At 59.6% G+C, this 57,671-nt stretch carries 41 protein-coding genes and 2 tRNA genes (1 of these 43 running past the window's edge); 32 read left to right on the forward strand and 11 right to left on the reverse strand.

Going from position 1 to position 57,671, the window contains the following annotated elements:
* Positions 1–596 precede the first annotated feature (596 nt).
* Positions 597–866 (forward strand): hypothetical protein, encoded by a 270-nt coding sequence (locus tag PMI32_RS01225; protein WP_008035284.1) that lies wholly within the window; start codon positions 597–599, stop codon positions 864–866.
* A gap of 53 nt (positions 867–919) precedes the next feature.
* On the opposite strand, the gene rsgA is transcribed toward PMI32_RS01225, so the two are convergent.
* On the reverse strand, positions 920–1,951 hold the full coding sequence (gene rsgA, locus PMI32_RS01220) for a small ribosomal subunit biogenesis GTPase RsgA (RefSeq protein WP_008035286.1): 1,032 nt from the start codon (positions 1,949–1,951) through the stop codon (positions 920–922).
* Positions 1,952–2,058: 107 nt separating this feature from the next.
* On the opposite strand from rsgA, the gene orn reads away from it, so the two are divergent.
* The 5 genes from orn (at position 2,059) to PMI32_RS01195 (ending at position 13,489) form a co-directional block, all read left to right on the forward strand.
* A complete protein-coding gene (gene orn / locus PMI32_RS01215; protein ID WP_008035288.1) occupies positions 2,059–2,601 on the forward strand; it encodes an oligoribonuclease in 543 nt (180 codons plus the stop codon).
* Positions 2,602–2,780: 179 nt separating this feature from the next.
* Positions 2,781–3,392: a trimeric intracellular cation channel family protein gene (locus tag PMI32_RS01210; protein ID WP_008035291.1), complete on the forward strand. Its 612-nt coding sequence runs from the start codon at positions 2,781–2,783 to the stop codon at positions 3,390–3,392.
* A 125-nt stretch (positions 3,393–3,517) separates the two neighbouring features.
* The gene (locus PMI32_RS01205) at positions 3,518–7,480 is read left to right on the forward strand and encodes a dermonecrotic toxin domain-containing protein (protein WP_008035293.1); all 3,963 of its coding nucleotides are present in this window, start codon (positions 3,518–3,520) and stop codon (positions 7,478–7,480) included.
* A 150-nt stretch (positions 7,481–7,630) separates the two neighbouring features.
* Positions 7,631–8,626: a hypothetical protein gene (locus tag PMI32_RS01200; RefSeq protein WP_008035299.1), complete on the forward strand. Its 996-nt coding sequence runs from the start codon at positions 7,631–7,633 to the stop codon at positions 8,624–8,626.
* 93 nt (positions 8,627–8,719) lie between these two features.
* Positions 8,720–13,489: an RHS repeat domain-containing protein gene (locus PMI32_RS01195; RefSeq protein ID WP_008035301.1), complete on the forward strand. Its 4,770-nt coding sequence runs from the start codon at positions 8,720–8,722 to the stop codon at positions 13,487–13,489.
* Between the two features lie 19 nt (positions 13,490–13,508).
* Here PMI32_RS01195 and queG read toward each other — a convergent pair whose 3' ends face one another.
* The gene (queG, locus tag PMI32_RS01190) at positions 13,509–14,579 is read right to left on the reverse strand and encodes a tRNA epoxyqueuosine(34) reductase QueG (RefSeq protein WP_008035303.1); all 1,071 of its coding nucleotides are present in this window, start codon (positions 14,577–14,579) and stop codon (positions 13,509–13,511) included.
* Between the two features lie 63 nt (positions 14,580–14,642).
* Between queG and PMI32_RS01185 the strand changes: the two genes are divergently transcribed.
* The 12 genes from PMI32_RS01185 (at position 14,643) to PMI32_RS01130 (ending at position 29,647) form a co-directional block, all read left to right on the forward strand.
* Entirely contained in the window at positions 14,643–16,142 is a 1,500-nt protein-coding gene (locus PMI32_RS01185; protein WP_008035305.1) for a bifunctional ADP-dependent NAD(P)H-hydrate dehydratase/NAD(P)H-hydrate epimerase, read from the forward strand.
* Positions 16,130–16,600: a tRNA (adenosine(37)-N6)-threonylcarbamoyltransferase complex ATPase subunit type 1 TsaE gene (gene tsaE, locus PMI32_RS01180; RefSeq protein WP_008035315.1), complete on the forward strand. Its 471-nt coding sequence runs from the start codon at positions 16,130–16,132 to the stop codon at positions 16,598–16,600. The genes PMI32_RS01185 and tsaE overlap by 13 nt, the downstream gene beginning before the upstream one ends.
* A gap of 48 nt (positions 16,601–16,648) precedes the next feature.
* Positions 16,649–18,028: an N-acetylmuramoyl-L-alanine amidase gene (locus tag PMI32_RS01175; RefSeq protein WP_404943243.1), complete on the forward strand. Its 1,380-nt coding sequence runs from the start codon at positions 16,649–16,651 to the stop codon at positions 18,026–18,028.
* On the forward strand, positions 18,025–19,935 hold the full coding sequence (gene mutL / locus PMI32_RS01170; RefSeq protein WP_008035318.1) for a DNA mismatch repair endonuclease MutL: 1,911 nt from the start codon (positions 18,025–18,027) through the stop codon (positions 19,933–19,935). The genes PMI32_RS01175 and mutL overlap by 4 nt, the downstream gene beginning before the upstream one ends.
* Positions 19,935–20,906 carry a tRNA (adenosine(37)-N6)-dimethylallyltransferase MiaA gene (miaA, locus tag PMI32_RS01165; RefSeq protein WP_008035319.1) on the forward strand — a complete coding sequence of 324 codons (972 nt, stop codon included), beginning with the start codon at positions 19,935–19,937 and terminating at the stop codon, positions 20,904–20,906. The genes mutL and miaA overlap by 1 nt, the downstream gene beginning before the upstream one ends.
* Positions 20,907–21,000: 94 nt before the next feature.
* Positions 21,001–21,261, forward strand: a complete 261-nt coding sequence (gene hfq, locus PMI32_RS01160; RefSeq protein ID WP_007902656.1) for an RNA chaperone Hfq — start codon at positions 21,001–21,003, stop codon at positions 21,259–21,261.
* Positions 21,262–21,273: 12 nt separating this feature from the next.
* Positions 21,274–22,575 (forward strand): ribosome rescue GTPase HflX, encoded by a 1,302-nt coding sequence (gene hflX, locus PMI32_RS01155; protein ID WP_008035321.1) that lies wholly within the window; start codon positions 21,274–21,276, stop codon positions 22,573–22,575.
* A gap of 96 nt (positions 22,576–22,671) precedes the next feature.
* A complete protein-coding gene (hflK, locus tag PMI32_RS01150; protein WP_008035322.1) occupies positions 22,672–23,844 on the forward strand; it encodes an FtsH protease activity modulator HflK in 1,173 nt (390 codons plus the stop codon).
* Positions 23,844–24,713 carry a protease modulator HflC gene (hflC, locus tag PMI32_RS01145; protein WP_008035323.1) on the forward strand — a complete coding sequence of 290 codons (870 nt, stop codon included), beginning with the start codon at positions 23,844–23,846 and terminating at the stop codon, positions 24,711–24,713. Before hflK ends, hflC begins: the two co-directional genes overlap by 1 nt.
* A 316-nt stretch (positions 24,714–25,029) precedes the next feature.
* Positions 25,030–26,217 (forward strand): ATP phosphoribosyltransferase regulatory subunit, encoded by a 1,188-nt coding sequence (locus PMI32_RS01140; protein WP_008035324.1) that lies wholly within the window; start codon positions 25,030–25,032, stop codon positions 26,215–26,217.
* A 55-nt stretch (positions 26,218–26,272) separates the two neighbouring features.
* Complete coding sequence (locus PMI32_RS01135; protein WP_008035326.1) at positions 26,273–27,562, forward strand: adenylosuccinate synthase; 1,290 nt, start codon at positions 26,273–26,275, stop codon at positions 27,560–27,562.
* Positions 27,563–27,712: 150 nt separating this feature from the next.
* Positions 27,713–29,647: a methyl-accepting chemotaxis protein gene (locus PMI32_RS01130; RefSeq protein WP_008035328.1), complete on the forward strand. Its 1,935-nt coding sequence runs from the start codon at positions 27,713–27,715 to the stop codon at positions 29,645–29,647.
* A 110-nt stretch (positions 29,648–29,757) separates the two neighbouring features.
* Here the strand turns inward: PMI32_RS01130 and PMI32_RS01125 are convergent, their stop codons facing one another.
* The 4 genes from PMI32_RS01125 to PMI32_RS01110 form a co-directional block, all read right to left on the reverse strand.
* The gene (locus tag PMI32_RS01125; protein ID WP_008035330.1) at positions 29,758–31,323 is read right to left on the reverse strand and encodes an ABC transporter permease; all 1,566 of its coding nucleotides are present in this window, start codon (positions 31,321–31,323) and stop codon (positions 29,758–29,760) included.
* Entirely contained in the window at positions 31,323–32,333 is a 1,011-nt protein-coding gene (locus PMI32_RS01120; RefSeq protein ID WP_008035332.1) for an extracellular solute-binding protein, read from the reverse strand. Before PMI32_RS01120 ends, PMI32_RS01125 begins: the two co-directional genes overlap by 1 nt.
* 283 nt (positions 32,334–32,616) lie before the next feature.
* Positions 32,617–32,703 (reverse strand) — tRNA-Leu (locus PMI32_RS01115).
* A 166-nt stretch (positions 32,704–32,869) separates the two neighbouring features.
* Positions 32,870–32,956, reverse strand: a tRNA-Leu gene (locus PMI32_RS01110).
* 224 nt (positions 32,957–33,180) lie between these two features.
* Between PMI32_RS01110 and rnr the strand changes: the two genes are divergently transcribed.
* The 11 genes from rnr (at position 33,181) to PMI32_RS01055 (ending at position 50,085) form a co-directional block, all read left to right on the forward strand.
* Complete coding sequence (gene rnr / locus PMI32_RS01105) at positions 33,181–35,799, forward strand: ribonuclease R (protein WP_008035337.1); 2,619 nt, start codon at positions 33,181–33,183, stop codon at positions 35,797–35,799.
* Positions 35,796–36,563 (forward strand): 23S rRNA (guanosine(2251)-2'-O)-methyltransferase RlmB, encoded by a 768-nt coding sequence (gene rlmB / locus PMI32_RS01100; RefSeq protein ID WP_008035339.1) that lies wholly within the window; start codon positions 35,796–35,798, stop codon positions 36,561–36,563. The genes rnr and rlmB overlap by 4 nt, the downstream gene beginning before the upstream one ends.
* A 285-nt stretch (positions 36,564–36,848) precedes the next feature.
* Entirely contained in the window at positions 36,849–37,271 is a 423-nt protein-coding gene (gene rpsF, locus PMI32_RS01095) for a 30S ribosomal protein S6 (protein WP_008035342.1), read from the forward strand.
* A gap of 28 nt (positions 37,272–37,299) precedes the next feature.
* Positions 37,300–37,530 carry a 30S ribosomal protein S18 gene (gene rpsR, locus PMI32_RS01090; RefSeq protein WP_002551829.1) on the forward strand — a complete coding sequence of 77 codons (231 nt, stop codon included), beginning with the start codon at positions 37,300–37,302 and terminating at the stop codon, positions 37,528–37,530.
* Positions 37,531–37,566: 36 nt separating this feature from the next.
* The gene (locus tag PMI32_RS01085) at positions 37,567–38,460 is read left to right on the forward strand and encodes a YybS family protein (protein WP_008035345.1); all 894 of its coding nucleotides are present in this window, start codon (positions 37,567–37,569) and stop codon (positions 38,458–38,460) included.
* A gap of 19 nt (positions 38,461–38,479) precedes the next feature.
* Complete coding sequence (gene rplI / locus PMI32_RS01080; RefSeq protein ID WP_008035347.1) at positions 38,480–38,926, forward strand: 50S ribosomal protein L9; 447 nt, start codon at positions 38,480–38,482, stop codon at positions 38,924–38,926.
* Between the two features lie 119 nt (positions 38,927–39,045).
* Positions 39,046–40,440, forward strand: a complete 1,395-nt coding sequence (dnaB, locus tag PMI32_RS01075) for a replicative DNA helicase (RefSeq protein ID WP_008035349.1) — start codon at positions 39,046–39,048, stop codon at positions 40,438–40,440.
* Positions 40,441–40,644: 204 nt separating this feature from the next.
* Positions 40,645–42,948: a YgiQ family radical SAM protein gene (locus PMI32_RS01070; protein WP_008035358.1), complete on the forward strand. Its 2,304-nt coding sequence runs from the start codon at positions 40,645–40,647 to the stop codon at positions 42,946–42,948.
* Between the two features lie 396 nt (positions 42,949–43,344).
* Positions 43,345–46,620, forward strand: a complete 3,276-nt coding sequence (locus PMI32_RS01065; protein ID WP_008035359.1) for a transglutaminase family protein — start codon at positions 43,345–43,347, stop codon at positions 46,618–46,620.
* Positions 46,621–46,708: 88 nt separating this feature from the next.
* Positions 46,709–49,195: a circularly permuted type 2 ATP-grasp protein gene (locus PMI32_RS01060; RefSeq protein ID WP_008035360.1), complete on the forward strand. Its 2,487-nt coding sequence runs from the start codon at positions 46,709–46,711 to the stop codon at positions 49,193–49,195.
* Positions 49,195–50,085: a transglutaminase family protein gene (locus tag PMI32_RS01055; RefSeq protein ID WP_008035361.1), complete on the forward strand. Its 891-nt coding sequence runs from the start codon at positions 49,195–49,197 to the stop codon at positions 50,083–50,085. The genes PMI32_RS01060 and PMI32_RS01055 overlap by 1 nt, the downstream gene beginning before the upstream one ends.
* A 162-nt stretch (positions 50,086–50,247) precedes the next feature.
* On the opposite strand, the gene PMI32_RS01050 is transcribed toward PMI32_RS01055, so the two are convergent.
* Entirely contained in the window at positions 50,248–50,439 is a 192-nt protein-coding gene (locus PMI32_RS01050) for a hypothetical protein (RefSeq protein ID WP_008035362.1), read from the reverse strand.
* 68 nt (positions 50,440–50,507) lie between these two features.
* Positions 50,508–51,095 (reverse strand): cytokinin riboside 5'-monophosphate phosphoribohydrolase, encoded by a 588-nt coding sequence (locus PMI32_RS01045; RefSeq protein ID WP_008035363.1) that lies wholly within the window; start codon positions 51,093–51,095, stop codon positions 50,508–50,510.
* 343 nt (positions 51,096–51,438) lie between these two features.
* On the opposite strand from PMI32_RS01045, the gene azu reads away from it, so the two are divergent.
* Positions 51,439–51,885, forward strand: coding sequence for an azurin (azu, locus tag PMI32_RS01040; protein WP_008035372.1), 447 nt, complete (start codon positions 51,439–51,441; stop codon positions 51,883–51,885).
* A gap of 168 nt (positions 51,886–52,053) precedes the next feature.
* Here the strand turns inward: azu and nadE are convergent, their stop codons facing one another.
* From nadE to PMI32_RS01025, 3 genes are all read right to left on the reverse strand, one after another.
* The gene (nadE, locus tag PMI32_RS01035) at positions 52,054–52,881 is read right to left on the reverse strand and encodes an NAD(+) synthase (RefSeq protein WP_008035373.1); all 828 of its coding nucleotides are present in this window, start codon (positions 52,879–52,881) and stop codon (positions 52,054–52,056) included.
* Positions 52,882–52,885: 4 nt separating this feature from the next.
* Entirely contained in the window at positions 52,886–54,112 is a 1,227-nt protein-coding gene (pncB, locus tag PMI32_RS01030; RefSeq protein ID WP_008035375.1) for a nicotinate phosphoribosyltransferase, read from the reverse strand.
* A 197-nt stretch (positions 54,113–54,309) separates the two neighbouring features.
* Entirely contained in the window at positions 54,310–55,215 is a 906-nt protein-coding gene (locus PMI32_RS01025; protein ID WP_008035377.1) for a LysR family transcriptional regulator, read from the reverse strand.
* Positions 55,216–55,389: 174 nt separating this feature from the next.
* Here PMI32_RS01025 and amaB point away from each other — a divergent pair, with 174 nt between their 5' ends.
* Together amaB and amaA are read left to right on the forward strand one after the other, a co-directional pair.
* A complete protein-coding gene (gene amaB / locus PMI32_RS01020) occupies positions 55,390–56,880 on the forward strand; it encodes an L-piperidine-6-carboxylate dehydrogenase (protein WP_008035379.1) in 1,491 nt (496 codons plus the stop codon).
* A 119-nt stretch (positions 56,881–56,999) separates the two neighbouring features.
* Positions 57,000–57,671, forward strand: partial view of an L-pipecolate oxidase gene (gene amaA / locus PMI32_RS01015; protein WP_008035381.1) — the 5' portion only. Its footprint extends 612 nt past the window's final position; the window shows 672 of its 1,284 coding nt (coding positions 1–672); the start codon lies at positions 57,000–57,002; the stop codon falls past the right edge of the window.

A 57,671-nucleotide genomic window follows, 5' to 3' on the forward strand; every position in this document is an offset into this window, starting at 1 on the left:
AGGCGGCCTGAAAGCCGACCTGATCGTTCTGTTGAACGCATTCCCCTGTAGGAGCCGGCTTGCCGGCGATGGATGCCTACGATAACGCGTGCTGTCTGAATGAACGCGTTGCCCCGACGCTTTTCGCCGGCAAGCCAGTCTCGCTCCTACAAGGGATCGGCGTACGCTTTCTGATTCAACGTGGCGCACTTGCGTTTATCCCAGTTCCGTCAGGCGACGTCGAATTCTGCAAGAATGAATTTTGATCCGCTTGGTTGCAGTAAAAATCAAGGAATGAGGAATGTCCGAGAAAGGTGTAGGAAGTCTCCGAGACGCATAAACCGGGTTTTTATTCGCTTGATGCTCGCCTATAGTTTTCCCGTCACCGACAAATCGGTGATCGACTTTAGCCGGTCGTAACAGATGATGCACAAGCGCCCGTATAATCGCGGCGCTTTTTGCTGCCTGGCATCTACATGTTTATGGTAGCTGTGCGTGGGACACCTTCGGGTGTGCCGGGTTCATCTGTCCGGTCGGCTAACCCGCGTACAGCTACCACCCAAATTCGTTTAGCCGCGAAAGGGTGGGAGCTTCACCTATCAGATGAGATTCAAGCCATGCCCAAATTCCACCCGCTCCAAGGCAACTTCAGCGTCGGCCCGACGCTATACATCGACACCGAAGCCCGCGCTACAGATCTTCTTGAAACCGCTGTCCACCGACTCAAAGCCGCACGTAATCTGCTCAACAGCGTCACTTGCCTGTGTGTCAAAGAAGCCGAAGGTCACGACCTGGAGCATTTCGCCAACGCCGCACACATGTTGATCCAGGACGGCTGTGATGCCTTGGATGTGCTGGGCTGGACGCTGGAAAAAGCCGCACGCTGAAAACGAAAAAGCCGCGAAATGATCGCGGCTTTTTTTTGTCTGCGGGAAGCGGCTTAGTAACTGCTCTCCGGCAAACTCGCGATGATCGAGCGATAGCTGTTCATCCGTTGCTGCTGCACGCGGCCTTCTTCCAGCGCCTTGAGCAATGCGCAACCCGGTTCGCGGTCGTGCTTGCAGTCACGGAAACGGCAGGTGCCGATCAGGTCGTTGAACTCGATGAAACCGGCTTCGACGTCGGAACGGCTGACGTGGCCCAGGCCGAATTCGCGGATGCCCGGGGAGTCGATCAACTCACCGCCACCGGGGAAGTGGAACAGCCGCGCGGTCGTGGTGGTGTGAGTGCCCTGGCCGGACAGCTCGGACAACGGGCCGACGCGGGTTTCGACTTCCGGCAGCAGGCTGTTGACCAGCGACGACTTGCCGACGCCGGACTGGCCGACGAATACGCTGATGCGTCCGTCCAGTTGTTCCTGAAGTTGCTCCATGCCATTGCCGTGGTGCGCCGACACTTCCAGTACCGGATAACCCAGCGTGCGGTAAACCGCGAGCAAGGCATTCAGCGCCGGGGCGTTCTGCTCGTCGATCAGATCGAATTTGTTCAGCAGCAGCAGCGGCCGAATGCCGGCGTGCTCTGCAGCGACCAGATAGCGGTCAATCAAATTGGCGTGAGGCTCGGGCAGCGGCGCGAAGACGATGACGATCATGTCGACGTTGGCCGCCACCGGCTTGAGCTGGCCACGACTGTCCGGGCGGCAGAGTTCGGTTTTGCGCGGCAGTTGCGCCACGATCACCCCGATGCCCTGGTTGCCGGCACGCCAGACCACCTGATCACCGGTCACCAGCGCCGGCAGGTTGGCGCGCAAGTGGCAGCGGAACACCTGGCCGGCCAAATCGCCATCGAGGGCTTCGACTTCGACCTGCACACCGAAGTGTGCGATCACCAGGCCGGTCTGTTCCGGACCCAGGTCGCCACCCTCAAGTGCCTCGACAGCCGAGGACTCGCGTTTGGCGGCGCGGGCAGCGCGTTCGCCCTGAATCTTTTCGATGCGCCAGTTTTGACGACGATTGAGTTGGCGTTTGGCCATGGGTGTTCCGTATCAAGAATGCAGCGATTAGGTAAAACGGCCGCGAGTTTAGCACGCCCGGCCAACTCCCTAGGCTAAACTGCGCAGCATTGCCTAGGAGCCGACACATGCAAAACCCGCAGAATCTGATCTGGATCGACCTGGAAATGACCGGTCTGAACCCTGATACCGACGTCATCATCGAGATGGCCACCATCGTCACCGACAGTGATCTGAACACCTTGGCCGAAGGCCCGGTGATCGCGATTCACCACAGCGATGAAATCCTCGCCGGCATGGACGAGTGGAACACTCGTCAACACGGCGGCTCGGGCCTTACCCAGCGCGTGCGCGACAGCCGCATCAGCATGGCCGAAGCGGAAGCCGAGACCATCGCTTTCCTGGAGAAGTGGGTGCCGAAGGGCAAGTCGCCGATCTGTGGCAACAGCATCTGCCAGGATCGCCGCTTCCTTTATACGCACATGAAATCCCTGGAAAGCTTCTTCCACTACCGCAACCTCGACGTCTCGACTCTGAAAGAGTTGGCCGCACGCTGGGCGCCGGACGTGCGCGACAGCTTCAAAAAGGGTAGCACCCACCTGGCGCTGGACGACATCCGCGAATCCATCGCCGAGCTGCAGCACTACCGCAAGCATTTCATCAAGTTCTGATCAGGCGGTGCCTGTTCCGGCGCCTTCGCGGGCAAGCCTCGCTCCTACGGGTACAGCGCGACCCTGTAGGAGCGAGGCTTGCCCGCGAAGCAGTCGACTCGGTCTTCCTGGGTGATCGCCCTCTTTTGGTGCCCAGCCGAAATGGCTAGACTGCGCGCCTTCCTGCAAGGACCGCCACCATGTTGCTGATGCTTTACCTGATCGCCATCACCGCCGAAGCCATGACCGGCGCACTGTCTGCCGGCCGTCGCGGCATGGACTGGTTTGGCGTGGTGCTGATCGCCTGCATCACGGCGTTGGGCGGCGGTTCGGTGCGCGACGTGCTGCTCGGTCACTACCCGCTGACCTGGGTCAAACACCCGGAATACCTGGTGCTGACCTCGGTTGCGGCCATGGTCACAGTTTTCACTGCACGCTGGATGCGCCACCTGCGCTCACTGTTTCTGGTGCTCGACGCCGTGGGTCTGGTGGCGTTCACGCTGATCGGCTGCATGACCGCGCTGGAAATGGGCCACGGCATGCTGGTGGCCTCGGTCAGCGGCGTGATCACCGGGGTGTTCGGCGGCATCTTGCGTGACATTTTCTGCAACGATATCCCGCTGATCTTCCGCCGCGAACTCTACGCCAGCGTCTCCTTCGCGGCGGCGTGGTGCTACATGCTGTGCATCTATCTGCAACTGCCCGGTGAACAGGCAATTCTCATCACCCTGTTTGGTGGCTTCTTGCTGCGGTTGTTGGCGATTCGTTTTCACTGGGAAATGCCGAAGTTCGTTTATAACGACGAGCAATGAGCGGCAATGCTTACATTCGTCAAGAACGGCACGAATGATCTATAGAGCTGCGGTATATATGTAGCGTTTGTCAGGCGAGTAATTAAATAAGCTGTGGTTTTCCACTGTTTAAAAAGGTTACTTGCATGTCTGATTCAGACTCGACAAACGCGCCGCCCGACGCGCATCAAACGTTGATAATAAAGTCGATTCCCGACTGGTTGATTCGTGCGCCTGCCGAAAGACGCCTGGCATTGAAAAACGCCGGGGTTGTTTTTCCGGACTGGTGCCGCTCGGCATCCGGCGCCAGTCATGAGGCCTTGAAGCAGGCGACTCAACGTAGCTGGGTTTCGCAAACCCGGGTGGACCGCCTGTTTGAAGGCCTTGCCGACGTTCGCGCATTTGCCGAGCCGTTGCTGACTCAGGCCCTGAAAAGTCAGTTCGAGATAGAACTGGATGTCAGGAAAACGTACCTGCGACTCTATGTCCCCAAAGATTTACCGGTCCGCTATGAAGTGACAACGATTTCACTTCTGGATGCTGCCTTGCATAACTTCGAAATGAAGGAGGCTGCAGCGCGTTATTTTGACAGTGCTTCATGTTTTATCACTGAGCCCGGTGCGACCGGGCAGTTCGATATTCTTCCGATTAATAGCCGCTTGTCTGTCGCGGCATTTGCCTCGCTGTGCCGACAACTTGATATCGGAGGGCGCTACAACCAGCAACTTGAGGCGCTGTTGTTACCTGCGGATGCTGCGGCCAGAGCGATGCTGGCCCACAAAGTCATTACCAGTCAGCAGGATCGATTCAGGGTGGCGACACTCCTGGCACGAATGAAAGGTGACATTGGGCAAGCTGAACAGACGTTGTTGCCGGGCCTGCTCACAGAGCAAAAAATACCGTTGCCTGGCGCAAAAGCGCTGCGTTTGTATCAACTGAGCCTCCTGGGAACGGCGTTGACCGGCATCGTGCTGTTCTCGGCGGATCCAGAACATTCTCGCGAAGTTGAACCGGTGATTGCCTACATCCCCGATGACCCAGAGCACCCGCTGAAAACCTATGCCTCCACCCGCGAATTCGTGGACGAACTGACCCGGCAATTGCGCTCTACCGATTACCAGCGTTTTTTTGCCAGATTTGTCGCTCACGACCAACGAGGCACCTTTTTCGCCACGTTGCTTAACTTGCTCAACGCCGCAGCCCCCGATGCGCGTCCCAACCTCAGGATGCAAACACAGCGCGTGGGTCCGCAATTGTGGACCTGGCTGTATCAATCCCGGCTGAACCAGATCCTCAATGACGCGCGCGTCATGGCCGTGCCTACCGCAGACGAAGACCGCAAGTCGCGTTGGGAGCAATGGGACCGCCTGGAAAAAGTCGCCACCATTGTGCTGGAGGTCGCGGCGCTGGCGGCGATCCCGTTCGTGCCGTTTCTGGGCGAACTGATGTTGGCCTATACCCTGTACCAACTGCTGGACGACACGTTTACCGGCATCCTTGATTGGGCCGAAGGGCAGTTGATCGAAGCGTCGGCGCATTTGCTGTCCATTGCTGAAACGGTCGCCCAGTTGGGCGCGTTTGCCTTGGGCGGCCTGGCCGTCGGCAAACTGCTGTCCGTTGCCCCCGGCGCTTTCGTCAGCCGTTTGAAAGTCGTTGATATGGGGGCAGGCCAGCAACGATTGTGGAATCCCGATCTGAGTGCGTATGAGCGTGCGGTGCGCTTGCCAGCCGACTCCCGGGCCGATGCGCTCGGTTTGCATCGGCATCAGGGCGCGAGGGTGCTGCCTCTTGATGGGAAAACCTATGAAGTGGTGGCGCCCGAGACTGACGGGAATGTCTATCGCATTCGCCACCCGGACAGGCCGGATACCTACAAACCACAACTCGCTCACAACGGCGCAGGAGCGTGGGCGCATGAGGTTGAGCGCCCCATGGAGTGGCGGCGCGCGCAACTGTTTCGTCGCCTGGGGCATTCGGTGGCCGAGTTTTCGGATGTCACGGCTGGACGCATTCTGGCGGTAAGCGGCATCGACGAGGCAGTGCTGCGCGACATGCACGTTCATACCCGGCGCCCCCCGGCCTTGCTCGAAGACACCATCCGGCGTTTCAAACTCGATCAGCAGATTCAGGCGTTCATCGCGCAGATGCAAAGCACCGATTCGCGGGTGTATTTGAAAGCCGATCCGCAGATGCAGGTGCAACTGCTGCAAGCTCAGGGCGTCAGCCTGCGGGACAGCCAGCTGCGAAGCGGCGATCTGGTTCGAAGCGTGGTTGAAACACTTGAGGATGCGCAGCTGAAAAAACTGCTGGGTGAAAGCCCTGCGTTTGGCGATTCATTGCCAGGAATCGACGTGCGGGCCGCCCGATTGCGCCTCAGAATCGCGGGTTGGGCACAGGAAAGTCGCGGCAGTTTGTTCGAGGCACGTGAGCGCCACTTTGAGCTGAGCAGTGATGAAAACACCCGGCAGATACGCCGGATTTTTCCTGATCTGCCTAAAACCATCGCTGAAGAATTATGGCGTCATGCAGAGGCTGCCGATCGTTTGCACATGCAGCACAACCCCGGAATCACCCGGCGAATGGCGCATGAAGCGCTGTTCTATCTACGGGAAGTGCGCCTCAGCAGGGCGTACGAAGGGCTTTATCTGGAGACGAGTGCGAATCCGGACTCCGACAGGCTGGCGCTGCATGGGCTCGAAAACCTGAACGGCTGGTCGCCAGATGTGCGTATAGAAGTGCGTGACGGCAGCGTTGACGGTGCGTTGGTGGACAGTATCGGTGGTCCCGAGGCCCCGATCCGCAGAGTCCTGGTCAAACAGAATGGCCAGTACCAGGCCTACGATGGCTTCGGCAAGGAGCTGCACGCATTCGACGATCTCTACGGCGCCGTCCAGCATGCCCTTCCCGATGCTCAGCGCCGGGCGTTGGGTTTGCCTCATGTCGGGCAGGGCGCGGGGCTCCGGCAGGCGGTCAGGCAACAATCACTGATGCCTCGCTCGCAAGCCAGGGCGTTGCTGGGACAGCCGCCTTTGGAGGCGGGTGCTCGTTCGCCCATGGGGCTGGCCGTGGGGCGTTCTGGCTATCTGTTGGGCGGTGGCGATTTTGTGCCGGAGCCAGCGCGTTCCGTAGAGCAACGGCTTCAAACGCTGTACCCGACGCTCTCCGAGGAAGAAATGACGACGCTACGCAGCGAGCGATTGATCGGGGAGCCGGTGCTGGCCGTTGCGCGCCTGGAGAATGAATACGTCACGTTGGTCAATGAATTGGAAATGTGGAGCAATGACGTGCCGTCCCATCATCCGACCAGGGGATCGATGCTCACAGAGGATGAACGCTCTATTCAACGCCAGGGCAGAAAACTGTTCGCGCAGGAGTTGCAGGCGAATTGGAGTCGCAGACTGACGACGGCCAACCGCTACACACCGACCACGCTTGATTACGATCTGGAGATACTCGGTGAGTTACCGGTGTTGTCGGCAGACTTCAGCCATGTTCGTGAGTTGTCTTTGAGCAGCAGCGCCGGGTTGGGCGGGCATTCCTTTCTCGCCAGCTTCCCGGGTGTGCGGTACCTGACATTGTCAGGCTTCGCGCTGGATACTTTGCCCTTGGAAATCTATCAGATGAGGGCACTGGAGACGCTGACCCTTGATGACTGTGCTATCGAACTGAATGAGGCTGCGGTCGAAGGCCTCGCGCATATGGAGGGTTTGACGCTTTTACACCTGGACCACAACCTGCTTGGGTTGACTCCCGATGTTCGTTACATGAGCAGGCTGGACAGTCTCTACTTGAAGAACACAGGTTTGATGGATGTGCCTGTCGGATTGTTCGATCTTGAACAGTTGGCGTTTGCCGATCTGAGGTTCAATCAGATCACCACATTGCCGGATGAGCTGTTTGAAGTTTCTGATGCGCGAGATGTCAATTACAACTTGTTGGGTAATCCGTTGAGTGGAGCCTGCAGGTCGCGTATTGAAATTTATATTGAGGGCTCCGGTTTTGATAAAAAGATAATGATTCAATTTGATGGTGTGCTGGATGAAGAAATCGATTGGCAGGAAGCGCCTGATTCGGACGACAGCGGAGTTGATGAGGGGGATTCGGACTGAGTCGGTTGTAATGCTTTGTAAGTGATTGCTTGGGTGGAAAGTTACATGTTTAAGTTTGTGGTAATTACTGCATTGAGGTGTTGATTCTTTCTTGTTATTAGTCGGTGATGCGACCCGTTGAGTCGATTAATAACCAGCAAGGAATGCGTCATGAGTAATATTCAAGGCTTGACTGCCACTGTAGAAAGTAACAAACCTTCCATATCAGGATTGTCAAAACTGGAAGTCCGCTTCGAAGCCCCCGGTGTCGAATCAAAAAAAGTGTATGCCAATGGGCGGATGCAAGTTCGCGTCTGGGTGTTCGTCGAAGCGGTAGATGAAAATGGTGATGCAGTTGAAATCGACCTTTCCCCGCTTCAATTCTCCGCAAAGCTGATTCATTTCCACAATGGCCAGCCATTGGAAGGGGAGTCGTATCAAAATCTGCCACTGGCTGGTTGGAATGCCAGTCGTTACGAAAACGGGTACACCCATGACATGCCCGGAGGCGTTCAGTCCGGCAGCGCAGGGAGCAGCAGCGGAACGCCCGTAGAGTTCTGGGTTTCATCGGCAATCGACGGGCAAGCACAAATCGCTGCTGAAGTGACGGTGCAGGGCAAGGTTTACCGAAGCAATAACACCCTGAATCCGGATGGCCGGAAGATTTCCAGAAGTGTTGTGATTCATGCGGAAAAAAGCCCTGATTATGGCGTGGAGCAATTTACGTGGCAGTCGCATGAACTCCGCGGATCGTTTGAGGGCGATCTATTGTTTCGATACAACTTGGGGCTGTATCCAGGCGGCAAGCAAGTAAAACTGCTGCGTTGGGAAAGTCGTCAGTACGAAGTCGGTGGTACCTACCCTGTTTTATTCTGTGATACAGGCTTGATTCTGGGGCGGGATGCGCCGAGGTCCTTCGTGGGTGTCATTGCTCCTTCTCGGGCAACAGAGTTGGATGTCTACGTTTCTGAGTGGCGCAAGGTTGAAGTAAACCAGCGTTCGGGGGAGTTGACAGTTATAAAGGGTGTGCCTCCGCAGTATGTTTACACTAATCAAGTGAGAGTTGAATCTTTTCACTTTGTCGCTTTCGATGAGTTCGGTAATACGCACAATCTGTCGATTGAAATCGATATTCCTAATGATGAGTTTGTGTTGAGAAGAGGCTGAGAATCCGTTGGGTCAAAGCTTTGATCAAGATATGTGCGCAGCTGATGTGCTGCGTGATGATTCAATATTCATGAGTTCTAGGGGTATCTGATAATGACAGTCACTGAAGTGGCGAGCGTCTATTCCAATGCGTTTAATTTTGATGAGTTTCTCTCCGGCGGGGTCGACCCCCGTACCGGTATTTACACCTGTTCGTTGATGCTGAGTGACATCAAGTCCGCGGAGTTGAACGGGCTTTCTTTGCCAATCAACTTGTCCTACAGCCCACTCAACAGTACCGACAGCGGTTTCGGCATCGGTTGGTCGATGGCAATGACCCGTTACGATGCGGGCAATGAAATACTCGGTTTGTCCGGTGGTGGAAGTTTCAAGACGAAGCAGACAGCCACCCACCTGGTCTTCGATGAGTTGAAACTTGAGACGCTCAAGGTCGAACGGTCTGGGCCAGGGCGTTTTGACGTCATCCATAAAAATGGTATGCGTGAAGAGTTGAAGATCTTTGAGGGCAGCGATGTAGCGGTGCCGATGAGGATTGTTGGAGCCAATGGCGCTGCTATCACGCTCGACTACACCGCCATCAACGGGCAACCGGCGTTGGTCGCTGTGAAGGACTCACAGCGTACGTTGCTGAGCATTTCCCGTACCAGGGGCAAGGTTACGCTGACGCAATACCCCGGCACCGAATGTGAAGCCAGCTTTGTGTTGTCGCTCGCTAACAACGCGGTGGCCTCCATTGATTTGCCCGTAGGCGGGTCCTGGTTTCTGACCTATGAGCCTTTCGGCAATCTCCAGTGCCTGACCCAGGTCGATTCGCCGCTAGGGGCGCGAGAGATAATCGGGTATCAGGAAGCGGGGCATCAATTCCCGCCCGGTTCGCCGATTCGCTCCATGCCTTATGTGATCTCCCATACCGTGTACCCACGGCAGAATCAGCCCGCGATCACGAAAAATTATGAGTTCTCGCAGAAGAACTTTCAGGGCTTCGATGACGAAGGCAGGCGTTGGTCCCCGGACGGTGACACGCTCTACAAGAGCTCGTCGGGCTATGAGTATTCTTCGACCGAAAAACTGATGGCGGGCACAAAGGTCCACAGCTCCACGGTGCGCACCTACAACAAATATCATCTGCTGGTTTCGCAGGTGGCGACCTGTCAGCAGATGATCACCACCCGGTCCACGGTGTACCACATCGATTCGGGCAAGAGCTTTCTCGAGCAACCTGCGCAGTTTCGATTGCCCAAAGTCCAGACGTTACGCTACGAAAACCGCACCGCCGGGACATCACGCGAAGAGCTTATCCACACCGAATTCGATGGGGCAGGCAACCTGCTCAAACAGGTCGGACCGGATGGCGTCACGACCCTGTCCGAATTTTATCCCGCTGCCGGAGCGGAGGGGTGCCCTGCCGACCCATTGGGGTTTGTCCGGTTTGAGAAGCAGAGAACCATCATCCCGGCATCGCAAGCATCGGATAAACCAAGCGCCGCCTCGACGGTGATGCGTTATCGCTATGCCTTGCACGCCTCGTTGCAAGGTTCGCCGGTGACCGCCGTGCTGCCTGTCGAGGAGAGCTTTTATGAGCTGAACGCAGACGCTGAAATTCTGCGTTCGAAAACGCAACGGGTCTACGTCAATCAGCCTGATGACCCGCTGCGCCATGGCTTGCTGCAAAAACAAACCATCACGCAAAACGCCTTGGCGACGGTTACCGAGTTTTCCTATGTGCTCGACAACAACCGGCTTGAAATTCAGAGCACCCTCAAGGGGTTCGATGGCACCGTCAAAACCGCGGCTCAGACACTGTCATCGCTCAACGGCACGAAGCTGGGCGAGCGCGGCGAAGACCAAGGTGAGGTCGCCTACACGTTCGACGCCATTGGCCGGCCCCTGAGCGAAACGTTTTCGCCGGGCACGGCCAACGCCGCCACTCGCCGCATGGTTTATCAGGCGGCCAGCAATAAAGCTCCGGCGACGATGCTCACGACAGATCTGCTCGGCGTTCAGCAAAAAGTTGTGTACGACGGCCTCGGGCGCGTCGTCGCCGTCGAAGAGCAGGATTGCGATAACCCGGACGAAGTGGCCAGGACCCAGTTGTTCGTTATCTATACAGCGCACCACGATGCGCAGGGCCAGTTAGTGGAGCAAACGCACTCTGACTGGTGGGACGGGGTTGCCCGGCCGGTCAAGACCGGGTTTGTCTACGATGGCTGGGGACAGGTCAAGACCACGCTTCACGCTGACGGGCGCAAGGAGCATTGCGCAATCGACCCTGTGGCCCGCACTGAAACCCGCTGGCTTGAGGGCATGGGCAAGTCTGTCACCGGCCTCAATGTTTTCGGCAAGCCTGATCGTATCGAGTCGTTCAATATTGCGGGTGAAACCCAAGGCGCAATCGTTCATGGCTATGACGGCATCGGCCGAGCCATCAGCCAGACCGATCCTGTCGGCAACACCACCACCTATGAGTACGACGTGTTCAATCGGTTGCGGCGCAGCGTCTTGCCCGACGGGAACACCGTGCAGACCGACTACGCGCTGCACAGCCAGGCGTCGCTTGCCACTGAAGTGAAAGTGGCGGACCAAAGTCTTGGGCGGCAGACATTCGATGGCTTGGGCCGCTTGAGCGAAAGCACCGTGGGTGGACGCGCGGTCACTGCGGGCTACGCGGCAGGATTCACGCAACCGATCTGGCAGAAAAGCGCCAGCGGTGAAAAGGTCGAGTTTGTTTATGCGCGCGATTTCGGCGGGCGCGTGACGCAACGCAAGGCGACCGGACTGGACGCCGGATTCACTTACAGCCCACTGCACGGGCAATTAGCCAGTTGTGTCGAGCAGGAGCGGGAAACGCGCTTCGAATATCACCCTTCCGGACGCCTGAGAAGTGAAACCACTGCGCACGCGGGCGTGGACCGGACGGCTTCGTACACGTACACGTTCGGTGGCCGGCCACTGACTTGCGTCGATGTCTTCGGTCAGGCACACAAGACGGAGTACGACGAATGGGGGCGGGCAAAGTCGTTTGAGCAGAATTCGCTCAAGGCCGATTTCATCTACAACGCTGTGGGCCTGCTGGAACGGGTCGACTCGCAGGATACTCAGGCCAAGCGTTCCATGACGACCCGCCTGATCTACGACGATCAGGGGCGAGAAATTTCGCGCAGCTTTGAGGTCAAGGGCGCTGCTACTCAGACCCTGAAATCGAGTTACGACCTCGCCGGCAAGCTGACGCAGAAGGTACTGGGCATCGGTGAAGACGTGCTGCGCGACGAACGCTTCGACTACGACGCCCGAGGTCGACTGGGCAGCTACACCTGTAGCGGAACGCTGCGGCCACGCGATCCCTTTGGCAAAGACATTATCAAGCAGACCTACGTTTACGATGCGCTGGATAACATCGTCAGTCTGCAAAACGATTTTCCCGGTGGCAGCAACACCACGACCTTCACCTACAGCGCTGTCGATCCCACGCAACTGATCGAGGTTCAGCACTCTCACGCGGATTATCCGCCGCCGGTTACGCTGCAATATGACGCCAACGGCCAGATGATCCAGGACGATCACGCTCGTGCGCTGAGCTACGACGCACTGGGGCGATTGACGCAAATCGCTGCGGCATCCGGGGCGGTGATGCGCGGCTATCACTACGATGCGCGCGATCGCCTGGTCGAGCTGTCACAACCCGTCGGGCCGGGTGCCCAGCGCTTCTATCATGACGGGCGGGTGATCAACGAGATCAGCGGTGCTGACCGTCGTACCTGTGGGCGCCAGTCCGGTTTATTGCTGGGGGAACAGCAACAGGGCGCGGGCGCTGGATTGACGCTATTTGGCACAGACCTGCAGCAAAGCGTTTTGATCGCCGAGTCCGGCACACAGCGCGACGAAGTTGCCTACAGCCCCTACGGATATCGTCCTGCCGAAGGCGGGATATTCAGCCAGGCAGGATTCAGCGGTGAGCAGCTTGACCCGTTGACCGGGCTTTATCTGCTAGGCAATGGTTACCGGGCCTACAGCCCGACGTTGATGCGTTTCCTCAGCCCGGACAGCTTGAGCCCGTTTGGCGCGGGTGGATTGAACCCATACGCTTACTGCCTCGGCGACCCGATCAATCGGGTTGATCCAACTGGGCATGTTTCCTGGCAATCTGCCTTGGGCGTTGGCCTTTCGCTGTTCAGCATTGCGACCAGCATCCTGACCTTTGGCACAACCACGCCGCTGGCGGTCGCTAGCCTGACGTTGGCGCTGGCGTCCGGGATCGCCGGCATTGCGAGTGAGATTGCCCACGAAGTGATGCCGCAATCGGAGCTGGGTGACGTCCTCGGCTACGTGAGCCTGGGGTTGGGGCTGGCGTCTTTTGCGGCTGGCGCCGGGGCGTCAGCTCAGGGCGCCGGCAAGGTCGCGGGAGCGTTCCGGTCAGGCTTGAGCGGCGATGCACAAGGAGCGGCGAAAGCGATGGCCAGCGGGATGAGCGGAAGAAGCGCAAGGGCTGGATCATCTACTCAGTCCGCAGAGGCATCCTCCGCAAAGTGGGTTTACAAGACTTACAACGCGCAGCGCAACATTCCGGGTTTTGAGTCACTGGATGATGCGAGCAGGGCAAAGTTTTTCCGGTTCAAGGACGCGATCAAGGATGAGGGGATGACACCGGGTCAGGCAGCCGAGCTGCTGGGCGGAAAAACCTACTACAACGAAATGGTGCCGTTCAAATCACCGCCCCCCAAGCGACTCCTCGAGCCCGGATACTTCAATGACAGCGGTTATACCGAGATCAGGCTCAACCAGGGAATGCGTCTGTTTTTCTATGTGAACAAAGACACTCGGACAGCGACCATGTTCAAGTTTGGTCATACGCAAAAAGGAGGTTGATGCCGGGTGGGGTGCAAAATCAGGCGTCGCGTAGTTCATGCTGACGCAACGCCCACTCCACATGCTCCCTAACCAACTCCGACGGGTATTCCCTCCGCGCCTTCAATGCTTCCAGCACCGGAATCGTTGAAGGCGCATTCCCCAAACCCACCGCCAGATTCCGCAACCAGCGCTCATAACCCGCCCGACGCAGCGGCGAGCCTTCGGTGCTGCTCAGAAACCGGTCTTCATCCCACATGAACAGTTCAGCCAGTTCAGCGTTGTCCAGGTTGTGCCGTGGCTTGAAGTCGCTTTCGCCGGACGGCCGGGCAAAACGGTTCCACGGGCAGACGATCTGGCAGTCATCGCAGCCGAACACCCGATTGCCGATCAATGGCCGCAGATCCTCCGGGATCGCGCTTTTCAGTTCGATGGTCAGGTAGGAAATACAGCGTCGGGCGTCTAGAACATAAGGGCCAACAAAGGCGTTGGTCGGGCAGATGTCGAGGCACGCGGTGCAGCGGCCGCAATGTTCGGTGGCGTGCGGAGGGTCTTCCGGCAGCGGCAGATCGACAAAGAGCTCACTGAGAAAGAAGTAACTGCCGGCCTTGCGATTCAAGACCAGCGTGTTTTTGCCGATCCATCCAAGGCCGGCCTTTTCGGCGATGGCTTTTTCCAGCACCGGTGCGCTGTCGACAAACGCGCGGTAGCCGAACGGGCCGATGACCGCCTGAATCTTTTCTGCCAGTTGTTGCACGCGTTTACGGATCAACTTGTGGTAATCGCGGCCCAAGGCGTAACGCGACACGTAGGCTTTTTCCGGTTGCGCCAGCAATTGCGCCATTTGGGTGTCGCCCGGCAGGTAATCCATGCGCAGGGACACCACCCGAAGCGTGCCGGGCACCAGTTCTTCCGGGTGTGAGCGTTTGCTGCCGTGGGCGCCCATGTAGTCCATTTCGCCGTGGTAACCGGCTTCGAGCCAGCGCGCCAGGTGCTGCTCATGCTCGGCCAGATCCAGGCCGCTGATGCCGACTTGCTGAAAGCCCAGCTCGCGGCCCCAGTCCTTGATGGATTGGGCGAGGGCGGGCAGGTCTGTGGTAATAGCGGGCATGAGGCGAGAGAAACCGGAGCTGAGGTGCGTATAATTCTGCCAGACATCGGAGCCCGAAGACGCATGCCGCACACTAAAGATGATTTACCCGACGTGCTGTACAGCGCCGCGCAAGTGCGAGCGCTCGATGCGAGCCTGATTGCGGCCGGTACGCCGGGCTTCGAATTGATGCAGCGGGCGGCGCGGGCGACCTGGCGTGCGTTGGTCCGGCACTGGCCGACGGCCAACGAACTGACGGTGGCCGCCGGTCACGGCAACAACGCCGGTGACGGTTATCTGGTCGCGGTGTTGGCCAAGCGTGCCGGTTGGCATGTGCGCGTGCTGGCGGTCGGTGATCCCCAGCGTTTGCAGGGCGATGCGGCGTTGGCCCACGCCGAGGCCCTGTCCGAAGGCGTCGCCGTTCAAGCCTGGGGTGCGCAGTCGGAGTTGCGTGGCGTTGTATTGGACGCCTTGCTCGGCACCGGTCTGACGGGCGAGGTGCGAGAGCCTTACGCCAGTGTCATCGCGGCGATCAATGCCAGCGGCCTGGGGGTTGCGGCGGTGGATATTCCCTCGGGCCTTTGTGCGGATACAGGAAGCGTGCTCGGCGCGGCTGTCCGGGCGGACCTGACCGTGACCTTCATTGGTTTGAAACTGGGCCTGTTCACGGGCGAGGCGGCGGACGTGGTGGGCGAGTGGGTCTTTAATGATCTGCAAGCTTCGCCTGAGTCTTTGAGCGGGATCGCCATCAGTGCTCATCGTCTGACGGCCGGTAACTTGCCGCGTCTGGCGGGGCGTGCGCCGACCGCCCATAAAGGCAAATTCGGCCATGTCTTGCTGATTGGCGGTGATCGCGGTTTCGGCGGTGCCATTTTGCTGAGTGCACAAAGTGCGCTGCGCAGTGGCGCCGGCATGGTGTCGGTGGCCACTCGCGGCGAGCACGTGCCAGCCGCACTGGCCAGAATTCCCGAGGCGATGGTGCTGGGCACTTCGTCGGCGAATCAGCTGATGGGTTTGCTGCAAAAGGTTTCCGTGCTGGTGGTCGGTCCGGGCTTGGGGCAGGCTTCGTGGGGGCGCAGTCTGCTGTCGGCGGCGGCCAATGCGCCGCTTCCACAAGTCTGGGACGCCGATGCGTTGAATATGCTGGCTGACGAACTCGTGAGCCTGCCCAAAGACTGCGTGATCACGCCGCATCCGGGGGAGGCGGCACGGTTGCTCGGGATCAGTACCGCTGAGGTTCAGGCCGACCGTCCGTCCGCTGCTCACGCATTGAGCAAAAAATATACAGCTGTAGTGATTCTGAAAGGCGCCGGCAGTCTTATCGCCAGTCCCGACGGGCGTCTGGCGGTGTGTCATCAGGGCCATCCGGCCATGGCCGCTGCCGGTCTGGGCGATGTGCTGGCCGGTCTGGTCGGCGCGTTGCTGGCCCAGGGCATGGACGCGTTCGATGCGGCCTGCTTCGCCGTCTGGCTGCACGCCAATGCCGGCGCGCAACAAGGTAAATCGGGCCGTGGGCTGGCGGCCAGTGATCTGATTCCAGCCATTCGTCAGTTGTTGGAGGAGCAAGCACCGTGTCTGAAGTAACCCTGTACCTGGCTGATGAAGAAGCGATGACCGCGTTTGGCGCCCGCATCGCGAAAACCACCGAAGGGCACGGTCTGATTTTTCTGGAAGGGGATCTGGGGGCGGGGAAAACCACGTTGTCCCGCGGCATCATCCGGGGGCTGGGGCATGAGGGCGCGGTAAAAAGTCCGACGTTCACCCTGGTCGAGCCCTACGAGATTGGCGACATCCGCGCCTTCCATTTCGATCTCTATCGTTTGGTCGACCCTGAAGAACTGGAGTACCTCGGCATCCGCGACTATTTCGAAGACGATGCCTTGTGCCTGATCGAGTGGCCCGATAAAGGTGCAGGCTTTTTGCCAAAGCCCGACCTGACCATTACCATTAGCCCGCAAGACAGCGGGCGTTCGCTGAAAATTTTGTCCCAGGGCTCGCGTGGCGAGTCGTGGTGTGCCGCTTTGGCATTGGAAATCAATTAAATGATGGGGTCAGGTATGCGCTTTCGCGCGATGGTAGCTGCCGTAGGGATGTTGTTTTTGGCGGTGACCGTCGACGCTGTGGCCGAAACGAAGGTCAACAGCGTCCGTCTGTGGCGGGCGCCGGACAACACACGGTTGGTGTTCGACCTGACCGGGCCGGTGCAACACAGCGTTTTTACCCTGACAGCCCCGGACCGACTGGTGATCGACATCAATGGCGCGACCCTCGGTGCGCCGCTGAACGTGTCCACCGCCAACACCCCGATCACCGCCATGCGCTCGGCCCAACGCACGCCGACCGACCTGCGGGTGGTCATCGACCTGAAAAAAGCCGTCACGCCGAAGAGCTTCACCCTGGCGCCGAACGCCCAGTACGGCAACCGCCTGGTGGTCGATCTGTTCGATAACGCCGCCGACGCCGCGCCGATTCCTGCGCCGACCAACGTCGCGACCGTCGCGCCGGTACCGGTCACCCCGGTCGATCCCCCGGTCAAGCTGCCGCCCGCACCGGCCGGCAAGCGCGACATCATTGTCGTGATCGACGCAGGTCACGGCGGCGAAGACCCGGGCGCCTCGGGCTCTCGCGGTCAGCGTGAAAAAGACGTAGTGCTGGCGATCGCTCGCGAATTGCAGCGCCAGGTCAACGGCATGAAAGGCTTCCGCGCCGAACTGACCCGTACCGGCGACTACTTCATTCCGTTGCGTGGCCGTACCGAAATCGCCCGCAAGAAAGGCGCCGACCTGTTCGTTTCGATCCACGCCGATGCCGCGCCTTCGGCTGCTGCGTTCGGTGCCTCGGTGTTCGCCCTGTCTGATCGCGGCGCCACGTCGGAAACCGCCCGTTGGCTGGCCGACAGTGAAAACCGCTCCGACTTGATCGGTGGTGCCGGCAACGTCAGCCTCGACGACAAGGACCGCATGCTCGCAGGCGTGCTGCTCGACTTGTCGATGACCGCCTCGCTGACGTCCAGCCTGAACGTCGGCCAGAAGGTTCTGAGCAATATCGGTCGTGTTACACCTCTGCATAAACAGCGCGTGGAACAAGCCGGGTTCATGGTGTTGAAGTCGCCGGACATCCCGTCGATCCTGGTGGAAACCGGGTTCATCTCCAACGCCAACGAAGCCTCGAAACTCGCGGCGTCCAGCCACCAGCAAGCGCTGGCTCGCTCGATCAGCAGCGGCGTACGCCAGTTCTTCCAGCAGAATCCGCCACCGGGCACGTACATCGCCTGGCTGCGCGATTCCGGGAAAATCGCCCAGGGGCCGCGTGATCACCGGGTGAACCCGGGTGAAACCCTGGCGATGATCGCTGTGCGTTATCAGGTGTCCCCGGCCACCTTGCGCAGCGCCAACAACCTGAAAACCGACGAGCTGAAAATCGGTCAGACCCTGACCATTCCCGGCACCGAACTGGCATCCAAAGAATGAATCAGGCCGTGATCAACAGCGCTCGCATCGAGCTGCTCAGCCCACGACTGGCCAACCAGATTGCCGCCGGCGAGGTGGTCGAGCGCCCGGCTTCGGTGATCAAGGAATTGCTGGAAAACAGCCTCGATTCCGGCGCCAAACGCATTGACGTCGATGTCGAGCAGGGCGGCGTCAAGCTGCTGCGGGTGCGCGACGATGGCAGCGGCATTTCTGCCGATGACCTGCCGCTGGCCCTGGCCCGTCACGCCACCAGCAAGATCCGCAACCTGGAAGACCTTGAGCAGGTGATGAGCCTCGGGTTCCGTGGTGAGGCACTCGCCTCGATCAGCTCCGTGGCGCGCTTGACCCTGACCTCCCGCACCCGTGATGCCGATCAGGCCTGGCAGGTCGAAACCGAAGGACGGGACATGGCGCCCCGCGTGCAGCCTGCCGCTCATCCGGTGGGCACCTCCGTGGAAGTGCGGGATCTGTTCTTCAACACCCCGGCGCGACGCAAGTTTCTCAAAACCGAAAAAACCGAATTCGATCACCTACAAGAAGTGATCAAACGCCTGGCCCTGGCGCGCTTCGACGTGGCGTTCCATTTGCGCCACAACGGCAAAACCATCCTCAGCCTGCATGAAGCCCATGACGACGCGGCCCGCGCCCGGCGTGTGGCGGCGATCTGCGGCTCGGGGTTCCTGGAACAGGCGCTGCCGATCGAAATCGAGCGCAACGGCCTGCATTTGTGGGGTTGGGTGGGCTTGCCGACCTTCAACCGCAGCCAGGCGGACTTGCAGTATTTCTTCGTCAACGGCCGCGCCGTTCGCGACAAACTGGTGGCCCACGCGGTGCGCCAGGCCTATCGCGACGTGCTGTTCAATGGTCGGCATCCGACTTTCGTGCTGTTTTTCGAAGTCGATCCGGCCGGTGTCGACGTCAACGTGCACCCGACCAAACACGAAGTGCGCTTCCGTGACGGGCGCATGGTTCACGATTTCCTCTACGGCACCTTGCACCGTGCCTTGGGCGATGTGCGACCGGATGATCATCTGGCGGCACCGGTGGCGACTGCCATCGTTCGTCCGAGCGGCCTCGAGGCCGGTGAATTCGGTCCGCAAGGCGAAATGCGCCTGGCGGCCAATGCGCTGCTGGAGCAGCCCCAGGCGCAACCGTCGTTCAACACGCCGGCGGGCTCGGGCGCTGGTGCCGGTTATCAGTATCAATACACGCCGCGTCCTCAGTCCGGCGTGCCTGCGGCTGAAGCCCAGGCGGCTTACCGTGAGTTTTTTGCGCCGCTGCCGGAAGCCAATGCTGTCGCGCTGCCGGCCGGTCAGGACGATATTCCACCGTTGGGTTACGCATTGGCGCAACTCAAGGGCATCTACATCCTTTCGGAAAACGCCCAAGGCCTGGTATTGGTGGACATGCACGCCGCTCATGAGCGGATCATGTACGAACGCCTGAAAGTCGCCATGGCCAGCGAAGGCCTGAGCGGTCAGCCGCTGTTGGTTCCGGAATCTTTGGCCGTGAGCGAGCGCGAAGGCGATTGCGCCGAAGAAAACGTCGCGTGGTTCCAGCGTCTGGGCTTTGAGTTGCAGCGTCTCGGCCCGGAAACACTGGCTATTCGACAGATTCCGGCCTTGCTCAAGCAGGCGGAGGCCAATCGATTGGTTAGCGACGTGCTGGCGGATCTGATGGAATATGGCACCAGCGACCGGATTCAGGCGCACCTGAACGAATTGCTTGGCACCATGGCTTGCCACGGCGCGATCCGGGCGAATCGGCGTCTGGCCCTGCCGGAAATGAACGGTCTGCTGCGCGACATGGAAAACACCGAGCGCAGCGGTCAATGCAACCATGGCCGACCGACCTGGACCCAATTGGGCCTGGACGATCTGGACAAACTGTTCCTGCGCGGTCGTTGATGAGCCAGCTCCCTCCTGCGATTTTCCTGATGGGCCCGACCGCAGCGGGCAAGACCGACCTGGCCATCGAGCTGACCAAAGTCCTGCCTTGCGAGCTGATCAGCGTCGATTCGGCGCTGGTCTATCGCGGCATGGACATCGGCACCGCCAAGCCCTCGAAAGAGATTCTGGCCGAATTTCCCCATCGTCTGATCGATATTCTCGACCCGGCAGAGAGCTATTCCGCCGCGGATTTCCGCCGTGACGCCCTCGAAGCGATGGCCGACATCACCGCGCGGGGCAAAATTCCGCTGCTGGTGGGCGGCACAATGCTCTATTACAAGGCTTTGGTCGAAGGCCTGGCAGACATGCCGGCGGCCGATCCTGAAGTGCGCGCACAGATCGAAGAAGAAGCTGCACGCCTTGGCTGGCAAGCCCTGCATGACCAATTGGCGATCATCGACCCGGAATCGGCAGCGCGTATTCACCCGAACGATCCGCAGCGACTCAGTCGAGCGCTGGAAGTTTATCGTGTCAGCGGTCAGAGCATGACCGAGCTTAGACTGAGACAATCTGCGCAAAGTACTGAAGCAGCCGCTTCGGGACTGCAACAATTGCCCTATACTGTCGCGAACTTGGCCATTGCTCCGGCAAATCGTCAGGTACTGCACGAGCGAATTAAACAAAGATTCACTTTAATGTTGGAACAGGGATTCATCGACGAGGTCGTAGCCCTGCGTAAGCGAAGTGACCTGCATTCCGGGTTGCCGTCTATACGTGCAGTAGGCTACCGACAAGTCTGGGACTACCTGGATGGCAAGCTGACGCAAGCCGAGATGCAGGAGCGTGGAATCATTGCCACGCGCCAATTGGCAAAACGTCAGTTCACCTGGCTGCGCAGTTGGGCTGATTTACACTGGTTGGACAGCCTGGATTGCGACAATCTGCCGCGCGCCTTGAAATACCTGGGGACCATCTCCATATTGAGCTGAGTCCTTGCAATTGCCGTCTATCCTTGGGGGTGTGACGGCCACAAGCCATCTGTTTACCTATTTTTTATATTGAATCCTTAAAGGAGTGCGGCACATGTCAAAAGGGCATTCGCTACAAGACCCTTACTTGAATACTTTACGTAAAGAGAAAGTTGGGGTGTCCATCTACCTGGTCAACGGGATCAAACTGCAAGGCACGATCGAGTCTTTCGACCAGTTCGTTATCCTGCTGAAGAACACCGTCAGCCAGATGGTTTACAAACACGCTATCTCTACAGTGGTGCCGGTTCGTCCAATTCGTCTGCCTAGCGCAACCGAATCCGAAGCAGGCGACGCTGAGCCAGGTAACGCCTGATAGGAGTCTCCTTTGTTCTTTGAGCGCCACGGTGGTGGTGAGCGAGTAATCCTCGTTCACTTGGATGGACAGGACCCTGAGGCGCGCGAAGATCCGCAGGAGTTTCAGGAATTGGCTAATTCGGCCGGCGCCGAGACCGTTGCGTTTTTTAACGTGCCGCGTCATCGGCCAACCGCCAAATTCCTGATCGGTAGCGGCAAGGTCGAGGAACTGCGCGACCTGGTCCATGCCGAAGAAGCCGATCTGGTGATCTTCAATCACACGCTTACGCCCAGTCAGGAACGTAACCTCGAACGTGTTTTCGAGTGTCGCGTGATCGACCGCACCGGTCTGATTCTCGATATTTTCGCCCAGCGCGCCCGTACCCATGAAGGCAAGCTCCAGGTAGAACTGGCCCAGCTTGACCACATGAGCACCCGGCTGGTTCGTGGCTGGACTCACCTTGAGCGTCAAGGTGGCGGTATCGGCATGCGTGGCCCGGGTGAAACCCAGCTGGAGACCGACCGTCGCTTGCTGCGGGTTCGCCTGCGACAGATCAAGGGCCGACTGGAAAAAGTGCGCAGCCAGCGCGAACAGTCGCGACGTGGCCGTACGCGTGCGGATATCCCTACCGTGTCTTTGGTGGGGTATACCAACGCCGGCAAATCCACGCTCTTCAATAACGTGACGAAATCCGACGTGTACGCGGCTGACCAGTTGTTTGCCACGCTGGACCCGACCTTGCGCCGTCTGGAGCTGGCCGACCTGGGGCCGATTGTCCTGGCCGACACCGTGGGTTTCATTCGTCACTTGCCCCACAAGCTGGTCGAGGCATTTCGGTCTACGCTCGAAGAGTCGAGCAACTCCGACCTGCTGTTGCACGTGATCGATGCGGCCGAACCGGATCGCATGTTGCAGATCGAGCAGGTGATGGTGGTGCTGGGCGAGATTGGTGCCCAGGACTTGCCGATCCTCGAGGTCTATAACAAACTCGATTTGCTTGAAGGCGTTGAGCCACAGATTCAGCGCGACGAAAGCGGCAAGCCTCAACGGGTCTGGTTGTCGGCGCGTGATGGCAGTGGTCTGGAATTGCTCGAACAAGCCATTGCCGAGTTGCTGGGCAGTGAGATGTTTATCGGTACCTTGCGCTTGCCGCAACGATTCGCTCGACTGCGTGCGCAGTTCTTCGAACTCGGGGCGGTACAGAAAGAAGAACACGACGAAGAAGGTGTCAGCTTGCTGGCCGTTCGATTGCCACGCTCGGAGCTCAATCGGCTGGTCAGCCGTGAAGGCGTTGTGCCGACAGAGTTCATCGAACAACACACTTTGCAATAAAAGCCTGAGAAAGCGGTTGTGCCGCGGTGACAGGCATTCTGTAGCATTGGTCGGCGCGCCGTGGGTGCGTCTTTGCTTTATCAGATGGAGAGCGCTATGGCTTGGAATGAGCCGGGTGGCAACTCGAATAATCAGGATCCTTGGGGTGGCAAGCGTCGCAATAACGGCGACCGCAAGGGACCACCGGATCTCGACGAGGCCTTCCGAAAGCTGCAGGAAAGCCTGAATGGGTTGTTCGGTGGTGGTAAGAAACGCGGTGATGACGGCGGTGGTCCGGGCAAGAGTGGCGGCTTTGGCGGCCTGCTCGGCATCGGCCTGGTCGTGTTGGCGGCCGTTTGGCTGTACAGCGCGGTCTATGTAGTCGACGAGCAGGAGCAAGCCGTGGTGCTGCGCTTCGGCAAGTACTACGAAACCGTCGGCCCGGGTCTGAACATCTATTTCCCGCCGATCGATCGCAAGTACCTGGAAAACGTCACGCGTGAGCGTGCGTACACCAAGCAGGGGCAAATGCTGACTGAAGACGAAAACATCGTCGAAGTACCGCTGACCGTGCAGTACAAGATCAGCAACCTGCAGGACTTCGTGCTGAGCGTCGATCAGCCGGAAATCAGCCTGCAGCACGCGACCGAAAGTGCCTTGCGCCATGTGGTGGGTTCCACCGCGATGGACCAGGTGCTGACCGAAGGTCGTGAATTGATGGCCAGCGAGATCAAGGAGCGTCTGCAACGCTTCATGGACACCTATCGCACCGGCATCACCGTCACCCAGGTCAACGTACAGAGCGCAGCGGCACCGCGTGAAGTGCAGGAAGCCTTCGATGACGTGATCCGCGCCCGTGAAGACGAGCAGCGTTCGCGCAACCAGGCTGAAACCTATGCCAACGGCGTCGTGCCGGAAGCCCGTGGTCAGGCCCAGCGCATCATCGAAGATGCCAACGGTTACCGTGACGAAACTGTCTCGCGCGCCAAGGGTGAGGCCGATCGCTTCACCAAACTGGTCGCCGAGTACCGCAAGGCACCTGAAGTCACCCGCCAGCGTCTGTACCTGGACACCATGCAGGAAGTCTTCAGCAGCACCAGCAAGGTTCTCGTGACCGGCAACAAGAATGGCCAGAGCAATCTGCTGTACTTGCCGCTGGACAAGATGGTCGAAAGTGGTCGCAACACCAGCACTTCGGTGACCGGTGCGGCAGCCACCAGCAATGAAGCGAATGCACGTGCGGCAGCTGATCTGCAGCAACAGCCTGCACGTACCAGGGAGAGTCGCTGATGAGCAATAAATCGCTGATCGCCCTTATTGTCGGCGTCGTCGTGGCGATCGCAGCCTGGAACTGCTTCTACATCGTGGCTCAGACCGAGCGTGCGGTGTTGCTGCAGTTCGGTCGCGTGGTTCAGACCGATGTTCAGCCGGGCCTGCATGTGAAAGTGCCTTACGTTAACCAGGTGCGCAAGTTCGACTCGCGCCTGATGACGCTGGATGCACCGACACAACGCTTCCTGACGCTGGAAAAGAAAGCAGTCATGGTCGATGCCTACGCCAAGTGGCGCGTGAAGGACGCTGAGCGTTACTACACCGCGACTTCCGGCCTCAAGCAGATTGCTGACGAGCGTCTTTCCCGTCGTCTGGAATCGGGCCTGCGTGACCAGTTTGGTAAACGCACGCTGCACGAAGTGGTGTCGGGTGAGCGCGATGCGCTGATGACCGATATCACCGCTTCGCTGAACAAGATGGCGGAAAAAGAGCTGGGCATCGAAGTGGTCGATGTTCGGGTCAAGGCCATCGATCTGCCGAAAGAAGTAAACCGCAGCGTGTTCGAGCGTATGAGCTCCGAGCGTGAGCGTGAAGCTCGCGAGCACCGCGCCAAGGGTAACGAGCTGGCAGAAGGCATTCGTGCCGACGCCGATCGTCAACGCCGCGTGCTGCTGGCTGAAGCCTATCGTGAGTCCGAAGAGGTTCGCGGTGATGGTGATGCCCAGGCCGCTGCGATCTACTCCAAGGCCTACGGCCAGGATCAGGAGTTCTACGGTTTCTACCGTAGCCTGCGTGCCTACCGTGAAAGCTTCGCGAACAAATCCGACGTCATGGTCCTCGACCCAAGCAGCGACTTCTTCCGTTACCTGGAAAAAGCCAAGCCTTGATACTACGTTGACCTGAATCATCCCCCGCCTGGCGGCTAAAGCCTCGGGCGGGGTGATCCTTTGGGAAAACGTGTGTATGATGCGGCAGCCGGGAAATTCCCGGCTTTTTTGCGTCTGCACGTTTGATTGCTGTTGTTTATGCAGGCGTCCGAGTTGAATGACTCGACAGGTTTTTCGAGGAAAGTGATTGGCGAAGCTTATTTTCAGGCTTTTCGCCGCGTTGTTTATGGGTGGCTTGTAAACAAAGCCGATCATTTTCTGCTTCACTCAAGGCTCGCCCATAGGCTTGCCGCCCGGACCATAGGGGAATGGCGTAATGGCAACGGTAGACCGCTGGCTGCTGCCAGATGGCATCGAAGAAGTACTGCCACCGGAAGCGGCGCGCATTGAAGTCGCGCGTCGTCAGGTGTTGGATCTGTTCCAGAGCTGGGGTTACGAGTTTGTCGTGACTCCCCATATCGAGTACCTGGAATCCTTGCTGACCGGCGCGGGCCAGGACCTCGATCTGCGTACCTTCAAGGTCATCGACCCGCAATCGGGCCGGCAGATGGGTTTCCGTGCCGACATCACGCCGCAAGTGGCGCGCATCGATGCGCATACCCTGCGTCGCGAAGGTCCGAGCCGTCTGTGCTATGCCGGCAGCGTGCTGCACGCTCAGCCACGCGCCTTGTCGTCCTCGCGCAGCCCGATTCAACTGGGCGCCGAGTTGTACGGCGATGCCAGCCCGAGCAGCGATGTGGAAGTCATCAGCCTGATGCTGGCCATGCTGCAACTGGCCGACGTGCCGGAAGTGCACATGGACCTCGGTCATGTCGGCATCTACCGTGGCCTGGCCCGCGCGGCCGGTTTGTCCGGTGAAGTTGAACAACAGTTGTTCGATGCGTTGCAACGCAAGGCCATCGACGAGGTCATTACCTTGACCGAAGGCTTGCCTGCCGATCTGTCGGGCATGCTGCGTGCGTTGGTCGATCTGTGTGGCGGCCGTGAAGTGTTGAGCGCTGCTCGCGAGCGTCTGGCGAATGCACCGGCGCCGGTTTTGGCGGCACTGGACGATTTGCTGGCGATTGCCGAGCGTTTGTCCGTGCGTTTCCCGGAACTGCCGCTGTATTTCGATCTGGGCGAGTTGCGCGGCTATCACTACCACACTGGTGTGGTGTTCGCGGTGTTCGTGCCGGGCGTTGGTCAGTCCATCGCTCAGGGCGGTCGTTACGACGACATCGGCGCTGACTTCGGTCGCGCTCGTCCGGCAACCGGTTTCTCTACCGATTTGAAAACCCTGGTGACCCTGGGGCGTGCTGAAATCGAGCTACCGTCTGGCGGTATCTGGATGCCTGACAGTACGGATGCAGCACTCTGGCAGCAGGTTTGCCAGTTGCGCAGTGAGGGTCAGCGTGTCGTTCAGGCATTGCCTGGGCAACCTTTGGCCGCCGCCCGTGAAGCGGACTGCGACCGGCAATTGATTCAGCAGAACGGGCTTTGGCAAGTATCGCCACTGGCTTCTTGAGTTTTCCTGCCGGCCCTTGGCCGGCACCAAGTTTGCGCGAATGAGGACAAGTGTTATGGGTAAGAATGTCGTAGTCCTGGGCACCCAATGGGGTGATGAGGGCAAAGGCAAGATCGTTGATCTGCTGACCGAACATGCTGCCGCCGTAGTGCGCTACCAGGGTGGCCACAACGCTGGTCATACCTTGGTGATCGATGGCGAAAAAACCGTCTTGCACCTGATCCCGTCGGGCGTGCTGCGCGAAGGCGTGCAGTGCCTGATCGGTAACGGCGTGGTGGTTGCACCCGACGCTCTGCTGCGGGAAATCATCAAGCTGGAAGAGAAAGGCGTACCGGTGCGCGAGCGTCTGCGTATCAGCCCGTCCTGCCCGCTGATCCTGTCCTTCCACGTTGCGCTGGACCAGGCCCGTGAAAAGGCCCGTGGCGAGCTGAAGATCGGTACGACCGGTCGCGGCATCGGCCCGGCCTACGAAGACAAGGTTGCGCGTCGTGGTCTGCGTGTTGGCGACCTGCTCAACATGCCGCGCTTTGAAGACAAGCTGCGTGAACTGGTGGATTACCACAACTTCATGCTGGTGGGTTACTACAAAGAGCCGGCCATCGAGTTCGAAAAGACTCTGGCCGAATGCAAAGAATACGCTGAGCTGCTCAAGCCGCTGATGCTGGACGTGACGGCCGAGCTGCACGACCTGCGTCGCGCCGGCAAAGACATCATGTTTGAAGGCGCCCAAGGTTCGTTGCTGGACATCGACCACGGCACCTACCCGTACGTGACCAGCTCTAACACCACCGCTGGCGGCGTTGCTACCGGCTCGGGTGTTGGCCCGATGTTCCTGGACTACATCCTGGGCATCACCAAGGCTTACACCACGCGTGTAGGTTCGGGTCCGTTCCCGACTGAACTGTTCGACGAAGTCGGTGCGCACCTGGCCAAACAAGGTCACGAGTTCGGTGCGACTACTGGCCGTGCTCGTCGTTGTGGCTGGTTTGACGCTGTTATCCTGCGTCGCGCTATCGATGTGAACAGCATCTCGGGCATCTGCCTGACCAAGCTGGACGTACTCGACGGTCTGGAAACCATCAACATCTGCGTCGGCTACAAAGATGCCGAAGGTAACGCTGTTGCCCCGACTGACGCTGACAGCTACGTAGGTCTGCAGCCTGTGTACGAAGAAGTGCCGGGCTGGACCGAGTCGACCGTGGGTGCCAAAGCCCTGGAAGAGCTGCCAGCTAACGCGCGCGCCTACATCAAACGCGTCGAAGAGCTGATCGGTGCACCGATCGACATTATTTCGACGGGCCCGGACCGCAACGAAACCATCGTTCTGCGTCACCCGTTCGCTTAATAAGTCGTTGATGTAAAAAACAAAGGGCCCTTAATCGGGCCCTTTGTCGTTTATGCCTGTTGGACGGCATGACCTTTGCTGTGATCTTCATTAAGTGCGCGTCTTCTGGCGTGCCATCAATTTAATGGCGTCAATGCAGAGGGATATCAAGTGTCGGCGGTTCTCTCATTGTTACAAAGCCGTCTATTGCGGCCTGTGTTCGTTACCCTTGGTATCGCCCTTTTGGTGCAGGTGCTGGTGGCTGTTGCTCTGACGCGGAGCACAGTGACTGCACTGGAAGCTGATTTGGGTGTGCGCTTGGGTGCCGACAGTCAAAAACTTTCCGGCGAGTTGGAGCAGGCGGGACGTGAAGTCACGTCGAGCCTCGACAACCTCTCCACCAGCACGCGTCAGCGCCTCACGGCCGGTTTGTCTTCGCGGCTGAAGGACGAGCAGGTGCAGCTGCGTGCGACCCTGGAAAAGGACCTGAAGGACTCCGCCAATGATATGGCGCAGCTTCTTGCTTCCGTCGCGCCCCGCGCCATGTGGGACAGCGACGTTCCCACCCTGTCCGAATTCGCCCGCCGGGCCCAGCGCAATCCCAACGTGTTGTTCGTGATCTATGACGACGCAACGGGGCAGCACCTGACGCGCTACCTCAACCGCGAAAACCCGATCAACAAGGCCCTTCTGGAGAAAGGCCAGGGCGAGCGTGCGCTGGATAAAGTGCTGGATGCGGCGAAAAACGATCCATCGGTCTACTACGTCGAAGCCTCGATCAACCCTAATGGCGTGGAAATCGGCAAAGTCTTGATGGGCGTCTCCACTGCCTCGGTGGAAACCGATCTGGTGGCGCTGGACAAGCGTTTCTCGGCACTGATCTCCAGCAGTGATCAACTGGTCGGCGACAGTCTCAAGGGCGCGGCGGCTGATAGCGCCACGGCGATGCGGGCGCGTCTGACGTCTGCTCAGTCCACCGCCTCGGAAATGAAAGCCAACACCACCAGCACCGTGCAGGAAGCCGCGGCGACCTTGCGCTGGCGCATCGGTATGGGCCTGGCACTGGTCGGTTGCGGTGTGCTGCTGTTGCTGGCGGTCGTTTTGGGTCGGCGCGTAGTCAATCGCTTGAAGCTGCTGATTGCCGCGATGGACGACCTGGCGGCGGGCGAGGGCGACTTGACCAAGCGCGTGCAGATCAACAGCAAGGACGAAATCGGCGATATGGCCTCGGCGGTCAATCGCTTTGTGGATAAGTTGCAGCCGATCGTGCGCGAAGCGGGCGATGTGGCCCAGCGTACCGGCGTGGAAATCGGCGCCATGACCCTGCGTAACGCCGGTGCCGATGCGGCGGCGGGCATGCAGCGTGACGAAGTGGCCGAAAGTTTGCGCGCCTTGTCGCAAATGGCTGATGAAGCGCAATCCGAAAGCCATGCCATGCAGGCAGCCTTGAAGCAAGTGGTGGATATCCGTTCGGCCACCGATGAAAACACCCGGACCTCGGCGAAAGTCGGCAGCCTGATCGAGGCGTTGGCTGGGCAAGTCGATACCGGCGCGAAAGTCATCGAGCGACTGGCGCAGCAAAGTGAGCAGATTGAAGTGGTGCTGACCGTGATTCACGGGATCGCCGAGCAAACCAACCTGCTGGCGCTGAACGCTGCCATTGAAGCGGCGCGTGCCGGTGAGACCGGTCGCGGCTTTGCCGTAGTGGCGGACGAAGTGCGGGCACTGGCGAGCAAGACCCAGAGCTCCACGGGCGACATTCAGGCGCACATCGTGGCGTTGCAGCAAGGTGCGCGTGAGGCGGTGGAAGTGATCGGCCAGGCCGGGCGTCAGGCCAGCGAGGGTTTGCTGGTGTTGCGTGACAGTGCGCAGTTGCAGCAATCGGTGCAGGTGTCGGTCAAGCAGGTGCATGCGGCGATTGGTCTGGCGACGCAAGCAGCGGCTCATCAGGCGCAAGGTGCGCAAGCGGTGCGGGGCCGGGTTGAAACCATTCATGCACAGGCTGAGAAGGCGGCTCAGGCGGTGGTGGAAACCACGGCTAGCGGCAAAGTGCTGGATGGCCTCGCGGCGCAGCTCAAGGCGAGCCTGGGGCAGTTCAGGGCCTGATGGATTGTTTGAACGGGCCTCTTCGCGAGCAAGCCCGCTCCCACATTCGAACGCATTCCATCTGGAGAGTCGCGGTCTAATGTGGGAGCGGGCTTGCTCGCGAAGGGGTCTCAACGACTCAAATACATCCGGGTTGTTAGCAGGTACACGGGCAATCCCGACACCAATATCAACAACGCCGCATAAGGCGCCGCCGCCGCAAACTCCACATTCGCGGTATGCGCCCAAACCTCTGTCGCCAGCGTATTGAGCCCGGTCGGACTCAGTAGCAGCGTCGCTGTCAGCTCCTTCATCGCATCCAGAAACACCAGCGCAAACGCCGCGCCCAGCGCCGGGAAAATAATCGGCAGCGTCACCCGACAAAACGCGCTGAACGACGAGGCGCCCAGCGTGCGAGCCGCTTCTTCCAGCTGTGGAGCAGCTTTGTTCAGTGCCGTGCGAATCGGTGCCTGCGCCAAGGGTAGAAACAGCAGCGCATAAGCGATCAGCAGCAACGCAGATGTCTGGTACAGCGCCGGCACATAGTGCAGGGCGAAATACACCAGCGTCAGCGCAATCACCAGTCCCGGCAGCGCATGCAACAGGTACGGCAAGCGCTCGGCCCAGATCGCCAATTGGCCTTTGTAGCGCACCACCAACAAGCCCACCGGCACCGCCAGCACCAGGCACAGCGCGGCGCCACCCAGCGAAAGCGCAAGGGACGACAGCAGCGCCTCGCTGATCGCCGCCACCGGAAACGCTGCCGACGAACCTACCGCCAGCCAGTACACCAGCATCCCCAGTGGAATGCCGCTGCCGATGATCGCCAGTGCCAGACAGTAAATCTGCCCAACAGCCGCCCAGGGTCCCAGTTGCACCTGTTCCGCCTGCCGCGCCGCGCCCTGGCCGGTGCGCACGTGCCGACCCTTGCCACGGGCTCGCAGCTCAAGCCACAACAGCATCAGGCACAGCGCGAGCAACACAGCGGAAAGCATCGCCGCATTGGCATTGCTGAATTCCAGTTCGAATTGCTGATAGATCGCCGTGGTGAACGTCTGCAAGCCAATAATCGACAGCGCGCCGAACTCAACGAGCATGTGCAGCGCGATCAGCAGCGAACCGGCGAGCAGCGACGGCCACAGCAGTGGTAGGGTGATCCTGAAAAACACGCCCCAGCGATTCTGCCCGAGCGTGCGTGCGGACTCTTCAAGCGAAGGATCGAGATTGCGCAGGGTCGCCGCCACCGGCAGAAAAATCAGCGGGTACTTGGACAGGGTCATCACCAGAATCGCCCCGCCCAAACCCTCGAAGTGCGCGCTCAGCGAGACCCAGGTAAAGCTGCTGACAAACGCCGGCACCGCAAACGGCAAGCACAGGATCACGCCCCACAATCGTCGGCCTGGCAGATTGCTGCGTTCCAGCAGCCAGGCCAGCGACAAACCGATCACGCCACAGGCGACCGTTACGCCGACCATCAGCTCCAGGGTGTTGCGCAGCAAGCCAAACACGTAGGGCCGCCACAGCAAATGCAATGCCTGGGCCCAGCCGGCTTGCCAGGTCTTGAGCCCGACATACACCAGCGGCAACACGCTGAGCAGTACCAACAGCAAAACCGGCAGCAGCAGCCAGATCGACGGCCGCTTGCGCCGTGGCACGTAGCTTCCGCGCATGGCTGGTGCAGATAGCGGTGCGCTCATCAGTTCAAGCCAACGTCGCGTTCCAGGTCCAGGGCTTCTTCGGCGTTGCCGAGGTCGGCTGGCGTGACTTTCGGTGCTTCAAGCTCGCTGAACGGCTTGAGGCCGCGGTCCGATTCCATGCCCTTGTGCAGCGGGTATTCGGCGGTGGTCTGGGTGATCACGCGCTGACCTTCTTCGCTGGCCATGTAGGCGAGGAATTGCTGGGCTTCTTTTGGGTGTTTGCTGGACTTCAGCACGGCTGCACTGGAAACGGTGATCAGCCCGCCGACGTCGCCGGCAGTGAAGTAATGCAGTTTCGAATCGAGCTGGCCTTTTTCGCGTTGCAGGGCGAACCAGTAGTAGTTGTTCACCAGCACAGTCGCGACTTCGCCGTTCTCCACGGCTTTCAAAGCGACCATGTTGTTGCTGTAGGTCTTGCCGAATGCGCGCAAGCCGGTCAGCCATTCTTCGGCTGCATCCATGCCGTGCACTTTGATGATTGCCACGGCCTGTTCCTGGAACGCGCCGCTGGTGGGCACGAAGCCAACCTTGCCTTGCCATTTCGGGTCGGAGAATTCCATCACCGATTTGGGCAGGTCTTTTTCATCGATCAGTTTGGGATTGAACGCAACCACGCGGACTCGTGCGGTGATGCCGATCCAGGTGCCATTACCGGCGACGTAGTCTTTTGGCAGTACGGCGAGGGTGGCGGCGTCGGTTTGTGCCAGCAGGCCTTGCTCGCCGAGTTTGTTCAGTGGTGGCGATTCTTCGGTGTAGATCACGTCGGCCGGGGAGCGATCGCCTTCTTCGACGATCTGGCTGGCAAGCTGGTTGCTGCTGCCTTTGCGCACATTGACGTGGATGCCGGTCTTGGCTTCGAAAGCTTTGGCGACGGCGTCGCCGACTTCCTTGTGTTGACCGTTATAGAGTGTCAGGGAAACTGGATCAGCAGCCTGGGTGAGGGGGGTAGCGAGTGCCAGGCCGAGCAGGGTGATGGTCAGGCCGCGGCGCAGGGTATTTCGAAACGTCATTCGCAGGGTTCCTCACTGTCGCATTGCAAAAACTTGAAACAATGATAAACGATATTGTTTCTCATGTGCGCCTTGCGGAGGGTGCCTGACTCCTGTAGGAGCGAGCCTGCTCGCGATGGACGTGAACGATGACGCGTGTTGTCTGGCTAAACGGGGCGCCTGTGAGTTCATCGCGAGCGGGCTCGCTCCTACAGGGGTTGTGTGGTTTTTAGAATGCCAGAAACGCAAAAACCCGCTTTCGCGGGTTTTTGTGAAATTCCAGAGCAAGCTCTGAAATTTGAATTGGTGCCCAGAAGAAGACTCGAACTTCCACGACCGTAAGGTCACCAGCACCTGAAGCTGGCGTGTCTACCAATTTCACCATCTGGGCATAATCTTCAGCGTTGCCGCTGTTGATGTGGCGCACTATACGGAGAGCAGTTTGATCTGTAAACCCCTGATTTGGTTTTAATAAATCAGAACCGTAGAATGCAAAAAACCCGCTTTCGCGGGTTTTTGTGCGAGCCTTGAAATTGATCTAATCTCAAGCTCTGAATTGGTGCCCAGAAGAAGACTCGAACTTCCACGACCTTGCGGTCACCAGCACCTGAAGCTGGCGTGTCTACCAATTTCACCATCTGGGCAGTATCGGCAACGTCTCCGTCGTCGATGGCGCGCACTATACGGAGCGTCTTTTTAACTGTAAACCCCCAGCATCAAAAAAACCTGGAAAATTTTACCAGCGGCATTTAAATCAGCTTTGCGCTGTCGATAAAGGGCTTTAGATGGGCTCTCGTAGCCTGAAATTTCCCGTTTCATTACGCCTATGCCAAACTAACCCGCATATAGACAAGGTGAAAACTCTCTAATGGCCGATTGGCAGTCCCTCGATCCCGAGGCCGCTCGTGAAGCGGAAAAATATGAAAACCCTATTCCTAGCCGCGAACTGATCCTTCAGCACCTTGCTGATCGGGGTTCGCCTGCTAACCGCGAGCAACTGGTCGAAGAGTTTGGTCTGATCACAGAAGACCAGATCGAAGCCCTGCGCCGCCGCCTGCGCGCCATGGAGCGCGACGCTCAACTCATCTATACCCGTCGTGGCACGTATGCGCCGGTGGACAAGCTCGACCTGATCCTGGGCCGCATCAGCGGTCACCGTGACGGCTTCGGCTTCCTGGTCCCGGACGACGGCAGTGACGACCTGTTCATGAGCCCGGCGCAAATGCGTCTGGTGTTCGATGGCGACCGTGCGCTGGCCCGTGTTTCCGGTCTGGACCGTCGCGGTCGCCGCGAAGGCATGATTGTCGAAGTGGTGTCCCGCGCTCACGAAACCATCGTCGGCCGTTACTTCGAAGAGGGCGGTATCGGCTTCGTGGTGGCGGACAATCCGAAGATCCAGCAAGAAGTGCTGGTTACGCCGGGCCGCAATGCCAACGCCAAAGTCGGTCAGTTCGTCGAAGTGAAGATCACTCACTGGCCGACACCACGCTTCCAGCCGCAAGGCGACGTGGTCGAAGTCGTGGGCAACTACATGGCGCCGGGCATGGAAATCGATGTCGCCCTGCGCACTTACGATATTCCGCACGTCTGGCCTGAAGCGGTCTTGAAAGAAGCCGCCAAGCTCAAGCCGGAAGTTGAAGAAAAAGACAAAGAGAAGCGCATCGACCTGCGCCATCTGCCGTTCGTGACCATCGACGGTGAAGATGCGCGCGACTTCGATGACGCGGTCTACTGCGAAGCCAAACCGGGCAAGCTGCGCCTGTTCTCCGGTGGCTGGAAGTTGTACGTGGCGATTGCCGACGTTTCCAGCTACGTGAAAATCGGTTCCGCGCTGGACAACGAATCCCAGGTTCGCGGCAACTCCGTTTACTTCCCGGAGCGCGTAGTGCCGATGCTGCCTGAGCAGCTGTCCAACGGCCTGTGCTCGCTGAATCCACATGTCGATCGTCTGGCCATGGTCTGCGAGATGACCATCTCCAAATCCGGCGAGATGACCGACTACTGCTTCTACGAAGCAGTGATTCACTCCCATGCCCGTCTGACCTATAACAAGGTCAGCACCATGCTGGAGACGCCGAAAGTTACCGAAGCGCGTCAGCTTCGTGGCGAATACACCGACGTTGTGCCGCACCTCAAGCAGCTGTATTCGCTGTACAAGGTGCTGCTGGCGGCCCGTCATGTGCGTGGTGCGATCGATTTCGAAACGCAGGAAACCCGGATCATCTTCGGTTCCGAGCGCAAGATTGCCGAAATCCGTCCGACCGTGCGCAACGATGCGCACAAGCTGATCGAGGAATGCATGCTGGCGGCCAACGTGGCCACTGCCGAATTCCTCAAGAAGCATGAAATTCCAGCACTGTATCGCGTCCACGATGGTCCTCCACCGGAGCGTCTGGAAAAACTGCGCGCCTTCCTTGGTGAGCTCGGCCTGTCCCTGCACAAAGGCAAGGACGGCCCGTCGCCGAAGGATTACCAGGCCTTGCTGGCAAGCATCAAGGATCGTCCGGATTTCCACCTGATCCAGACCGTCATGCTGCGTTCGCTGAGTCAGGCGGTGTACAGCGCTGATAACCAGGGCCACTTCGGCCTGAATTACGAAGCCTATACCCACTTCACTTCACCGATCCGCCGCTACCCGGACTTGCTCACGCACCGGGCGATCCGCAGCGTCATTCATTCGAAGATGGACACCCCGCACGTTCGCCGTGCCGGCGCGATGACCATTCCGAAGGCACGCATCTATCCGTACGACGAAGCCGCGCTGGAGCAGCTCGGCGAGCAGTGCTCGATGAGCGAGCGCCGTGCCGACGAAGCGACCCGTGACGTGGTGAACTGGCTCAAGTGCGAGTTCATGAAAGACCGCGTGGGCGAGTCGTTCCCGGGTGTGATCACCGCCGTGACCGGTTTTGGCCTGTTCGTCGAGCTGACCGATATCTACGTCGAAGGCCTGGTGCACGTCACCGCGCTGCCGGGCGATTACTACCACTTCGACCCTGTGCATCACCGCCTCGCCGGTGAGCGCACCGGTCGCAGCTTCCGCCTTGGCGACACCGTTGAAGTGCGCGTCATGCGCGTCGACCTCGACGAGCGCAAGATCGACTTCGAGATGGCTGAAAAAACCATCAGCGCACCGATCGGCCGCAAAAAGCGCGGGACTGAAACCGCTGCACCTGCTGGCAAGACTGCAGCAGAGCCGGTGCCGGCGAAAACCGGTCGTCGTCCTGCCAAGGAAAAAGCGGTCGAAGCCTATCGCCCAAGCGATGCGGCAGCGAAAAATGCTGAGCTGCGCAAAAGCCGTGAAATGAAGCAGGCGTTGCTGTCTGAAGCGAAAAGCGGCGGTAAAGCGGCGTCTGGGGGAAAGACCGGACGGTCGGCGCCTGACAAGGCTCCCGGCAGCAAGCCAAGCAAACACCGTAAAGGCCCGCCGAAAGCGGGCTCGGCCCCAGCCAAAAGCGGCGGGGCGCGTAAACCTAAGGCCAAGTCATGAGTCAGTTGGAAAAAATCTACGGCGTGCATGCAGTAGAAGCATTGCTGCGTCACCACCCGAAACGCGTCAAGCAGATCTGGCTGGCGGAAGGTCGCAGTGATCCGCGGGTTCAGACGCTGATCGCGCTCGCGGCCGAAAACCGCGTGGCCGTCGGCAATGCCGAACGTCGCGAGCTGGATGCCTGGGTTGAAGGCGTGCACCAGGGCGTGGTGGCGGACGTGAGTCCGAGCCAGGTCTGGGGCGAGGCAATGCTCGACGAGCTGCTCGATCGCACCGATGGCGCACCGCTGTTGCTGGTGCTCGACGGCGTGACCGATCCGCACAACCTCGGTGCTTGCCTGCGTTCGGCCGATGCGGCCGGTGCGCTGGCGGTGATCGTGCCGAAAGACAAGTCGGCCACGCTGACTCCAACGGTACGAAAAGTCGCCTGTGGCGCGGCGGAAGTGATTCCGTTGGTCGCCGTAACCAACCTGGCGCGCACCCTGGAAAAACTCAAGCAGCGCGGCTTGTGGGTTGTCGGTACGGCGGGCGAAGCCGAGCAGAGCCTGTATCAGCAAGACATGACCGGGCCGACCATCCTGATCATGGGCGCGGAAGGCAGCGGCATGCGTCGCCTGACCCGCGATCTTTGCGACTACCTGGTGCATCTGCCGATGGCCGGCAGCGTCAGCAGTCTCAACGTTTCCGTGGCGACCGGCGTCTGCCTGTTCGAAGCGCAGCGCCAGCGCAGCGTAAAAGCCGCCGGATCCGCCAAAAAGTCCTGACACTCCCTTGTAGGAGCCAGCTTGCTGGCGATCCAGGCGCCTCGGTCCATTTGAAAGACCGCGTCGCCTGGATCGCCGGCAAGCCGGCTCCTACAGGTATGGGGTTGTTGGTGGTTGTTCAAATAATCACCAATTGCCTTGCACCTCTTCTGTCCCTTCTCTACAATTGCGCCCCTTGCTGTGACGGCAGGCACGCATGTGTCTATCGCAAGCAAGTCCATAAGTGTCATTCACTCCTTGTCTGACCGCTTTTGAGCGGCAGGCTACAACCCGTAAGGAGCATTCATGCGTCATTACGAAATCATCTTTTTGGTCCACCCGGATCAAAGCGAGCAAGTCGGCGGCATGGTTGAGCGTTACACCAAGCTGATCGAAGAAGACGGCGGCAAAATCCACCGTCTGGAAGATTGGGGCCGTCGTCAACTGGCCTACGCAATCAACAATGTTCACAAGGCTCACTACGTGATGCTGAACGTTGAGTGCACTGGCAAGGCCCTGGCCGAGCTGGAAGACAACTTCCGCTACAACGATGCAGTGATCCGTAACCTGGTCATCCGTCGCGAAGAAGCCGTTACCGGCCAATCCGAGATGCTCAAGGCTGAAGAAAACCGCAGTGAGCGCCGTGAGCGTCGCGACCGTCCTGAGCACTCCGACGCCGAAGGCGTTGATGGTGATGACAGCGACAACAGCGATAACGCTGACGAGTAATCCACGGACCTTTTGAGGAGCCTATTACATGGCACGTTTCTTCCGTCGTCGTAAATTCTGCCGCTTCACCGCTGAAGACGTGAAAGAGATCGATTACAAAGATCTCAACACTCTGAAAGCCTACGTATCCGAGACCGGCAAAATCGTTCCAAGCCGCATCACCGGTACCAAAGCTCGTTATCAGCGTCAGCTGGCCACCGCTATCAAGCGCGCCCGCTTCCTGGCCCTGCTGGCCTACACCGACAGCCACGGCCGCTGAGACCGGGCAGTCGACACGTAGCAAAGGATTGAATGCATGCGTGCCATAGCTGAGTTCATCATGCGCGGCCGTATGCAGGCCACTCTCGTAGTGGCCGGATGCGCAACATTGCCGTTGTTGTATTGGTTGGGTGCTGCCGCTGGATGCCTAGTGCTCCTGCGGCGCGGATTGAAGGACGCCCTTGGCGTACTTGCTCTGGGACTGCTGCCGGCGTTGATCTGGTGGCTTTACTCCGATGACCCACGGGCACTTCTGGTGCTGCTGGGGTCTTCGAGCCTTGCGTTGGTTTTGCGCGCAAGCGAGTCCTGGAACCGCGTGCTGCTGGTCAGCATAGCGATGGGAGTGGTGTTTGCAGTGGTGCTGGGGACAGTTTTTGCTCCCCAAATCGAGATGCTGGCGCAGGCCTTGATAAAGGTCATGCCGTCGCTACTCGGTGATGTCTACCAGAAGTTGTCGGTAGACGAGCAAGCGCATTTTGCGTCCCTGATTGCACCGGTCCTGACTGGCCTGATTGCGGCCTTGTTGCAAATCGTCAGTGTGCTGAGCCTGATTGTCGGGCGCTACTGGCAGGCGTTGTTGTACAACCCGGGTGGTTTTGGTCGCGAATTTCGCGCCATCCGATTCCCGCTGGGGCTGGCGATGTTACTGCTGGCGTTCATGCTTCTGGGGCCGAACATCGGCCCGCAGATGGCCATGTTGACGCCGTTGTGCAGTGTACCGCTGGTGTTCGCCGGGCTGGCCCTGATTCACGGGCTGGTGGCGCAAAAGCGACTGGCCAGATTCTGGCTGGTGGGGTTGTACGTCACGCTGTTGCTGTTCATGCAGCTGATCTATCCGTTGCTGGTGGTCCTGGCCATCGTCGACAGCCTGATTGATTTTCGCGGTCGTTCGACGCCGAAAGACGTCGATAGCGCGAACGGTGAAGGTTAAAAGTTAAGAGGATTTTCACATGCAACTGATCCTTCTGGAAAAAGTCACCAACCTGGGCAACCTGGGTGACAAAGTAAACGTTAAGGCTGGTTACGGTCGTAACTACCTGCTGCCTTACGGCAAAGCTACCGCCGCGACCCCAGCCAACCTGGCTGCGTTCGAAGAGCGTCGCGCTGAGCTGGAAAAAGCCGCAGCAGACCGTAAAACTTCGGCTGAAAGCCGTGCCGCCCAACTGGCTGAGCTGGAAGTGACTATCACTGCCACCGCTGGTGACGAAGGCAAGCTGTTCGGTTCGATCGGTACTCACGACATCGCTGATGCACTGACCGCCTCTGGCGTTGAAGTTGCAAAAAGCGAAGTTCGTCTGCCGAACGGCACCATCCGCAACGTAGGCGAATTCGACGTAGCCGTGCACCTGCACGCCGAAGTTGAAGCCACCGTACGCGTTGTCGTGGTAGCAGCTTAAGCAGCACTTGTCGGCTGGCACCCTCGGGTGCTTGCCGGTAACATCGGGCACGATCCTGTTTACAGGTCGTGCCCTTTGTCTTTCTGCAGTTCCTGATTTTCACAACTATTCAAGTGGCCATGAACGATATCTCCGCTCCCGAGCAATACGATCTGCAAACCGCTTCCCTGAAGGTGCCGCCGCATTCCATCGAGGCCGAACAGGCCGTGCTCGGTGGTTTGATGCTGGACAACAACGCCTGGGAGCGCGTGCTCGATCAAGTCTCCGACGGCGATTTCTATCGACATGACCACCGCCTGATTTTCCGCGCGATCGCCAAACTCGCCGACCAGAACTCCCCGATCGACGTCGTGACCCTTGCCGAGCAATTGGACAAGGAAGGTCAGACCTCGCAGGTCGGTGGCCTCGGTTACCTCGGTGAACTGGCGAAAAACACGCCGTCCGTCGCCAACATCAAGGCGTATGCGCAGATCGTTCGCGCGCGAGCGACGTTGCGGCAGTTGATCGGCATCGCCACCGAGATTGCCGACAGCGCCTTCAACCCGGAAGGTCGCACTGCTGAAGAGATTCTCGACGAAGCCGAGCGGCAGATCTTCCAGATCGCCGAGGCCCGGCCTAAAACCGGCGGCCCGGTGAGCGTGAATGACCTGCTGACCAAGGCCATCGACCGCATCGACACCTTGTTCAACACCGATAACGCCATTACTGGCTTGTCCACCGGTTACACCGACCTCGACGAGAAGACCAGCGGCCTGCAGCCGGCCGACTTGATCATCGTCGCTGGCCGTCCGTCGATGGGTAAAACCACCTTTGCGATGAACCTGGTGGAAAACGCCGTGTTGCGCAGCGACAAGTGCGTACTGGTTTACTCGCTCGAGATGCCAGGCGAATCGCTGATCATGCGTATGTTGTCGTCCCTCGGCCGTATCGACCAGACCAAGGTCCGTGCCGGTCGCCTGGACGACGACGATTGGCCGCGCCTGACATCGGCGGTCAACCTGCTCAACGACCGCAAGCTGTTCATCGACGATACGGCGGGTATCAGCCCGTCGGAAATGCGTGCGCGGACCCGGCGTCTGGTGCGTGAGCACGGCGATGTCGCCCTGATCATGATCGACTACCTGCAATTGATGCAGATTCCGGGCTCCGGTGGTGACAACCGGACCAACGAGATTTCCGAGATCTCGCGTTCCTTGAAGGCCCTGGCCAAGGAATTCAATTGCCCGGTGGTGGCACTGTCCCAGCTCAACCGCTCCCTGGAGCAACGACCGAACAAACGGCCGATCAACTCCGACCTCCGGGAATCCGGAGCGATCGAGCAGGATGCCGACGTCATCATGTTCGTGTACCGGGATGAGGTTTATCACCCGGAAACCGAACACAAAGGCATCGCCGAAATCATTATCGGCAAGCAGCGGAACGGCCCGATCGGCACGTCGCGACTGGCGTTCATCGGTAAGTACACCCGCTTCGAAAACCTGGCGCCGGGTAGCTACAACTTCGACGACGAGTAATCTTCTGTAGGAGCGAGCCTGCTCGCGAAAAACGTGAGAGCGCCGAGTTCATTCAGGAAGGGCGCGTCATCGTTGACGTCCATCGCGAGCAGGCTCGCTCCTACATAGAGCGCAAAGCAATTTCCGACCATAACCGTCGGAATTGGTCATTTTTTGTGCTATATTCCGCGCCCGCGATTTTTCATCTCAACACCGGTCATCGTCATGCAAACAGCCAAGCCGTTATTTGACTATCCCAAGTACTGGGCCGAATGCTTCGGTCCAGCGCCATTCCTGCCAATGAGCAGGGAGGAGATGGATCAGCTTGGCTGGGATTCATGCGACATCATCATCGTCACCGGTGATGCCTACGTTGACCATCCGTCGTTCGGCATGGCGATCATCGGCCGGCTGCTGGAGTCCCAGGGCTTCCGCGTCGGGATCATTGCCCAGCCGAACTGGCAGTCCAAAGACGACTTCATGAAGCTCGGCGAGCCGAACCTGTTCTTCGGTGTCGCGGCCGGCAACATGGACTCGATGATCAACCGCTATACCGCCGACAAGAAGATCCGTTCCGACGACGCCTACACCCCCGGTGGCCTGGCGGGCAAACGTCCGGATCGCGCGAGCCTGGTTTACAGCCAGCGCTGTAAGGAAGCCTACAAGAACGTGCCGATCGTACTCGGTGGCATCGAAGCGTCCCTGCGCCGCATCGCCCACTACGACTACTGGCAGGACCGGGTGCGCAACTCGATCCTGATCGACGCCTGTGCCGACATCCTGCTCTACGGCAACGCCGAGCGTGCGATTGTCGAAGTCGCCCAGCGCCTGTCCTACGGTCACAAGATCGAAGACATCACCGATGTGCGCGGCACCGCGTTCATCCGTCGCGATACGCCGAAAGACTGGTACGAAGTCGACTCCACGCGCATCGACCGTCCGGGCAAGATCGACAAGATCATCAACCCGTACGTGAACACCCAGGACACTCAAGCCTGCGCCATCGAGCAGGAAAAGGGGCCGGTTGAAGACCCGAGCGAAGCCAAGGTCGTGCAGATTCTGGCCAGCCCGAAAATGACCCGCGACAAGACGGTGATTCGTCTGCCGTCGGTCGAGAAGGTTCGTGGCGATGCGGTGCTTTACGCTCACGCCAACCGCGTGCTTCACCTGGAAACCAACCCGGGCAACGCCCGCGCGCTGGTGCAGAAGCACGGCGAAGTCGACGTCTGGTTCAACCCGCCGCCGATTCCGATGACCACCGAAGAAATGGACTACGTGTTCGGCATGCCTTACGCACGTATTCCGCACCCGGCGTACGGCAAGGAAAAAATCCCTGCCTACGACATGATCCGCTTCTCGGTGAACATCATGCGTGGCTGCTTCGGCGGCTGCACCTTCTGCTCGATCACCGAGCACGAAGGCCGGATCATCCAGAACCGTTCCGAAGAGTCGATCATTCGCGAAATCGAAGAGATTCGCGACAAGGTGCCAGGTTTCACCGGCGTCATTTCCGACCTCGGCGGCCCGACCGCGAACATGTACCGCATCGCCTGCAAGAGCCCGGAAATCGAATCCGCGTGCCGTAAGCCATCGTGCGTGTTCCCTGGCATCTGCCCGAACCTGAACACCGACCACTCGTCGCTGATCCAGCTGTATCGCAGCGCCCGTGCGTTGCCGGGTGTGAAGAAGATTTTGATCGCGTCCGGTCTGCGCTACGACCTCGCCGTCGAGTCGCCGGAATACGTCAAGGAGCTGGTGACCCACCACGTTGGTGGTTACCTGAAGATCGCCCCGGAACACACCGAGGAAGGTCCGCTCAATCAGATGATGAAACCGGGCATCGGCAGCTATGACAAGTTCAAGCGCATGTTCGAGAAGTACTCCAAGGAAGCCGGGAAAGAGCAGTACCTGATTCCGTACTTCATTGCCGCTCACCCGGGCACCACCGACGAAGACATGATGAACCTGGCCCTGTGGCTCAAGGGCAACGGCTTCCGTGCCGACCAGGTGCAGGCGTTCTACCCGTCGCCGATGGCCACCGCCACCGCGATGTACCACTCGGGCAAGAACCCGCTGCGTAAGGTCACTTACAAGAGCGACGCCGTGACCATCGTCAAGAGCGAAGAGCAGCGTCGTCTGCACAAGGCGTTCTTGCGTTACCACGACCCGAAAGGCTGGCCGATGCTGCGTGAAGCGCTGACCCGCATGGGCCGCGCCGACCTGATCGGGCCGGGCAAGAACCAGTTGATCCCGCTGCATCAGCCAGCGACCGACAGCTACCAGAGCGCCCGTCGCAAGAACTCGACGCCGGCCGGCAGTCACAAGGTCGCGGGTGAGAAGACCACCAAGATCCTGACCCAGCACACCGGTCTGCCACCGCGTGCCAGCGATGGTGGTAACCCGTGGGACAAGCGTGAACAGGCCAAGGCAGCGGCATTCGCCCGCAACCAGCAGGCGGCCAAAGAGCGCAAGGATGCAGCCAAAGGCAAAGGGCCGAAGCCTGCGCGCAAGCCGGTTGTGCCGCGCTAAGCCTCACTTGAGCTGAACAGAACGCCAACCTTCGGGTTGGCGTTTTGCTGTCTGGCGCATAAAGATCGGGCGTCAGCGCGGGAATCTCTGTGGGGACAACTGGCCTCATCGCGAGCAGGCTCGCTCCCACAGGTTTTTCTTTGGATGCAGAATTTGTGAACGACAGAGATCATTGTGGGAGCGAGCCTGCTCGCGATGAGGCCACTACAGCCGAAGCCAATTCCAGCTGACAGCCCACTGGTCGCCACATTTGCGTGCAACGCCCCCAAACCAATTCCTGCATCGCCCGATTTTGGTGCTGTACTGCCTCAAGCAACCGGAGAAAGCGCCAGCGCCACTGGATGGCATAAGTCTTGCGCGCTTTCGAATACGCTTAAGGCTCGCAGGAGGCACGCCGTGTCGATTCATGTCGCATTGCACCACGTCACGCATTACCGCTACGACCGCGCTGTCGAGCTCGGTCCGCAGATTGTTCGCCTGCGCCCGGCCGCCCACAGTCGTACGCGGATACTGTCGTATGCGCTGAAAGTCTCGCCCGAGCAGCACTTCATTAACTGGCAGCAAGACCCCCAAGGTAATTACCTGGCGCGTCTGGTGTTCCCGGAGAAAACCGAGGAACTGCGGATCGAGGTCGATCTGCTGGCGGAAATGGCCGTGTTCAATCCGTTCGACTTCTTCCTCGAACCCTACGCGGAAAAAATCCCGTTTGCCTACGCCGCGGACGAGCGCAAGGAACTGGCGCCGTACCTGGAAACCCTGCCGCTGACGCCGAAATTCAAGGCCTATCTGGACGGCATCGATCGCACGCCGCTGCCCAGCGTGGATTTCCTCGTCGCGCTCAATCAGCGCCTGAGCGAGGACATCGGTTACCTGATCCGCATGGAGCCCGGCGTGCAGACGCCTGAACACACCCTCGAACATGCCTCCGGTTCCTGCCGCGACTCGGCGTGGCTGCTGGTGCAGCTGCTGCGTAACCTGGGTCTGGCGGCGCGTTTTGTCTCCGGCTATCTGATTCAACTGACCGCCGACGTCAAAAGCCTCGACGGCCCGTCGGGCACCGAAGTGGATTTCACCGATTTGCACGCCTGGTGCGAGGTCTATTTACCCGGTGCCGGCTGGATCGGCCTGGATGCGACCTCAGGCCTGTTTGCCGGTGAAGGACATATTCCGTTGGCGTGTAGTCCCGATCCGGGCTCTGCGGCACCGATCAGTGGCTTGGTGGAACCGTGCGAGTGCGAATTCACCCACGAAATGTCCGTTGAGCGGATTTGGGAGGCGCCGCGCGTCACCAAGCCCTACACCGAAGATCAATGGCTGGCGATCCAGGCGCTGGGCCGGCAGATTGATGCCGACCTGCTGGAAGGCGACGTACGCCTGACCATGGGCGGCGAGCCGACCTTCGTCTCCATCGACGATCCGGACGGCGCTGAGTGGAACACTGCCGCGCTGGGGCCAGACAAGCGGCGTTTGTCCGCCGAGCTGTTCCAGCGAATGCGCAAACATTACGCACCCAAAGGGCTGGTGCATTTCGGTCAAGGCAAGTGGTACCCCGGTGAGCAACTGCCGCGCTGGTCGCTGAATTGCTACTGGCGCCGCGACGGTGTGCCGATCTGGCACAACAGCGCGCTCATTGCCGATGAGCAAGAAGACTACGGTGCCGATGGCGAACTGGCCGGGCGTTTTCTGGCGAGTGTCGCCGAACGTCTGAAAATTCCGACACGCTTTGTGTTCCCGGCCTACGAAGACAATTTCTATTACCTCTGGCGCGAAGGCACTTTGCCGCAGAACGTCAGCGCCGAAGATTCGCGTCTGGAAGAACCCTTGGAGCGTGCGCGACTGCGCAAAGTCTTCAGCCAGGGACTGGATAAAGTGATCGGCCAGGTGTTGCCACTGGCGCGCACGGCCAAGGGCGATCAGTGGCAAAGCGGTCGCTGGTATCTGCGCGACGAGCACTGTCGGCTGGTGCCGGGCGATTCGCCACTGGGTTATCGCTTGCCGCTGGGCTCGCAGCCGTGGGTGAAAGCCGCCGAGTATCCCTTTATCTATCCCAACGATCCCAATCAGGAATTCCCGGCGCTCCCGGATACTCAGCAGTTGAGCAACCCCGCCGCCGCGGCCGAAGCGGTCGAGCGTGATCTGAAAATCGACGAATCCGCCGATTGGCTGACGCGCACGGCGTTCTGCGCCGAGGCGCGGGAGGGGCGGTTGTACTTGTTCATGCCGCCGCTGGAGCGGGTCGAGGATTATCTGGAGCTGGTCACTGCAATCGAGGCCACGGCTGAGGAACTGCATTGTCCGGTGCTGCTGGAAGGCTATGAACCGCCAAGCGATCCGCGCCTGAGCAACTTTCGCATTACCCCGGACCCAGGCGTGATCGAGGTCAACGTGCAGCCGTCCGCGACCTGGGATGAACTGGTCGAGCGCACCGAGTTTCTCTACGAAGAAGCGCGCCAGACGCGGCTGACCACTGAAAAATTCATGATCGACGGCCGACACACCGGCACCGGCGGCGGTAACCATTTCGTACTGGGCGGCGCGACACCGGCTGACTCACCGTTCCTGCGCCGTCCCGATTTGCTGCGCAGCCTGATCAGTTACTGGCATAACCACCCGTCGTTGTCCTACCTGTTTTCCGGATTGTTCATCGGCCCGACGTCTCAGGCGCCGCGCGTCGATGAAGCGCGCAACGATGCGTTGTACGAGCTGGAAATCGCTTTCGCCCAGATGCCTCAACCCGGCGAGGAATGCGCACCGTGGCTGGTCGACCGGCTGCTGCGCAACCTGTTGATCGACGTGACGGGTAACACTCATCGCGCGGAATTCTGCATCGACAAGCTTTATTCACCCGATGGCGCAACGGGGCGCCTTGGCTTGCTGGAGTTGCGCGCTTTTGAAATGCCGCCTCACGCGCGCATGAGCCTGGCTCAGCAGTTGTTGCTGCGAGCGCTGGTTGCACGGTTCTGGCGCGAGCCTTATGCGCCGCCGAAACTGGCGCGCTGGGGCACGGAATTGCATGACCGGTTCCTGTTGCCACACTTTATCGAGCAGGATTTCGCTGATGTGATCGTCGACCTCAATGCCGCGGGTTATCCGGTGCGGGCCGAGTGGTTCGCGGCGCATCTGGAGTTTCGCTTTCCCAAGGTCGGCGATTACGCCGTCAGCGGCATCGAACTGGAAGTGCGTCAGGCGCTGGAGCCTTGGCATGTACTGGGCGAGGAGGGCGCGGTCGGCGGCACGGTGCGCTACGTGGATTCATCCCTGGAGCGCTTGCAGGTGAAACTCACCGGCCTGGCACCGCAGCGCTATTTGCTGACCTGCAACGGCGTTCCGGTGCCTTTGCAGCCGACCGGTCGGGTTGGCGAGTTCGTTGCAGGCGTGCGCTTTCGTGCCTGGCAGCCGGCCAACTGTCTGCAACCGACAATCCCGGTCCATGCACCGCTGGTGTTCGACCTGCTCGACACCTGGATGCAGCGTTCGCTGGGGGGGTGTCAGTACCACGTCGCCCATCCGGGCGGGCGCAACTATGACAGCTTGCCGGTGAACGCCAATGAAGCCGAGAGTCGGAGGATGGCGCGTTTCTTCCGCATCGGACACAGCCCGGGGAAACTTCCTATACCAATTCTGGAAATAAACGACGAGCTGCCGATGACTCTCGATTTGCGACGTTTCTAAACCGTACGCGACGCTCGGATTTTTCGTATATCCGGGCGTCATGAGCGTGCGTTAGTCTGACCGTTCCTTGCTGTCTGCCGAGCTTTCCATGCCTGACCTGCTTGACCGCTACCCGCTGACGGCGGGCACTTATCACGAACTGCTCGACGACAGTGGCGCCGTACGCCCGCACTGGCGCCGGTTGTTCGACCAGTTGCAACGCAGCACGCCCGCGCAGCTGGTGCAGCGTCAGGCACTGCTGACCCGGCAGATCCAGGAAAACGGCGTGACCTACAACGTCTATGCCGATCCCAAGGGCGCGGACCGGCCGTGGGAGCTGGACTTGCTGCCGCACGTGATCGCTGCGGACGAATGGGAGCACTTGTCGGCCGGGATCGCCCAGCGGGCTCGACTGTTGAATGCTGTGCTGGCGGACTTGTACGGCCCGCAGCGTTTGATCGCTGAAGGCTTGTTGCCGGCTGAGCTGGTATTCGGCCACAACAACTTCCTCTGGCCCTGTCAGGGAATCTCGCCGCCCGACGGGGCCTTTCTGCATCTGTATGCCGTGGATCTGGCGCGCACGCCCGACGGTCGCTGGTGGGTGACGGCGGATCGGACCCAGGCACCGTCCGGCGCCGGTTACGCCCTGGAAAACCGCACGATCGTGTCCCGGGCCTTCCCCGAGTTGTACCGTGATTTGAAGGTGCAGCATCTGGCCGGGTTCTTCCGCACGCTTCAGGAAACCCTGGCCCGTCAGGCGCCAAGCGATGATGAAGTGCCATTGGTGGTGCTGCTGACACCGGGGCGTTTTAACGAAAGCTATTTCGAACACCTGTATCTGGCGCGGCAGCTCGGTTATCCGTTGGTGGAGGGCGGCGACCTCACGGTGCGCGATGCCACGGTTTACCTGAAAACCTTGAGCGGCCTGCGTCGGGTCCACGCGATCATGCGCCGGCTCGACGACGACTTCTGTGATCCGCTGGAGCTGCGCACCGACTCGGCGCTCGGTGTGCCGGGCCTGCTCGAGGCCGTGCGACAAGGACGGGTGCTGGTAGCCAATGCGCTCGGCAGCGGTGTACTGGAATCGCCGGGGTTGCTGGGCTTCCTGCCGAAGATCAATCAATTCCTGTTCGGCGAAGAGCTGATCCTGCCCTCTATCGCCACGTGGTGGTGCGGCGAAGCGCCGGTGCTCGCCCAGGCGCTGGAAAAACTGCCGGAATTGCTGATCAAACCAGCGTTCCCTTCACAGAGCTTCGCGCCGGTGTTTGGCCGCGATTTGAGCGAAAAACAGCGTCAGGCGCTTTCCGAGCGCATGCAGGCACGACCTTATGCCTATGTGGCGCAAGAACTTGCGCAATTGTCCCAGGCGCCGATCTGGCAGGCCGAGGGCGGTCAGTTGCAACCCCGGGCCATCGGCATGCGCGTGTACGCAGTGGCGAGTCGCGATGGGTATCGGGTTCTGCCCGGCGGTTTGACCCGGGTGGCCGCCGAGGCCGACGCTGAAGTGGTGTCGATGCAACGCGGCGGCGCGAGCAAGGACACCTGGGTGTTGGGGGATCGGCCACCCAGCGGCGAACAATGGAAAGCCCAGCGCAACATTGGCGTGCACGACCTGGTGCGACGCGATCCGTATTTGCCGTCGCGGGTGGTGGAAAACCTGTTCTGGTTCGGCCGTTACTGCGAGCGCTGCGATGACAGTGCGCGGTTGCTGCGGATCATGCTGGCGCGCTACGTCGATGGCGATGATCCGCAAGCGCTGGACGCCGCGGTCGATCTGGGTGAACGGTTGATGTTGCTGCCCGAAGAAGGCGAGCTGCCTGAACGGTTGTTGGCGGCGCTGCTCGGTGACGACTGGCCGTTCAGCCTGCGTTCCAACCTGCAGCGCTTGCAGTGGGCGGCGTCGCAAGTGCGCGGCAAGCTCTCGCGGGAAAACTGGCAGGCGCTGGTGGAGTTGCAGCGCGAGGCCGTCGAGCTGGAAACCGAAGAACCGGATTTCGGCGAGTTGCTGGATTTTCTCAACCGTCTGGTGATGTCGCTGGCGGCGCTGTCGGGTTTTGCGCTGGACGACATGACCCGGGATGAAGGCTGGCGCTTCCTGATGATCGGTCGACGGATCGAACGCCTGCAATTTCTCAGCGGCAGCCTCGCGGCGTTTCTGCGCGGTAGCGGCGCCTTTGATCAGGCCGGGTTGGAGTGGCTGCTGGAACTGGGTAACAGCAGCATCACCTACCGCTCGCGGTATCTGGCGGTGGCGCAATTGATTCCGGTGCTGGACCTGTTGCTGCTCGACGAACAAAACCCGCACGCGGTGCTGTTCCAGTTGAAGCTGGTGACCCGCACGCTTAAACGTTTGAACGATGATTTTGGTGTGCCGCGCGAAGCTGGTCTGCCGTTTCTGGTGGAGCGTCTGGCGCGCTTTGATCTGGGGTGTCTGGAGAATTCGCTGTTCGGTGAAGCCAGCGTACGCGCCGCCATCAATGGCCTGGCCGACCTGCTGCAAGAGATCGCCGATGCGAGCGGGCAGGTGTCGGATCGTTTGGCATTGCGCCATTTCGCCCACGTCGATGATGTCAGCCAACGCACGGTGTCCGTCTGATGAGCGCTCATTACCAGATTTTCCATGACACCCATTATCACTACGACAGCCCGGTGTCCCTCGCTCAGCAGTTGGCGCATCTATGGCCGCGCTCGTGCGCCTGGCAGCGTTGTACTGCGCAACAATTGCAGATCAGCCCGGACCCGACGGCGCGCCGCGACGAACTGGATGTATTCGGCAACCCACTGACCCGGCTGGCGTTCGAGCGGCCTCACGATGAGTTACTGGTTAATGCCAGTCTTACCGTCGAAGTGCTGGCCCGGCCTACGCTGGATTTCAATCAATCGCCGGCCTGGGAGGAAACCCGCAACGCACTGACCTACAGCAGCCAGCCGCTTTCGTCCGACGTGCTCGAAGCGTGTCGTTACCGGTTTGAATCGCCCTATGTGCATTTGAAGCGCAACTTCGTCGAATTCTCGGAAAGTTGTTTTCCAGCGGGGCGGCCGCTGTTGCTCGGCGTCCAGGCGTTGATGGAAAAAATCTTCAGCGAATTCACCTTCGACGCCGAAGCCACTCAAGTGGCAACGCCTCTGGTGGAAGTGCTGGAGCGCCGTCGCGGGGTGTGCCAGGACTTCGCTCACCTGATGCTCGCTTGCGTGCGTTCCCGTGGGTTGGCGGCGCGTTACATCAGCGGCTACCTGCTGACTCAGCCGCCACCGGGCCAGCCACGGCTGATCGGTGCCGATGCATCGCACGCCTGGGTTTCAGTGTTTTGCCCGGTGTTGGGTTGGGTGGATTTCGATCCGACCAACAATGTGCAACCGGCACTCGAACACATCACCCTGGCCTGGGGCCGGGATTTTTCTGATGTATCGCCGTTGCGCGGGGTGATTCTGGGGGGCGGTAATCACGATCCGGAAGTCCGGGTCACCGTGATGCCACTGGAGTAACAAAGATCCACCCTGTAGGAGCGAGCTTGCTCGCGATGGACGTCAACGATGACGCGTCCTGTCTGGAAAAACGCGCTGTCTTCGATATCTTCGCGAGCAAGCTCGCTCCTACACGGGACACAGATCCGGTGGGCCTGATCAGATCATCGGGCCCTGAGGGTCTCAGGCGTCGGGCGCCTGATCTTTCGGTGCTTCAACATCACTTTCTGCGGTCACTTCACCGTCTGCTTCCGGGTTCAGTGCGGCGGCGTCTTCTTCAGCTGAAGCTTTCTTGCGCTGAAGCTTTTCCTCTTTCTTCTGCTCCTTGGCCAAGTCTCTCTGACGTTTGGCGAAGGAATAATTAGGTTTAGCCATGGGCGATCCTCTGGGGTCGAAGGTGAGGTTGAGCGGCGCATATTCTGCCCTGTATCGGTGCCTAGCCGTTAGCTGGGTTTTTGCTCGGCCCATTTTGGCAGTACCGAGGGCTGCCAGGCGTCCAGTGCATCGAGCAGGGTGTGCGGCGATTCGCTCACTTGCAGCATGTCACGGTGTGCTTCGCGAACGAAGCCTTCGCCGACGATATGATCAAGAAAACCGGTCAACTTGCTGTAGAAACCGTTCACTTCCAGCAGTCCCAGCGGTTTGCCGTGGTAGCCGAGCTGGCCCCAGGTCCAGACTTCGAACAGTTCTTCCAGAGTGCCCAGGCCACCGGGCAGCGCGATAAAAGCGTCGCTGAGCTCAGCCATCCGCGCCTTGCGCGCATGCATGCCGTCGACCACTTCCAGGCGCGTGAGGCCGCTGTGACCGATTTCCTTGTCTTTGAGGCTTTGCGGGATGATCCCGATCACTTCACCGCCGGCCGCCAGTGCGGCGTCGGCGACGATCCCCATCAGCCCGACGGCACCGCCGCCATAGACCAGGGTCAGCTTGCGCTCGGCCAATGCTCGCCCGAGGGCGACAGCGGCTTCACGATAAGCCGGGTTGGTGCCGGTGCTGGCACCGCAAAATACACAAACGGACGCTAAAGACATGCCTTACTCCATGGTCAGGATGGCCACAGAGTAAAGGCAGAGGCGCTATGCTCCAAGGTCTAAACTTCACGCCGAGACGTTTCACAGGTGCCACTGGCGCCACAGGCGTAAGCGGCGAGCAAACTGCACAACAGGCTATTGATTGACATGACAGACGCTCCGTATAAGTGATGACGACCTGATGATAGGGCCGCCCTAGACGTCTGGCTGGTAGATTGTTTCGATAGGTGTCATAGCCCGAAAGTTGTATACAATTTTTGATTCAGGTCATAGGAACTTGCGAAGTTTTCAGGCAGTCTTCTGTCCATTCGCACTTTTGTTAACCCTGCCTTGGAGATTCACCATGTTTGCCAAACTTGTTGCGGTATCCCTGCTGACACTGGCCAGCAGTCAATTGATGGCTGCCGAGTGCAAGACGACCATCGATTCCACCGACCAAATGGCCTTCAACACCAAGGCCATCGAAATCGACAAAAGCTGCAAGACCTTCACCGTTGAACTGACCCACTCCGGCAACCTGCCGAAAAACGTCATGGGCCACAACTGGGTGCTGAGCAAAGAAGCGGACATGCAGCCGATCGCCACCGATGGCCTGTCTGCCGGCATCGACAAGAACTACCTGAAAGAAGGTGATGCGCGCATTATCGCTCACACCAAAATCATCGGCTCCAAGGAAACCGACTCGGTGACCTTCGATGTGTCGAAGCTTGATGCTGCCGAGAAGTACGGCTTCTTCTGCTCGTTCCCGGGCCACATTTCTATGATGAAAGGCACGGTTACGCTGAAGTAAGCGAATCGCGGGCATAAAAAAAGCGTCCACTTGGGACGCTTTTTTTGTGCCTGACGTTTGACCGTGTAATCGTTCTTCGCGGGCAAGCCTCGCTCCTACAGGGGCGGTGTCGAAACCCTGTAGGAGCGAGGCTTGCCCGCGAAGGCGTCGGATCAGGCGCCACCTAAATCAAGGGGCGAAAGGCATCACCCGCTTGTGATGGGTCTTCCTGTACGTATCGCAAATGATCTTGAACGCTTCCTCACGCACCGGCTGCCCATGCAGGAACGCGTCGATCTCGGCATACGTCACGCCATGGGACGCTTCGTCCGGTTTACCCGGCGACAGGTCTTCAAGGTCCGCTGTCGGGACTTTTTCCACCAGCGATTCCGGCGCGCCGAAACTGCGGGCAATCGCCCGGACCTGATTTTTCACCAGACCGCTCAACGGGGCCAGGTCGCAGGCGCCGTCACCGAACTTGGTGAAGAAACCCATCACCGCTTCCGCCGCATGATCGGTGCCGATCACCAGGCCATGGGCCGCGCCGGCGATGGTGTACTGGGCGACCATGCGCATCCGCGCCTTGGTGTTGCCGAGGACGAAATCCACCGAGACCGCGTGCTTGCCTTCGAACGCTGCCACTTCATTGGCCAGGGATTTGACCGCCGGGCCGATGTTCACGGTGTGGCGCTCGTCTGGCTTGATGAAATCCACCGACGCCTGGGCGTCGTGTTCATCGAACTGGGTTTCGTACGGCAGGCGCACGGCGATGAACTTGTAGTTGTCATCACCGGTGCGGGTGCGCAGTTCACACATGGCGCGCTGGGCCAGCAGGCCGGCGGTCAGGGAGTCGACGCCGCCGCTGATCCCGAGTACCAATGTCTTGAGCCCGGAATTGACCAGGCAATCCTGGATGAAACTGATGCGCCGCACGATTTCAGCCTCGAGGGCGGCCTCGTCGGCGAATGGCGGTTGAACCTTGAGCTGCTCAGCAATCTCACGCTGTACGGCTTGCATGAATTCACTCCTTGCTTGGTGTGCTGGAAAGGGCGGCAGGAACTTTGAAAACGTGTCGCAAATAGGCAACGAAATTCGGGTCTTTACAGTGAGTCTTGCCAGGCTCGTCGGAGATCTTTGCCACCGGCTGGCCGTTGCAGGCCGCCATTTTAAGCACGATGCTCATCGGTTCGACACCCGGAATATCGCACGTCAGGTTGGTACCGATACCAAAGCTGACATTGATCCGACCGCGCAATGCGCGAAATATTTCCAGCGCCTTGGGCAACGTCAGGCTGTCGGAGAACGTCAGCGTCTTGCTCATCGGGTCGATACCCAGCTTTTGATAGTGGGCGATCGCCTTTTCCGCCCAGATCACCGGATCACCGGAGTCATGTCGCAGACCGTCAAAGAGCTTGGCGAAGAACAGGTCGAAGTCGTTGAGGAAGGCATCCATGGTGATGCAGTCAGTCAAGGCGATCCCCAGCAGGCCGCGGTACTCGCGGACCCAGCAATCGAGGGCGGCGATCTGGCTGTCGATCAGCCGCGGGCCCAGTTGCTGGTGGGCCATGATCCACTCGTGGGCCATGGTGCCCAGCGGTTTCATGTCCAGCTCTCGCGAAAGGTGCACATTGCTGGTGCCGACGAAGCGCCCGGGGAAATCGTGCTTGAGCACGTTCACCACTTCTTCCTGCACGCGGTAAGAGAAGCGACGGCGAGTGCCGAAATCGGCTACTTGCAATTCGGACAATTCGTCACTGCTGGCATTCGCGGTCAGCCAGTCGAACTTGCGATAGAGCTGTTCACGCGCCTGCACCAGCACGATTTCCCGGTAGCGATAGCGGTTGCGCACTTCGCTGACGATGGACAGCAGCGGCACTTCGAACAGGATCACATGCAGCCACGGTCCGCGCAGGCGGATGAACAGTTCGCCGTTTTCGATGCCGGTGTGGACGTAGCGCAGATTGAAGCGGAACAACCCGAGAAAACGCAGGAAATCCGGCTTCATGAAGCTGATGCGCTCCATGAAACTCAACTGGTCGGCGCTCAGGCTCAGCTCGGCCAGGCGCTCGATCTGAAAGCGGATTTCCGCCAGGTACGGGCGCAAATCCTCACTGTTACGGCAACGAAACTCCCATTCGACTTCCACGTTCGGGTAGTTGTGCAGCACCGCCTGCATCATCGTCAGTTTGTAGAAGTCGGTGTCGAGCAGGTTCTGCACGATGCGATCGGCAAACACACTCTCGCTCATAACGGGGGTCTCCACATTGAATACGGATAGTGGCGCATATCGGTGGTGGTTATTGCCAGCGATTTTTAGATCACCGCAGATCATTGTGGGAGCGGGCTTGCTCGCGAAGGCGTCGGCACATCCAATATGAATATTGACTGACCCACCGCCTTCGCGAGCAAGCCCGCTCCCACAGGGGAGTGAGTGAAACCTTAGATTTACGGTGTGTCCGGGCTATCGATCTGCTCCAGCATCCACTTCACAAAATCCCGGACCTTGGGCACTTCCGCCGAATGCTCCGGGTACGCCAGGTAATAGGCGTCGGAACTGGGCATCGCATGCTGCCAGGGAATGACCAGTTTGCCGTCGGCCAATTCCTCTTCCACCAGAAACCGCGGCAACAACGCTACGCCGCAGCCGACCTGTGCGGCACGGATGCACATATAAAAGGTTTCGAAGCGCGGGCCGTGGTAGCTGTGTTCGGTGTGGTAACCCTGGCTGTCGAACCAGTCGTGCCAGGCTTGCGGTCGGGAGGCGTTTTGCAGCAGGACCAGGTCGGTAAGTTGCGTCGGATCTGTGAACGGCGTGGCCGGCAGGCTGCTCGGTGCACACACCGGAACAAGCTCTTCGCCGAACAGCTTCAGGCATTCGGTGCGGGGCCGTGAGCCCTGGCCGAAATAGAACGCCAGATCGCTGCGACCTTGCAGCAGGTCATCGGCTTCCTGCTCGCTGCACAGGTCCAGATGAATCGACGGATGGCGCAGTCGCCAGCCCTTCAAGCGGGGGACCAGCCAGCGGGCGCCGAACGTCGGAGGCGTCGAGACGCGCAGGACTTCGGTCTCACCGCCGTAGGAGCGCAGGTAATGGGTCGACATCTCGACTTGCGTGAGGATTTTTCGTACCTCAACCAGATACAGATCACCGGCCGGAGTCATTTGCAGGCGTCGGCGTACCCGACGGAACAACAGGTGCTGCAACAATTCTTCGAGTTGCGCGACCTGTTTGCTGACGGCGCTCTGGGTCAGGTTCAGCTCTTCGGCGGCCCGCGTGAAGCTCAAATGCCGGGTCACGGCCTCGAAACACTGCAGCGCGGTGATCGACGGCAGGTAGCGTTTATTCAGCATGGGTTGTCCTTTTTTCTTGTTTCTTGCTGACCAGCAATTCGCAGCATGAATAAACGGAATGATATCTCTCTTAAAGGTCGTTTGTTGGGTAACCTCCGGCGAGCTAAAACTACAGGTCTGATCAGCCGTGATATTCCGGCTGCACGTTTTCTGTTTTAGCTCGAGGAGTGACCCATGGTTGCCGCATTGCTTGATCGTCTTGGTGTGAACCCGGCCCTGTACCAGAACGGCAAAGTGCCGGTGCATTCGCCGATCGATGGCAGCAAGATCGCCTCTGTGAACTGGGAAGGCGCCGCTGAAGTCGAGCAGCACATCAGTCGCGCAGATCATGCGTTCGAATTGTGGCGCAAGGTCCCGGCCCCGCGCCGTGGCGAATTGGTGCGTCAACTGGGCGACATCCTGCGCGAATACAAGGCCGACCTCGGCGAGCTGGTGTCCTGGGAAGCGGGCAAGATCACTCAGGAAGGCCTGGGTGAAGTTCAGGAGATGATCGACATCTGCGACTTCGCTGTCGGTCTGTCCCGTCAACTGTACGGCTTGACCATCGCTTCCGAGCGTCCTGGCCACCACATGCGCGAAACCTGGCACCCGCTGGGCGTCGTGGGCGTGATCAGTGCGTTCAACTTCCCGGTCGCGGTCTGGGCCTGGAACACCACGCTGGCGCTGGTCTGCGGCAACCCGGTGATCTGGAAACCGTCGGAGAAAACCCCGTTGACCGCACTGGCCTGCCAGGCGCTGTTCGACCGCGTACTGAAAAACTTCAGCGATGCACCTGCGCACCTGAGCCAGGTAATCATTGGCGGTCGCGATGCTGGCGAAGCACTGGTCGATGACCCGCGTGTCGCGCTGATCAGCGCCACCGGCAGCACCCGCATGGGCCGCGAAGTGGCACCGAAAATCGCCGCACGTTTCGCCCGCAGCATTCTCGAACTGGGTGGCAACAACGCCATGATCCTCGGCCCAAGCGCAGACCTGGACATGGCCGTTCGCGCCATCCTGTTCAGCGCCGTCGGCACTGCCGGTCAGCGTTGCACCACGTTGCGTCGCCTGATCGCTCACGAATCGGTGAAAGAAGAGATCGTCACCCGCCTGAAAGCCGCGTACTCGAAAGTGCGTATCGGCAACCCGCTGGAAGGCAACCTGATCGGCCCGCTGATCGACAAGCACAGCTTCGACAACATGCAGGGTGCGCTGGAACAGGCCCTGAGCGAGGGCGGCCGGGTCTTCGGCGGCAAGCGTCAGCTGGAAGACAAATACCCGAACGCTTACTACGTCTCGCCGGCCATTGTTGAAATGCCGGAGCAGAGCGACGTGGTCTGCCACGAAACCTTCGCGCCGATTCTTTATGTGATCGGCTACAAAGACTTCGACGAAGCCCTGCGTTTGAACAACTCGGTGCCACAAGGCTTGTCTTCGTGCATCTTCACCACTGACGTGCGTGAAGCCGAGCAATTCATGTCGGCAGTGGGCAGCGACTGCGGCATCGCCAACGTCAACATCGGCCCGAGCGGCGCGGAAATCGGCGGCGCGTTTGGTGGCGAGAAAGAAACCGGCGGTGGTCGTGAGTCGGGCTCCGATGCCTGGCGCGGGTACATGCGCCGCCAGACCAACACCGTGAACTACTCGCTGGAGTTGCCGTTGGCGCAGGGCATTACGTTCGACTGATCGGGCCCCATCGCTGGCAAGCCAGCTCCTACATGGTCTGTGTCGTGGCGCATAACCTGTAGGAGCTGGCTTGCCAGCGAAGCTTTTTCTGTTTGTTAGGTTTCTGTTGGAGTCTGGCAATGCCGTTACGCGAAGAGTGTCTGTGGGAAAAACTGACGCCGCAAAGGCCCGACAATGCTGCGCTCAAGGGCGAAGTAACGGTCGATGTCTGCGTCATCGGTGCCGGGTTCACCGGTCTGTCGGCGGCGGTGCATCTGCTGGAACAAGGCAAAACGGTGTGCGTGCTGGAAGCTCATCGTGCCGGTCATGGCGGTTCTGGACGCAACGTCGGGCTGGTCAACGCCGGCATGTGGATTCCACCGGACGAGATCGAAGCCGGGTTCGGCGAAGCGGTGGGCAGTCAGCTCAATCGCATGCTGGGTGCCGCGCCGTCCCTGGTGTTCAGCCTGGTCGACAAATACAACATTGATTGCCAGTTACGCCGCGAAGGCACGTTGCACATGGCGCACAACGCCCGTGGCGAAGCGGATTTGCGCAGTCGTGAAGAACAATGGAAACGTCGCGGCGCCCCGGTGGAACTGCTGACCGGTCAAGCCTGCGAACAAGCAACCGGCACCAAAAAGATCGCCGCCGCGTTGCTCGATAAGCGTGCCGGCACGATCAACCCGATGGCTTACACCACGGGGCTGGCCAAGGCGGCCATCGGCCTTGGCGGTCGGCTGTTCGATCATTCTCCCGTGACCAGGCTTGAGCGTCAGGGCCAGCGCTGGTCGGTGCAAACGGCGCAGGGT

Source organism: Pseudomonas sp. GM60 (genome assembly GCF_000282415.1).
GTDB classification, from domain to species: Bacteria; Pseudomonadota; Gammaproteobacteria; order Pseudomonadales; family Pseudomonadaceae; genus Aquipseudomonas; species Aquipseudomonas migulae.

What these genes read in the sequence shown, in the direction of transcription:
- pncB (WP_008035375.1), bottom strand. Translation starts at nt 54,112, where the DNA reads ATGAGCGAGAGTGTGTTTGCCGATCGCATCGTGCAGAACCTGCTCGAC.
- PMI32_RS01175 (WP_404943243.1), top strand. Translation starts at nt 16,649, where the DNA reads ATGTTGTTTTTGGCGGTGACCGTCGACGCTGTGGCCGAAACGAAGGTC.
- PMI32_RS01070 (WP_008035358.1), top strand. Translation starts at nt 40,645, where the DNA reads ATGCAAACAGCCAAGCCGTTATTTGACTATCCCAAGTACTGGGCCGAA.
- PMI32_RS01185 (WP_008035305.1), top strand. Translation starts at nt 14,643, where the DNA reads ATGCCGCACACTAAAGATGATTTACCCGACGTGCTGTACAGCGCCGCG.
- PMI32_RS01120 (WP_008035332.1), bottom strand. Translation starts at nt 32,333, where the DNA reads ATGACGTTTCGAAATACCCTGCGCCGCGGCCTGACCATCACCCTGCTC.
- PMI32_RS01135 (WP_008035326.1), top strand. Translation starts at nt 26,273, where the DNA reads ATGGGTAAGAATGTCGTAGTCCTGGGCACCCAATGGGGTGATGAGGGC.
- PMI32_RS01200 (WP_008035299.1), top strand. Translation starts at nt 7,631, where the DNA reads ATGAGTAATATTCAAGGCTTGACTGCCACTGTAGAAAGTAACAAACCT.
- PMI32_RS01060 (WP_008035360.1), top strand. Translation starts at nt 46,709, where the DNA reads ATGCCTGACCTGCTTGACCGCTACCCGCTGACGGCGGGCACTTATCAC.
- rpsR (WP_002551829.1), top strand. Translation starts at nt 37,300, where the DNA reads ATGGCACGTTTCTTCCGTCGTCGTAAATTCTGCCGCTTCACCGCTGAA.
- PMI32_RS01025 (WP_008035377.1), bottom strand. Translation starts at nt 55,215, where the DNA reads ATGCTGAATAAACGCTACCTGCCGTCGATCACCGCGCTGCAGTGTTTC.
- PMI32_RS01055 (WP_008035361.1), top strand. Translation starts at nt 49,195, where the DNA reads ATGAGCGCTCATTACCAGATTTTCCATGACACCCATTATCACTACGAC.
- amaB (WP_008035379.1), top strand. Translation starts at nt 55,390, where the DNA reads ATGGTTGCCGCATTGCTTGATCGTCTTGGTGTGAACCCGGCCCTGTAC.
- PMI32_RS01195 (WP_008035301.1), top strand. Translation starts at nt 8,720, where the DNA reads ATGACAGTCACTGAAGTGGCGAGCGTCTATTCCAATGCGTTTAATTTT.
- rpsF (WP_008035342.1), top strand. Translation starts at nt 36,849, where the DNA reads ATGCGTCATTACGAAATCATCTTTTTGGTCCACCCGGATCAAAGCGAG.
- queG (WP_008035303.1), bottom strand. Translation starts at nt 14,579, where the DNA reads ATGCCCGCTATTACCACAGACCTGCCCGCCCTCGCCCAATCCATCAAG.
- PMI32_RS01085 (WP_008035345.1), top strand. Translation starts at nt 37,567, where the DNA reads ATGCGTGCCATAGCTGAGTTCATCATGCGCGGCCGTATGCAGGCCACT.
- azu (WP_008035372.1), top strand. Translation starts at nt 51,439, where the DNA reads ATGTTTGCCAAACTTGTTGCGGTATCCCTGCTGACACTGGCCAGCAGT.
- hfq (WP_007902656.1), top strand. Translation starts at nt 21,001, where the DNA reads ATGTCAAAAGGGCATTCGCTACAAGACCCTTACTTGAATACTTTACGT.
- PMI32_RS01125 (WP_008035330.1), bottom strand. Translation starts at nt 31,323, where the DNA reads ATGAGCGCACCGCTATCTGCACCAGCCATGCGCGGAAGCTACGTGCCA.
- PMI32_RS01210 (WP_008035291.1), top strand. Translation starts at nt 2,781, where the DNA reads ATGTTGCTGATGCTTTACCTGATCGCCATCACCGCCGAAGCCATGACC.
- hflK (WP_008035322.1), top strand. Translation starts at nt 22,672, where the DNA reads ATGGCTTGGAATGAGCCGGGTGGCAACTCGAATAATCAGGATCCTTGG.
- PMI32_RS01050 (WP_008035362.1), bottom strand. Translation starts at nt 50,439, where the DNA reads ATGGCTAAACCTAATTATTCCTTCGCCAAACGTCAGAGAGACTTGGCC.
- nadE (WP_008035373.1), bottom strand. Translation starts at nt 52,881, where the DNA reads ATGCAAGCCGTACAGCGTGAGATTGCTGAGCAGCTCAAGGTTCAACCG.
- dnaB (WP_008035349.1), top strand. Translation starts at nt 39,046, where the DNA reads ATGAACGATATCTCCGCTCCCGAGCAATACGATCTGCAAACCGCTTCC.
- hflC (WP_008035323.1), top strand. Translation starts at nt 23,844, where the DNA reads ATGAGCAATAAATCGCTGATCGCCCTTATTGTCGGCGTCGTCGTGGCG.
- PMI32_RS01045 (WP_008035363.1), bottom strand. Translation starts at nt 51,095, where the DNA reads ATGTCTTTAGCGTCCGTTTGTGTATTTTGCGGTGCCAGCACCGGCACC.
- orn (WP_008035288.1), top strand. Translation starts at nt 2,059, where the DNA reads ATGCAAAACCCGCAGAATCTGATCTGGATCGACCTGGAAATGACCGGT.
- rlmB (WP_008035339.1), top strand. Translation starts at nt 35,796, where the DNA reads ATGAGTCAGTTGGAAAAAATCTACGGCGTGCATGCAGTAGAAGCATTG.
- rnr (WP_008035337.1), top strand. Translation starts at nt 33,181, where the DNA reads ATGGCCGATTGGCAGTCCCTCGATCCCGAGGCCGCTCGTGAAGCGGAA.
- PMI32_RS01140 (WP_008035324.1), top strand. Translation starts at nt 25,030, where the DNA reads ATGGCAACGGTAGACCGCTGGCTGCTGCCAGATGGCATCGAAGAAGTA.
- PMI32_RS01205 (WP_008035293.1), top strand. Translation starts at nt 3,518, where the DNA reads ATGTCTGATTCAGACTCGACAAACGCGCCGCCCGACGCGCATCAAACG.
- rsgA (WP_008035286.1), bottom strand. Translation starts at nt 1,951, where the DNA reads ATGGCCAAACGCCAACTCAATCGTCGTCAAAACTGGCGCATCGAAAAG.
- rplI (WP_008035347.1), top strand. Translation starts at nt 38,480, where the DNA reads ATGCAACTGATCCTTCTGGAAAAAGTCACCAACCTGGGCAACCTGGGT.
- PMI32_RS01225 (WP_008035284.1), top strand. Translation starts at nt 597, where the DNA reads ATGCCCAAATTCCACCCGCTCCAAGGCAACTTCAGCGTCGGCCCGACG.
- miaA (WP_008035319.1), top strand. Translation starts at nt 19,935, where the DNA reads ATGAGCCAGCTCCCTCCTGCGATTTTCCTGATGGGCCCGACCGCAGCG.
- mutL (WP_008035318.1), top strand. Translation starts at nt 18,025, where the DNA reads ATGAATCAGGCCGTGATCAACAGCGCTCGCATCGAGCTGCTCAGCCCA.